This is a genomic window from Exiguobacterium aestuarii (genome assembly GCF_020171655.1).
GTDB lineage: Bacteria > Bacillota > Bacilli > Exiguobacteriales > Exiguobacteriaceae > Exiguobacterium > Exiguobacterium aestuarii_A.
In genome coordinates this window covers 114765-172435 of sequence record NZ_JAIVAC010000003.1, presented here as the reverse complement: position 1 = coordinate 172435, position 57671 = coordinate 114765, and the positions used below count along the sequence as shown (strand labels likewise).

The window sequence follows — 57671 nt, the reverse complement described above, 5'->3', positions numbered from 1 at the left end:
AAGAATTGGCATCGCTCCGTGAACAGTCTGACTCGTTACGTCTCCGTTGGGAGAATGAGAAAGAGTCGACGCACCGCGTGCAGCAAATCCGTGGAGACCTCGAAAAGGTACGCCTCGAGTTACAAGAGGCAGAAAGTCGCTACGACTTGAACCGGGCCTCAGAGTTGAAATATGGACGAATCCCAGAGCTCGAGCGCGAACTAGAAGAAGCGGAACAGTTGGCGAGTTCGGTGACACGCGAACTCGTGCGGGAAGAAGTGACGGAAGAAGAAATCGCTGAGGTCGTCTCAAAATGGACCGGCATCCCGGTGACGAAACTGACAGAAGGAGAGCGGGATAAACTGCTCAACTTAGAAGCGGTTTTACACAAGCGTGTCTTCGGTCAAGATGACGCGATTCGTTTAGTCAGTGACGCGGTCATTCGTGCTCGCGCCGGAATCAAAGATCCGAACCGTCCAATCGGTTCCTTCCTCTTCCTTGGGCCGACTGGTGTCGGGAAAACGGAACTCGGGAAGGCGCTCGCAGAAGCAATGTTTGATTCGGAAGACCATATCGTTCGACTCGATATGAGTGAATATATGGAGAAACATGCCGTATCACGACTTGTCGGTGCACCTCCTGGCTATATCGGGTATGAGGAAGGCGGACAGTTGACGGAAGCGGTTCGCCGTAACCCGTACTCGGTTCTTTTACTCGATGAGGTCGAGAAGGCACATCCGGACGTCTTCAACATCTTGTTGCAACTGCTCGATGATGGTCGATTGACCGATTCGCACGGGCGCATCGTCGATTTTAAAAATACAATCGTCATCATGACGTCGAACATCGGGGCAGACATTTTGCTCGAAGCAGCGAGAGACGGTGTGATTGATGAAGATGAGGAGCGCCAAGTACTCGAGAAGCTTCGCCGCCATTTCCGTCCTGAGTTCTTGAACCGGGTTGATGAAACGATTCTGTTCCATCCGCTCACGAAAGATCAAATCGGTCAAATCGTCGAGAAAGCGGTCGGACGAATGAGCGAACGACTCACGACGCGCTCGATTCATATCGAGATCACAGACGCAGCAAAAACGTTCGTCGCCGATGAAGCGTACGAACCTCAATTCGGTGCCCGTCCAATCAACCGTTACGTGCAACGGACAATCGAGACGAAACTTGCCCGAAGCATCTTAGCCGGGGATGTCGAAGATGGTCAAACGGTCGTCATCGATGTCGAGAACGGGGAATTGACGTTACGTCCATCGACGGTCAATGCATAAGGAAAGAGGAATCCAAAATTGGATTCCTCTTTTATGTATGCCGACGCTTTCGTCTGAAAAGCAGAAAACTGACACCTATAAAAATGAGATAGAGCACCGTTCCGAAAAATAAGTTGAGTACCCACGGGATTGTTCCCATAAATGTGGCGCGGGTCGCTTCCTGAAACCAGAGCAGTAACCAAAAGAATAAGCCAAGACTCGTTGCGAGTAGCGTATAAAACCCCAACAAACCTTGTTTCGTCCACCGCTTGATTCCAAATCCCAATAAAGTCGTAACGACAAAAATCGCACCTAGCCCAATATAAAACAATCCATCGATTGGTAATGACTGCACCTACATGACTCCCTTCTCACCATCAGATTCATATAGTCTCATCTTACACTGTGAGGAAATAAATGGGAATCTTTATTGTGAAACGAGAGGACGTTCTGGCTGATAGATGCAGTACGGTTCTGCCTCCTTATAATCACCAGTAACCGCATAGGCTCTGGCCCGCGAACCACCACATAGATAACGATATTCGCAATATCCGCACTTTCCGTGATGACTATCCGGATCACGCAACGCTTTGAAGATCGGATGATGACGATAAATATCGGCGAGTGGTGTCGTTCTGACATTCCCGCAAAGAATCGGTAAAAATCCAGAAGGTTGGACGTCACCTGTGTGCGAGATAAAGACAAACCCGTTCCCGTCATTCGTTCCGCGAGGTGCCTTTGCCAAATCATCATGGGGATGCCCAATCGGAGGGAGTCCCTCTGATTTTCGCCGTTGATTTTCTTGTCGTGCCACCCGTCGATAAAACTGGGCTTCCGTCGTCGAGATGATAAATGGCGCCGTCTCTTGTAACGAGAACGCCCACTTCAGCACCTCTTCATGTCGCTCGGGAGAAATGGGTTGTAACAGAGATCCTCGCCCGGTCGGCACAAGGAAAAAGAGCGTCCAGACCGATACGCCGAGGGACTCCACGAGTTTTGCCATTTCAGGTAAGCGATCGACGTTATATTCGGTCACCGTCGTGTTGATTTGAAACGACATGCCTTCTTCTCGGAAGTAGGAGATTCCTCGGATGGTACGGTCGAAACTGCCGCGTGTTCCTCTAAAGTAATCGTGTGTCTGCGCATCCGGACCGTCGATGGAAAACGCCCAACGTGACAACCCGGCAGCTTTTGCCCGTTTCACAGCGTCACGGGTGACGCGGGGTGTGGCAGAGGGTGTCATCGAGACACGCATCCCGAGAGATGAGGCGTACGCAGTCAATTCAAACAAATCTTCGCGCATGAGGGGATCTCCACCTGTGAAGACGAGAATTGGATTGTCCATCGCGTGAGTGTCGCGAATGAGTGCCTTCCCTTCTTCCGTGTCGAGTTCATTTTCGTATCGATGAAACTGTGCCTCGGCCCGGCAATGGACACAGGAGAGAGCGCAAGCACGTGTCACTTCCCAAATGACGATAAACGGGTTCTCGTTATAGTCGATGTGTTTCATACCGTCACCACCTGTTTGAGTTTCAGGTTGTTGACTGCTTGTTTTGCGGAATCGACACAATCTGGTAAGCCAACCCCATGGAGAATGGCGCCACACGCCTCGACCCCGTCCCACTTCGCGAGTGCTTCTTCAAAGGCGCGGACATCTTGTTTATGTCCGACCTCATATTGGGGCATCGTTTGAACGTGACGTTCGACTTTCGTGAAAAGTGGTGTCCCGACTTGTTGAATACGGCGGAGTTCGTGCAAGGCAAATGTCGCAATCGTATCATCATCTTCGTGCAACAAAGAGGAAACATAATCAGAACCGATATACATCCGAATCAACGCTTTCCCTTCAGGTGCCATATGTGGCCACTTCTTATGCATCCAACTGCAAGCGGTCAAAGCGTTACCTTCAGACTTGGCGATGACGTAACCTGTCCCGTCTAGCGCATCGACTTCTGATACGTCGAATGCGGCAAGAACGGTCATTGAGGACGTTCGCTTACGAGTCGACAAACTCTCGGCTTCCGGAAAACCGAGTAACGGCCCGAGCATGTTTGGGGAAGTCGCAAGAATGATCCCGTCAAACTGCTCGACCGTTCCATCCGCCAATGTGATTTCATGCGGTCTTACGGACTTGACGATTGTCTTCAGTACGAGACGGTCAATGGAAGGACGGAGTGCCTCGACGAGTGCACCGAGTCCTTGATCGAGCGATAAAAACTTTCCGGTCTCAGACGGTTTCACTCCAGCCTGAGAAGGGGGCGTGAGTGCTTTCATACCGAGAATCAGACTGCGAGTTTTTTGTTCAATCGTGATAAACTGAGGGAAAGTAGACTCGATGCTCATATCGTCGAGCGTTCCGTTATAAATCCCGGACAGAAGGGGCTCGATCATCGTGTCGACGACTTCTGATCCGAGTCTCGTCCGAAAGAAGCGGTCGAGCGAGATGTCCTCTCCTTCATACACACGCGGAATGACAAGGTCGAGTCCTGCACGAAATTTCCCTCTCCACGTAAAGAGATCCGTTTTTACCATCGGCCAAAACTTGGTCGGAATACCCATGACCGATCCGGCTGGCATTTGTCTCAGTTGTTGACGTACGTAAATGTAAGAGGTCCCGGTTTTAGAACGAACGAGTTGGTCCTCAAGGCCGAGGTCGGTAATGAGAGACGTCAAGGTCGGCTTACGCGCCATATAACCGTCCGGCCCGGTCTCTAACGTAAATCCATCTCGATAGATGGTTTTGATTTTTCCGCCGAGACGATCCTGTGCCTCGAACAGTGTGACGTGTGCGCCGGCTTCTTTAGCATAATGTGCTGCGGCCAGCCCGGCGATGCCACCTCCGATAATTGCGATTTGATTCAATCGATTCACCCATTTCTGTAAAGTTCTTGTCGTATTAACGGTACCGAGAATATAGACGCAGACATAGGATAAGTGTCACGGAGTTCTAGACAAATTTGTCACGAATTCGAAAGGGGACGATGAAATGATGGCTTTCATCATTATCGCGACTGTCATTGTGTCAGGTGTGGTTGGTTTTATTGTGACGATGAATCGGCATGGGGAAAAATTGGTCGGGGATGAAGAAAGTCCACCGGTGATTTGGGCGGATGAAGAGTGGTATAAAGAAGATGGACCGCCAGACGGGTAATATGATAAGATGACCCGGTTGAAATTTGATGGAACATGAGGTGATCGAATGAATGTACTCGAACAACAGTTGAACCACTTGATTGATGAGTGTCGTCCGTATACGGCTCAGGGGAAAGTGGCGGACTACATCCCAGAACTGGCGCATGTGAAAAACGATTTACTCGGGGTGGCGATTTGTTTGCCGGACGGTACGTATATTCACGCTGGGGACGTTCATCACAAGTTTACGATTCAAAGTGTATCGAAGGCGCTGACGCTTTGTTATGTGCTGATGGAATTTGGGGAAGACTATGTGTTTTCAAAAGTGGGGATGGAACCGACGGGTGATGCGTTCAACTCGATCGCGAAACTCGAGGAAACGGTCCCCTCAAAACCACTGAATCCGATGATCAATGCAGGGGCGTTAGCGGTGACGAGTATGATTTTAGGGGAGACGGCTGACTTAAAGATTTATCAGTTCCGCCAATTTTTAGCGACCTTGTTGAATCGACCCGTAGAGGAGATTACGTACGATGAAAAAGTCGCTCGCTCTGAATACGAGACGACCGACTTGAATCGCGCACTCCTCTATTTCATGCGCCATCATGGAATTGTAGAAGGAGACGTCGATGAGATTATCGACGTATATACGAAACAATGTGCCATTGAAATCGATTGTTTTGACTTGGCGCGAATCGGGCGTGTCTTCGCAGGGAACGGGGAAGACCCGGAGACAGGTGAAGAATTGATTCCCCGTCGTGTCGTCCGGATCGTCAAAGCCATCATGACGACATGTGGCATGTACGATGCATCAGGCGAGTTCGCCGTCCGTGTCGGACTTCCCGGCAAGAGCGGGGTGTCAGGTGCGATTTTAGCAGTCGGAAACCACGAACTAGATTTGAATAACGTCGGGTTTGGCATCTTCGGTCCGGCGCTTGATTCAAAAGGGAATTCGATTGCGGGGATGAAGTTGCTCGAACTATTGATTGAACGGTATACATCGCGTTAAATTGATAGGTGCTTCACGGATTCATCAAGTTCTTGCTGTAAGACTTCAATTTTTTTGTCGTACGGGGATTGCAGGTCGGTAGGAGGGGTGAAGGCCAGCCAACGCTTCAACAGTTGATCATGGTCATTCATCTCACCGAGTTCGGTTTGCATCTTTTTTAACGTACGGACGGTGTCGATTGACGCGTCCGACTCGTAGTTTAACAAATATTCATGCAAGTATCGTTCACGTTTCACGGCTAAGCGAACCTTATGGAGCGCTTCGATTTGTTCTTTTCCACTCGATTGTTCATGATAGATGCGAATTCGTTGTTTGCGTTCGCTTTTCGCCTTTTCTAACATCGGAGAGGCGTTCGTTTTTTTAAGCGCACGAAACAACGGTCCGCCGATGAAACGACGAATTTGTTGGTCGAGTGAGGGAGTCATCTTTTCACTGACTCGTGTCGAGAGAATGGTCCGTTCGATGGCCCGTTGTTTTTCCATGGTTTGTAGAAATACTTCGTCGAGCTCTGTTTTTACATCAAATTGTTCGATGAGGACATCGAGGTCACGGACATGACCGAGTGCCTCCATCAATTGTTTGAGTTGCCGGAACGTCGCGGGCTTCGTCTCAAAGATCTGCATGAACGTGATCAGCTTTCGTAAATGAACGCGGGCGCGATGAATGTCCTCGGAATTGTTGAACGAGAGGGCCTCGGTCACGTAATGGTTAAACGTGTTCCACGTTTCTAACAGTTCAAATTTAAGTTTTTCTGCATGCCGTTGATTCATGATATTGTTTCCTTTCTGAAAAAGAGATGAGGGTTGTCCATGTACCAAACACATTCATTAAACGAAAAAATCAAACTGTTCTTTACGATTTTCTTTCCAATCCTAGTTACGCAAGTGTCTTTTTATTTGATTAGCTTTTTTGATACCGTCATGTCCGGACGCGCAGGCGCCGTCGACTTGGCTGGCGTCGGTGTCGGTTCGAGTCTTTGGATGCCCGTTTACACCGGGCTTAGCGGAATCTTGTTGGCAGTTGCTCCAATCGTGTCACAAGCGCTCGGCGCGCGGGACCGTCAACAAATTCAACGTACGCTATTTCAAGGCATCTACTTAGCCATCATGCTCAGTGTAATCACGCTGACATTAGGGTCTTTCCTCGTGCCACTCGCAATCGAAGGGATGGGGCTTAGTACGGAAGGGAAGCGAACCGCGACCCAATACTTACTTGCGCTTGGTTTCGGTGTCTTGCCGATGTTCTTGTTCAACGTGCTTCGCACGCTCATGGATGCGCTTGGCAAGACGAGGGTCTCGATGATCCTCATACTATTAGGGTTACCCATTAATGTCGGATTAAATTACATCTTCATCTTTGGAAAACTCGGGATTCCGGCGTACGGTGGCGTCGGAGCAGGAATCGCCTCGAGCATCACCTATTGGTTGCTCTTTTTCATGGCATTCTTTTTCGTCCGAAACGGAAAACCGTTCCGCGAGTACAAGTTCTTACGGACATCAGAGCGAATCGTTTGGCTCAGACAAAAAGAGTTGTTACAACTCGGGACACCAATCGGGCTAGCGATCTTCGCCGAGGTCAGCATCTTTGCGGCAGTCACGCTACTGCTTAGCTCATACGGTGACCAAATCGTCGCGGCACACCAAGCGGCCATTAACTTTGCGTCGTTTGTGTACATGCTCCCGTTGTCGGCATCGAGCGCGTTGACGATTGTCGTCGGGTATGAACTTGGTGCGAAACGACTACAGGACGCCGTTCGATATGCGAAGATTGGGATTTCGCTTTGTCTAGGTGTCTCCATCTTCTCGGGTGCTTTCTTATTTTGGCAAAACGAACGCGTCGCAGCCATTTATACGAATGACCCGACAGTCGTGGACCTTGCGGCACACTTCATGATTTTCGCCGTGTTCTTCCAGTTATCAGATGCTGTCGCCGCACCGATTCAAGGGATTTTACGAGGCTTCAAAGACGTCAACATTACGTTAGTTCTCTCTCTCGTCGCCTATTGGGTCATCGGCTTACCACTCGGTTATGTGTTGGCGGAGCATGCTGGATTTGGACCGGATGGCTATTGGATTGGGTTGATTGCAGGACTGGCTGCTGGAGCGGTCTTATTATTCCTCCGACTAGTGTGGATTGTCCGTCGCTTCGGGACGCTTCAATCGACGTCATGACACAAAGATTGTTCACAATTGTGAACAATCTTTTATTTATCTAAAATTGGTCTATACAACTATACTTTTATTCGATATGATAACATGGAGGAAAACAAAAGAAGGAGTGGTGAAGCGATGGGGACATTGATTAATGCTCATATCGTGTCAGCGGAACAAACGTGGGAGCGTGGGTATATCAGATGGAGTGACCAATCGATTGAAGAAATCGGATCAATGGAACAATTTAAGCAACGAGACGAGAGCGTCATCGATGTCTCGGGTGCGCTCGTCACGCCTGGCCTCATCGATGTTCATATACACGGGGGGTATGAAGTCGATACGATGGACGCGGACGAGTCACGGCTTCGTCAATTAAGTGAAGACATGCTTCAAGAGGGTGTCACGTCATTCTTTGCGACCACGATCACCCAGTCGAAAGAAGCGATTGAACGGGCGTTGACAGCAGTTCGGAACGTCATTGAGTCAGACGATACGACCATCGTTGGGATTCATTTAGAGGGGCCATTCGTCAATGTGGAGATGGCGGGTGCACAACCAGCAGAACATATCATTGATCCGGATGCGGAACAATTCCGAAAGTGGCAAGAGCTTGCCGGTGGTCATATCCGACTCGTCACGTATGCACCGGAACGGCCGGGAGCCCGAGCATTTGAAGCAGCCCTTCGTGAATCGGGTGCAATCGGTTCAGCGGGACACACGAGTGCGACGTTTGAAGAGAATAAGCAGGCTGGCGTCAAACATGGAACACACTTATATAACCAAATGAGAGGCTTGCATCATCGAGAACCGGGAACGGTCGGATATTGTCTCTTAGAGAAAGGTGTCATGACCGAAATCATTCCAGATGGGATTCACAGTCGTCCGGAGATGGTCGATTTTGCTTACCGCTTAAAAGGAGCGGATGAACTCGTCGTCATCACGGATGCGATGCGGGCGAAAGGTCTGCCTGACGGACAGTATGAACTTGGGGGTCAACCCGTCATCGTAGAAGGAGGTGCTGCCCGTCTTGAAGCAGGGAATCTCGCCGGGAGTGTCTTGACGATGGATGCGGCATTCCGAAATATTCAAGCGTATACGGGATGTACGGTGGAAGAAGCGGTCAAAATGACTTCGACGAATGCGGCAAAAGAATTCGGATTGACGACAAAAGGAGACATCAAATCGGGGTTTGATGCGGACCTTGTCGTTTGGGATGACAGTGCACATGTTCAAATGACAATCGTCAAAGGAAACATTGCATATGAACGGGAGGAACAACGATGAACGTATTAGTCGCAAAGACAGCGAATGACGCGGAACGTATCGCCTATTCGCTCATTAAAGAACGGATTTCAGGGAAGCATGACTTCGTACTCGGTCTCGCGACAGGCAGCACGCCGGTCGGGATGTATCAAATGTTTAAACAAGACGCGCTCGATTGTAGCCATGTGACGAGCGTCAATTTAGATGAATACATCGGTCTATCACCAGAGCATCCACAAAGCTACAACCGCTTTATGAAAGATCGTTTGTTTGACAAAGTGCCGTTCAAACAAAGCCATCTTCCTCAAGGTGATGCACCAGACCCTGAAGCGGAGGCGGCTCGCTACGAAGGACTCGTTCGGAAGCTTGGTGTCGACTTACAACTTCTCGGTATCGGGGAAAATGGTCACATCGCATTTAATGAACCGGGCACGGCGCTTGATGCGAAGACACATGTGACCGAACTCACCGAATCCACACGAGAGGCAAACCGTCGCTTTTTTGACCGATTGGAAGATGTTCCGACGCATGCGATCACAATGGGACTCGATACAATCATGAATGCGCGTGAGATTGTCCTTGTGGCGACGGGCGAGCGAAAAGCAGAGGCCGTACAACATATGATTGAAAGTGTACCGACGGTCGACTGGCCGGCGACGATCCTTCAAGCGCATCCAGGTGTGACGGTCGTACTCGATGAAGCGGCGGCATCGCGCTGTGCAGAAGCTCTTCAAGCACGAGGACAAGAAGCGGCAACGCGATTTTTCACCATTCGGGCTTAATCAACCTGCGGAGACATCTCCGTGGGTTTTTCTGTTTTCAACTGTGGGAAAATGTAAAGAAATGAATTTGTCATCAAAACGTTTTCGACAAATTTCACACTTTCCTCTATAATGAGTGAAGCTCATTACTTTGACTCGAAGGAGACCATTATGAATTCTAGAACACATACTCGTAGACAGCGCAAAGGTCCGTCTGCGTTTTATAAAGTCTTTAGTGCCCTTGTGCTGATTGCGATTATTGCTGGGTCTAGCATTTACGGTACCGCATTTTATAAAGCACACAACATGTTGTCCGGCACCCAAGTCACGCTAGAGGACGACCCGACGGTTGAACCTACTCGCTTTGACAAAGAAGATACGGAGTCGTTTTTGATTTTAGGGACAGACCTTTCTCCACAAAAGAAAGCGCGTGGAGAGTTTGGACGCTCGGATGTCATGATTGTCGTCATTCTGAACAAGAAAGAAAAGCAGACGACGATGCTCAGTATCCCGCGTGACTCGTACGTCAATATCGATTACACAGGATACAATATCCCTTATGGAAAGACAGGTCTTGATCAAGATAAGATCACACATGCCTACTATTTCGGTTCCATGGATGAATCGAACCCGAACAACGGGATGCGTATGGCAACAAACACGATTGAGGACTTGGTCGGCGTTGAAATCGACCATGTCGTCTCGCTCAACTTCCAAGGATTTGTGGATTTCATCGATGCAGTCGGTGGTGTTGAGATCGACGTTCCATTCTCATCACAACAAAACAGCTATGACGCCTCACGTGAGACCGTACAAATCGAAGAAGGACTTCAGCAACTTTCTGGTGAAGAGGCACTCGCCTATGTCCGTAACCGATATGACGACCCACGTGGAGACATCGGGCGTGGACAACGCCAGATGGAAGTCATTAATGCCGTGCTCGAACAGTCACTTGGCACGTCACTCATCAATAACTATGATAAGGTCTTGAAAGCCGTGGGCGACAACATGCAGACGACGCTCGGACCGAATGACTATATGCGTTTGATTGAAGATGTCGGTGCACTACACAATACGGTGCAATATCAATTGACAGGTGAAGGCGCCCGTGCAGATGACGGCCACTTCTACTATTTCTTGAATGAACCGCTTCTTGAAGAAGTACGCTATCGTGTGCAGCAAGCGGACGCAGGAAATCCTGTGGAGCCGATGACGGATACGGAATTAGAGTCTTACACGTTAGACCCGAGTGGGGTAACGTACGAAGCGCAATAAAGTTTGACTTACGAAAAATGCAAAACGCTCAGAATTCATTTTCTGAGCGTTTTTTATGTGGCAATGCATTTCAGGTCAGACCGATTTTTTGTGTGGGGTTGCTTGAAAACTGATTTAGTCAATGATTTTCCCACTCAAAAATTTGGTCTCACAGTAAGGACAGCGATATACATCCTCCACATCAGTGTCATGGTCAAATCGTAATGGGAGTCGTCTTTTACACTGTGGACATTTCCATAAAGTGAGGGATATGGCGAGGAAAATTACAAATAAAGATGCTCCTAAAATCGCCAACCATGTCGAGCCTATAAGGATATTGATCATACTAATTGGGATTGAGATAAATAAACAAAGTAATGCGAGTTTTCGATATTTCATGATATCGATTACCTTAGGCAATGTCCTCCCCCCTTGACATCTATATACGTAGAATAAGATTGCTTAGTTCCAATATGAGTCGAAAAGAAGGTAGATAATCGTATTTCTGTTTCGTGCGTTATATGCGATCCATCGCAACGGTTAACGAATAGGAGTCTCCACGAAAGAGCGAGCGACTATATTCAAACATGTCACCGTTCTCGAGATAGGTACGTTGATCGATCAGCAATACCGGTGCGTTTGGAGAGATGGTCAGCAGTTTCGCTTCCTCGGGACCGGCGCTGCGGGCTTCGAGTGTCTGTGTTGCATTTTTCAAACGTAAACCGTGCTGTTCGGCGTATGCATAAATGGAACCGGTCGCGTCTTCTTTCGTCAAGTCAGGCAATAAACGGACAGGAATGTAGGCGGTCTCGAGCGCGAGCGGATGGTCGTCTGCGAGTCGGAGCCGCTTCATTTCGTATACCGGTGTTTGATTCGGGATACTCAGTTGTTGGGCGATTCGATCCGTTGCCGGGATGACCTCGTAGGACAAAAGACGACTGAGTGGTCGCATGCCACGATGTTTGATTTCTTCAGAAAAACTCGTCAGTCCGGACAACGTCATGGCAATCTTTTGGCTCGCGACGAATGTGCCTCGTCCTTTTTGACGGCTCAAATAACCGGCGTTGACGAGGTTCATGATTGCTTGACGAATCGTCATGCGACTGACATGAAATTGTTCGGAGAATTCACGTTCTGAAGGTAGCGTGTCTCCTGGCTTTAACAATCCGTCATCAATTTGTTGCTTTAAGTACGCTTCAATTTGATAATAAATAGGTAACGGAGATTGTTTATCGATTTCTAACATATCATTTCGCTCCTGACTGAGAAGATGTATGTTTCATTATAGACGAAATTAGACTAGTTGTCTGAACAGATTTATAGAGAGAAGGTGGAGGACAAGATGAATCAATATACAGTCAATACAATCGTGACCTCAGTAAGCGAGGATGGAAAAGGTCATTGGCATACACTCGAGCATAGTCCTTTTTATGCGGAAGGTGGGGGGCAACCGGCAGACCGGGGATGGATTGATTCGCATGACGTATTAGATGTGCAACTCAAGGAAGGTGAAGTGTGGCATCTGTTGTCAGCGGCATTACCTACCGGAACACCAGTAGTGGCTCGGATCAATGAACATGTGAGACGAGACCATTCCATCCAGCATACTGCCCAACACTTGTTAACGGCGATTTTGGAAGATCGTCACGGCATTCGTACGCTCAGTTTTGGAATTGGGGAAGAGGATTCGTCCATTGAGATTGAGACGGCAGGGATGGACTGGGCTCAAGTTGAAGCTCTTGAGCAAGAGATGCAGCAACTCATCTTTGAGAATTATCCGATTCATGTGTATGAAATCGCAGAAGAAAAAGTGGACCGGACGCGCTTACGGAAAGCGACCGATCGAACAGGGATGATTCGAATCGTCGAAATCGAAGGGCTTGATTATAACGCGTGCGGTGGGACACACGTGGAAACGACAGGGCAACTTGGTACGATTCACGTGACGACGCTCAAAAAAGTGAGAGGAAACATCCGCTTGACGTATGTGGCTGGTAATCGGGCGTTGAAAGCGACACAACGAGCACGAGAAGCGTTACGGACAATCCACCACACGTTCTCGACGACGAATGAATCGGTGGCGGCACGCGTAATTGAAGAGCACACGATTCGTCTTGAACGTGAAAAAGAAATCAAGACGCTCGAAGAACGGATTGCGAAAGCGAAAGTGAAGGCAGTCTTACAAGAAGACAACTATGTAGCGTTACATGTGGGACGAACGGAAGCCGAAACGTTGACGACCGCAATTGTTGAACGAATCGCAGCGACCGGACGAATAGCGGTCGGAGCCAACTACAGTACGCAAAAATTATTTGTCATGCATGATGGGACTCATGACATCGCGGTCGGAACATTTCTTCGTGCGGCCCTTCAAGAAATGAAGATTGGTCGCGGTGGTGGAAACCATAAGCAGGCACAAGCACGATTCACTTCGGTCATAGAACTTGAACGAGGGATGGAAGAAATCGTGAGACGATTACAAGAGGGGGTCTTACCATGTTGACGATTCAATCGGGAAAAGAAGCCGAGTTGATTGAGCAGGCCAAACAAGTACGGGAAATCGTATTCGTTCAGGAACAAGGAATCGATGCGAGTCTCGAATACGATGATTTAGATGATGTCTGTACGCACGTGGTCGGTCTCCTTGACGCGCAACCGGTGACGACAGCACGTCTTCGCCCGGTAGACTCGACTGTCGGGAAAGTGGAGCGGGTGGCGACGATTCAGACGGCCCGAGGTCATGGATATGGAAAAGAAATCATGGACGAAATCGAACATGTCGCAAAACATCAAGGATTAAGCGAACTGCGCCTAGGTGCACAGTTAACGGCGCTTCCGTTCTACGAAAAAATCGGGTACGAGGCGTTCGGAGATGAATTTTTAGATGCCAATATTCCACACCGTATGATGCGGAAAACGTGGTAACTCTTTTTTGAAATATCCCATTTTTCTAAAAAAAGGTTGGCAAGAAGATTTCGTTTTGTTATAACTAATACTAACAACTGACAGATAGAGGTTGCGAATGACATGAGTAAGCTTGGTTGAAACGGACGCACTCCGGACCGAGCCGAAAGGGGAAATTCGCCGAAGTCGACGTTCACGTGCGTGTGAACGAAGGCTGGGGTAGTCGTGAATAACGCCTACACTGCCATGGTCAACTACCATGGAGCGCTATCTACGGAACGATTCTTTAATCGTTTTTCAACTGCGCGTACAAGCGGCAGACCGTAGGGAGAGTGCTTCCTACCGGTCTGCCGCTTTTTCTGTTGGTGGACATCTTGAAAGTGGGGAACTTGATGACAACCGTACTGAAATTTGGAGGCAGCTCTGTTGCCACAATCGAACAAATACAAGCCATTTCAGACTATTTACAAACACGTGTGGCGACCGGTGAAAAATTGGTCGTCGTCGTATCAGCAATGGGCAAGACGACGGACTCGCTCCTGTCGCTCGCTAAACAAATCACGGAGCGCCCGATGATTCGTGAACTCGATCGGCTACTCGCCGTCGGGGAAGAACAGACGATCAGTCTACTCAGCATCGCCTTGAACTCGCGAGGGGTACCTGCCATTTCACTCACCGGACAACAAGCCGGGATTGATACGATGGGCATCCATACGAAGAGCAAAATCAAAGCGATTCGTAAAGAAGTATTGCATGAGAAGTTGCGTCAGTACGATGTTTTAATCGTCGCTGGTTTCCAAGGTGTGAATGAAGCGGGAGACGTTACGACACTCGGGCGTGGCGGTTCGGATACGACAGCAGTCGCACTTGCGGCCGTCCTCAGTCAACGTTGTGAAATTTATACGGATGTGGCTGGGGTATATACGACGGACCCGCGGATTCATCCGACGGCGAAGCGCCTCGACACCGTCTCTTATGATGAAATGATGGAGATGAGTGCACTCGGCTCTAAAGTCATGGAAATGCGAAGCGTCGAGCTCGCGAAAAAGTATGACGTGAATATTTTTGTTGGAAAGACGCTCTCGAGCGAAGGAGGAACATGGATCATGGATACGACGCAAGCAATGGAACAGAAAGCAGTCACGAGTGTAAGTGTCGTCAAAAACGTACTCAGTGTCTCAATTAAACACATCCCGCACACGACAGCCGGAGTCGCGGACATCTTTGAGCGATTGTCCGAACGTCACGTCAATATCGATATGATTTCACAGACGGCGTTCGATGGCGAAGTGTTCCTTTCGTTCACATGTCCACTCGATGAAGAGGCGTTCTTAGAAGAGGCACTCGCAGAATTAACAGCGACCTTGCCACAAATCAAAATCGATCGCCATACGGAACACGCAAAAATTTCGGTCGTCGGAATCGGTATGCGAGACGCGACCGGTGTCGCATCAGAACTCTTCGCAACATTCCGCGAGATGGGGATTCCGTTCTATCAAGTCACGACATCTGAGATTAGCATTTCCTACACGATTCAAGAACAAGACGTGGAAGCGGCAGTCGCAGCCATTGCGGCTCGCTTCAACTTATAAGGGGGGAGCACGATGTATAACGTAGCTGTCGTCGGCGCAACGGGCGCCGTCGGACAAAAAATGATTGACGTCTTAACCGAATACGAATTTCCAATCAGTGAACTGAGACTATACGCTTCGGCCCGTTCGGCAGGGAAGACAGTCGAAGTGAACGGACAATCGATTGTGATTCGTGAATTGAACGATTCGATTTATGCGGACCCAATCGATATCGCCTTGTTCTCTGCCGGTGGAAGTATCAGCGAACAGTATGCACCACGCTTAAGTGAACAAGGGGTCATCGTCATCGACAACTCAAGCGCATTCCGAATGCAAGAAGGAATTCCGCTTATCGTACCGGAAGTGAATCGAGTCGAACTCAGCCCGGAGAAGACGCTCATTGCGAACCCGAACTGTTCAACGATTCAATCGGTCGTCGCGCTCGCGCCGCTATCGGAAGTATATGGGTTGACGCGAGTCGCCTATACGTCTTATCAAGCCGTATCCGGTTCGGGTCAAAAAGGGATTGATGACCTCGAACGCGGTGCTCGCGGTGAGGATCCGACGAATTATCCGTATCCGATTTATGATAATGTATTGCCGCAAATCGATGTCTTCTTAGAAAATGGCTATACGAAAGAAGAACAAAAAATGATTGAAGAGACGCGTAAAATTTTGAACGCGCCGAACCTTGGCGTAACGGCCACTTGTGTCCGAGTGCCAGTACGAAACAGTCATGCGGTATCCATCACGGTGACGCTCGAACGGGATGCGACAGTCGCAGAAGTCAAAGCCGTACTCGCAGATGCGCCAGGTGTCGTGATTATGGACAACCCAGCCGAACTTTCATATCCGACACCACTCGATGCAAACGGAACCGATGAGGTGTATGTCGGTCGGATTCGCCGGGATGACTCACAGCCGAATACATTCCATTTGTGGTGCGTCGCGGATAATGTTCGAAAAGGCGCAGCGGCAAATGCGGTTCAAATCGCACAATGCATGATCAGTCAAACAGCGACAAAATAAGGAGGAGATGACATGTTCACAGGAGTTGCGACAGCACTAGCGACACCGTTTCAAGAAGATGGACAGTTAAACTTAGAGGCATGGACAGCATTGATTGAAGACCAAATTCAAGAGGGAGTAAGTGGACTCGTCATCGGTGGAACGACCGGCGAAGGAATGACACTGACGAATGAGGAGTTCGAGACTTTGCTCGTTCGAGCAGTAGAGGTCGCAAACGGTCGAGCGGTGATCATCGCGGGAACGGGATCAAACAACACGGCTGTCAGTATCGAAAAAACGAAGCGCGCCGCAGAACTTGGAGCGGAAATGGCGATGGTCGTTACCCCGTACTATAACAAGTCAACACAAGCTGGGCTTCTCGCTCACTTTACAGCGATTGCGGATGCATCACCGATTCCGCTCATGCTATATAACGTCCCGTCACGGACCGGCGTTGCCCTGGCTCCCGAAACGGTCGGGGAGCTTGCGGAACATCCGCGCATCACGGCCTTGAAAGAGGCGAGTGGAGATATCTCGGTCATGGCACAGATGATGGCTCATCTTCCGGAAGGATTCACCGTCTACTGCGGGAATGACGATCAAATTTTGCCATATATGGCTTGGGGCGCTCAAGGGGTCGTTTCAGTGTTATCGAACGTTTATCCGGGTGCGACCGTCGCCTTGGCAGAAGCACTTTTAGCAGGTGATCTTCAGACGGCGCGCACATGGCAATTGCGCCTCCTCCCCGTGATCGACGAACTTTTCGCAGAAGTGAATCCGATTCCTGTGAAGGCCGCTCTTCAAGCGAGAGGATTTGAATTTGGTGCGCCACGTCTTCCGCTCGTCCCGATGAGCGCGACGGCCGAAGCGAAATTGCTATCGGCGATGGAGCAGTTTAACGAGGTGAGACAATGAATGTACTCATCCACGGATTCGGTGCGATGGGACGAATCGTCGAAGAAGTCGCCAACACGCAAGGCGTGAACGTCTCGGCTATTGTTTCACCTGGGAGTGACGAGCATCTGGCATCATTAGACGAGGTGGATGCACAAGTCGATGTCGTCATTGATTTTTCAAATCCGGCACTACTCCCTGACTTGCTTGCATTCGGACGGTCACGTAACATTCCGCTCGTCATCGCGACGACAGGATTCACACCTGAGGAACTTGCGGATATCGAAGAAGCATCATCAGACATCCCGATTTTTCAGTCGTATAACACATCGTATGGGATTGCTCTGTTGAAGCAGTTACTCGATCAACTCGTTCCGCTCACGCTCGGCTATGATATCGAGGTCATCGAGGCGCACCACCGGAAGAAAGTGGACGCACCGAGCGGCACGGCGGAGCTGTTGGCCCGCGCCATCGAAGCGAAGCGAGAGGTGACACCGATTTACGAACGAACATCACGTCGGGAAGCGCGTGGCGCCGAAGAGTTAGGGATGCACTCGATTCGTGGGGGCACAATCTTCGGGGAACATACCGTGCTTTTCGCTGGAGATGATGAAATGATTGAATTGAAACATACCGCGTTATCCAAACGCGTGTTTGCAAACGGGGCACTCGCTGCAGCGGCAACGATTATCGATCGCCCCGCAGGACTTTATAATCTATCGAACTTATACGAGGAGGCTACTCATGTTACTCACAAACGCTTATGAAATCGCACAATATATTAAAGATGCTAAAAAGGAAACACCGGTAAAACTTTACGTCAACGGCCAATTGGCAGGTCTTGAAATCGAAGAAGCGAAAGCATTCGGTACAGACGAATCGAAACTGTTCTTGACGACGGCGGAGCGCGCAGCAGCTTTCTTAGAAGCGAATGCGTCAGTCATCACCGATTCACACCTTGAATATGATCGTCGCAACAGTGCCGTTCCGATGCTCGATACGACACAACTCAACGCACGAATTGAACCAGGTTCGTTTATCCGTGACCACGTTCAAATCGGAAACAACGCTGTCGTCATGATGGGGGCTGTCGTCAACATCGGGGCAGTCATCGGAGAAGGTTCGATGGTCGACATGAACGCCGTCATCGGAGCACGCGGAACGCTCGGAAAAAATGTTCACCTCGGAGCAGGTGCCGTGGTCGCCGGTGTCCTTGAGCCACCTTCAAAAGATCCAGTCATCATTGAAGATGGTGTCATGATCGGAGCGAACGCTGTCATCTTGGAAGGGGTTCGCGTCGGCGAAAATGCAGTAGTCGCAGCTGGAAGTGTCGTCACGCAAGATGTGCCTCCAGGTGTGGTCGTCGCGGGTACACCTGCACGCGTCATCAAGCAGAAAGATGAAAAAACTTCTGAAAAAACGCAACTTGTTGATGACTTACGCTCTCTCTAACGTATAATAGACAGAAAATATAAACAATGAGGAATGGGAGAGTTGCATTATGGAACAGTATGGACAATGGATGTGGAAAGACGGGGCTTGGATTGAGCCGACTGACGCAAACACGAGTATCATGACACACGCGATTCACTACGGAAGCGGGTTCTTTGAAGGGATTCGCGCGTATCACACGGAAGAAGGCCCAGCCATCTTCCGCTTACGTGAACACTTGGAGCGACTCGTTCGCTCGTGTGCATACTACCACGTCACACTACCTTACACGGTAGACGAACTCGAACAAGCGACGATGGAATTGATTGAACGAAACGGATTTGAAGCATGTTATATCCGCCCGTTCGTCTTCCTCGGGACACCTTGGCAAGCACTTATGCCGACAGCAGAGACGAAGGTACATGTTGCCATCTCGTGTTGGCCGCTCGGCGAATATTTCAGCAAAACAGTCGGGATTCGGGCGAAAGTAGCCTCGTATCGCCGCGTATCTTCTACGATGATGCCGATGCAAGCGAAAGCCGCATCGAACTATATGAACTCTCAGTTACTAAAAGGGGAAGCGCTTCGTGACGGATTTGATGAAGCGATCGCCCTCGATATGAACGGAAACGTCAGTGAGGCGAGCGTCGCGAACATCTTCCTCGTCAAAGGGAAGACAATCACGACACCGTCGCTCGATTGCTCCGTACTCGATGGCATTACGCGTCAGACGATTATGCAACTTGCGCGTGAAGCAGGTTACGAAGTCGTGGAACGTCACATCGGGCGCGATGAGCTATACGTAGCCGATGAGATCTTCTTGACGGGAACGGCAGCCGAGGTGACGAGCGTCATCGAGGTCGATCACATCTCAATCGGTGGCGGCGTCCAGTCGGTCGCGACAGAAATGTTGACACGCTATCGTGAGGCCGTATCAGGACAACTTCCGGAACACCGTGATTGGGTTACGTTTGTAAAATCAGCAGTCAAAGAGTAAAGGAGTTTTGAACGATGGGAGTCACAATTGACTTGAATGCGATTCGCGAGAACAAACGTCGGATTGAAGCGCTCGGGCGCCCCGTGTTTGCGGTCGTGAAAAACAACGCCTATAACCTAGGGATGGAGCCAGTTGTGACGACTTTGTATGATGAAGGGGTCCGTCACTTCATGGTGACAACAATCGAAGAAGCAATCGAAGTTCGAACGCATGCAGCATCGGCTCGTGTCCTCGTCATGAATCCGGTCTATACGTGGCAACACGTGCATGCCCATGACTTTGATGTCGCCATCGGGTCATATGAATGGCTCGTCTCACAGCGAGAGCATCTCGATGGAGTTCGCCTACACTTGAAACTAGATGTCGGGATGAACCGATTCGGTGCCAAAACGTTTGAAGAAGCGCTACAAATCGTCGCCTTCTGTCAAAATGAAGGACTGGACCTCGTCGGATTATGTACGCACTTCCCGCTCGCGGATGCAGATAACGCGGAAGTCGAGCATAGCGTGCAAGTCGAACGTTTTGCCGACTGGTCGACACGACTGATGGAACGTCATACGTTTGAATTGATCCATGCGGCAAATAGTGCAGCCACGCTTCAAGATGACGCGCGCTTGCATCATTGCACACATGTGCGTGTCGGAATTTTCTTATATGGCTATTCATCGGTCGAACCGGTTGAATGGTTGGTTCCCGCTTTCTATTGGGAGACGGAAGTGGTCGCGGTCCATGACATCGAAGCGGGGGCTCATGTGGGATATGGGACGGGATACGCAGCCGAAACGAAGGAGCGAATCGCCGTTCTTCCGGTCGGATACGGAGATGGGTTAATGCGAGCGAGACGTCACTTGCCTGTTCATATTGAAGGGAAAGCCTATCCGTTCGTCAGCAATATCTTTATGAGTCATAGCTTCATCAAAGTGGACGACGACGTACAAATCGGCGATCGGGTCACATTATATGGGGTAGAAACGAAAATCGATGACGTGACACGTGTTGGTTACGCCAACAATTCAGAACAGCTCTGTGCTCGTTCATGGCGTGTCCCCCATCGCTTTGAAGGAGGAATTGTATGTACACCACCAATCAATCAGAATGTTTGATCGAAGGTGTGTCCGTCCGTGAACTTCAAGCGACGTACGGGACACCTTTATACATCATGAGTGAGCCAGAACTAGAGCGTCGCCTCGGGATTGTCCAGGATGCGTTCCTAGACAAGTATCCGAACACGTATGCGTTATACGCGTCAAAAGCGTTATCGATTGCGGCCGTGTATGAAAAAGTAATGGCGTCAGGTTTAAGTGTCGACGTCGTCTCAAGGGGTGAGATGTACGTGGCACTGCATGCCGGTGTACCGGCAGAGCGCATTCACGTCCACGGGTCGAACAAAACGATTTTGGATATCACGTTCGCACTCGAACAGGGGATTACACACTTTACCATCGACAACATGCGTGAAATCAGCCTCTTGTCAGGACTTGCGGCTGAATATAATCGTGAAGTCGATGTTCTTCTCCGCATCGTGCCTCAAGTCGTTGGAGGTGCCCATGCGGCGATTCAAACGGGTGGGGTTGATACAAAATTTGGTTTCCCGACGCATGACGACACGTATTTAGATGCTGTTCGTGCGACGTTGGAAGCGGAACATTTACAGTTGAAGGGCATTCACTGTCACGTCGGTTCTCAAATTCAAGATCCGACCCTCTTCATCAACACGGTGAAGACGATGGTGCGCTTCATGGATACGATTCGTCAGGAGACCGGCTATACGACGGATGTGTTAAACATTGGTGGTGGCTTCGGTGTCGCTTACTTGGATGAAGACGAGCGTCTCGACTTCGCACAAACGATGGAGCGTGTGATGGAGACGTTGGTCGAGGAAGTCGAGGCACGTGAATTGCCACTTCCAAAAATCGGGATTGAACCGGGTCGTTGGCTCGTCGCCAATGCAGGCGCCACGCTTTATGAGGTGGGAACCGTCAAAGAAGTGAGTGGTGTACGCACGTTTGTGTCCGTCGATGGGGGGATGACAGATAACATTCGTCCGGCGCTATATGACGCAGAATATGAAGTCGTGGCAGCGACTCGGATGAATGAAGAGAAGACGCTCGAGGCAAAAATTGTCGGAGCGTGTTGCGAGTCGGGAGATATCATCTCGAACCGCTCTTTGATCCCTCCTGTCACACCGGGTGATTTGCTACTCGTCAAAGCAACGGGAGCGTATAACTTCTCGATGGCGAGCAACTATAACCAAATGCTTCGTCCTGCCGTTGTGTTCGTCAAAGATGGACATCATCGCCTCGTCGTACGTCGCCAAACGTTTGAAGACCTGGTGGCATGCGAGGTCATTGGTCAATCGATTTAAGGCTACAGAGCAATCTGTAGTCTTTTTTGATTTTGAAATGAGAACGTTTTTCAATTATGATAGAGAAGAGAAAAAAAGGGGAAGTGACGGTCATGACAAAGACAGTAGCACAACAGTTAATTGAAGAAAGACGCACCGTTCGGATGTTCAAAGAAGAACCGATCGATACGAAGGTGCTTTACGAGGTGTTGCAATCGGCACACCACGCACCGTTTCATAATAAAGTCGAGCCCTGGAACGTGTATGTGTTCAACGGGGATGGCAAACAAGTGTTACTCGATGCGCTCGAGCCAGCCTTCTCGGAGGCGTCAGAAGGACAGCGTGAAAAAGTGACAGGACGCATCTTGAATGCAGCGACGTGTATGTATGTGACGGCAAAGCGATTTGAGACGGAAAAAGGAAATCGTGACGCGTTGCTCGCGACGGCGACATTTATTCAAAATGTTCAACTCTTGTTCAGTGAACGTGAGATTGGAATGGTCTGGCGTACGGGCGGACTTTTTGACGATGTGCGTTTGAAAGAAATGATTGGAGCGGAAGGGGAGACGTTTATCGGTCTTCTGCAAATCGGGAAATATGACACAGCAGATATCCCTGCACCGAAAGCACGACAGCCGATTGATGCACACTTGACCATTTTCGAATAAAAAACGAGCGAAGGGAGAACCCTTCGCTCGTCGTCTATATGAATCCGTTATCGTTTTAATTTAGTTGCGAGCCAATCTTGAATCACAGGTGTGGGAATCATCCAGCCGTTCCTCCATTTTTAGAATCTTCTTCTCTACTATTATCCAAATGCATACGTTCCCAAACCTCACGATGTGCACCATGGAGCGTGTCATCGAAAGAATCATCGATATGAAGGCCATAACTTGGGTTAATCGATGAGGCATACAAATCTAACATGAGTCGATCATGGTTCGGATACATAGAGTGGGCTCCTTTCAATACGTCAGCTTGGCTACACCATTAGTATACAAAGGAACTGTGTAGAAAATTCGAGAGAAACGTTAACATTTTATGAATCTTGTAAACGCTTTCACGAACTGTGTGTTTCGCTTACGGGTACGCACGACTGTTTGTACTGCTCAGCACGTTTCGCATACTTCTTAACCGTTCTCTCCATGATGAAGCGGTCTTCGTCGTTTAGAGGACGGACGACTTTTGCTGGTACGCCCATCACCATCACCCCTTCAGGGATTTGCATATTCGGTGTCACAAGCGCACCCGCAGCCACGAATGACCCTTTCCCGATTTTTGCACCATCGAGCACGGTAGCGTGCATCCCGATCAAGCAATCCTCTTCAATCTCGCACCCGTGAATCATCGCCATATGACCAATCGAGACACGGTCATGGATAATGGTCGGTGAACCCTCATATTGATGAATCATCGAACCATCCTGAATATTGACATAAGAACCGATTCGAATCGGACCCTCGTCTCCACGGATGACGGTGTTGAACCATACTCCTGAGTGTGCCCCGATTGTCACATCGCCAATGACATGTGATCCTGGTGCAAGATAAGTCGTCGAATCGACATGTGGTGTCAGTTCTCCTAGTTTGTATTGCATCGTTGTAACCCCTTTCAGATCGATATGCTATCATTGTCGCACAACTTGAAAAAGAAATTGCAACGAAAAGAATATTCTTGGTAAGATAGTTAAAATACGTTGAATAAGGAGATCAAAAGATGAAGAAACAACATTTGATTGACATCGCCGCAAAGAAAAAGAAAGCGGCCGTCGTCTTTAAAAACGTCGCTGTGATTGACGTGTACAGTCGTGAGACGATTCGTACGGACGTCGCCATCGATGCCGGGTATATCGTGGCAATTGGGGAAGGATACGAGGGAGAGGTCGAATATCATGACCCGACTTGGACGCTTGCACCGTCCTTTATCGATTCGCACGTCCATATCGAGTCGTCGATGGTCCCACCTCATGAGTTTGCGAAAGCGGTCTTGCCACTCGGGGTCACAACGGTCATTGCGGACCCGCATGAGATTGCGAACGTGAACGGGGCACTTGGAATTGAGTATATGTTAGCGGATGCGAAAGGACTACCACTCGATGTCCGCATGATGTTACCGAGCTGTGTGCCGGCGACGCCATTTGAACATGCGGGAGCAAAGTTATACGCAGAAGACTTGGCACCGTTTTTAGGAGACCCTGGTGTGCATGGATTAGGTGAAGTCATGGACTATCCTTCTGTCGAAGCAGGAAGCGAGGATATGCTTCAAAAGATTGCACAGACGGAACAAGCGGGCAAAGTCGTGGATGGCCATGCTTCGGGTCTCAATCCTGATCAATTGAATGTATATCGCTCAGCAGGAATCATGACGGACCATGAATGTACGACGGCAGAAGAGGCGATTGAACGGGTACGACGTGGATTTTACGTTCAAATTCGAGAAGGTTCCGTTGCACGAAATGTGGAGAAGGTCAGTTTGGCCGTGACAGAAAGCAATGCCCATCGTTTCCTTTTCTGTACAGACGATAAGCATTTGGATGACTTGGTCGCAGAAGGTGGGATTGACTACAACATTCGCACAGCGATCAAGCAAGGCGTCAAGCCAGAAACGGCCTATGCGATGGCGAGTTTACACGCTGCAGAAGCCTATGGATTAAAAGATATCGGGGCCATCGCACCTGGGAAGAAAGCAAACTTCATTATCTTGTCAGACGTCGAATCGGTAAAAATCGAGCAGGTGTACGTCAACGGTACGCTCGTCGCCGAAGCGGGGAATGCGACATTTGATGCTGATGGGATTGAAGTACCGAAGCCGATGAAAGGTGAGCTCGAATTACCTGAATTGACAGCCGACTCGTTTCGAATTGCTCCGAGCGACGAGGAAGTGGATGTCATTCAAGTGCTTCCGAACAGCTTGTTGACGAAACGACAACGTCTCTCGTTCCAACCGGATGCATCAGGGGCAGATTTATCGCAGGATATCGCCACGCTCGCCGTCATCGAACGTCATCATGGGACAGGTCACATGGCGCTAGCTCCTGTCACAGGATTCGGGTTAAAACGAGGTGCACTTGCAGCTACTGTAGCCCATGACAGCCACAACTTGGTCATCGCTGGAGTCAGCCCAGAGGATATGTTACTCGCAGCGAAAACGCTTGAAAAAGTAGGTGGAGGGGTCGTTGCCGTATCGGAAGGTGAGGTGCTCGCCGTGTTACCGCTTGAAATCGGTGGTCTCATGACGAAACGTCCTTACCGTGAAGTGGCAGATATTCTCGAACAGTTAAATGATGCGCTCGACGTTGTCGGTGCACACCGTCACTTTAACCCATACTTGACGATGTCATTCCTTGCCTTACCGGTCATTCCGGATTTGAAATTGACCGACATGGGATTGTTCGACGTGACCACTTTCTCATTCATCAACGATTGACTCGGTCTAACGTATGATTTTTGTTAAGAACGGTCGATAACGATTGAATGACTGACAGGAAGTTGGTATAGTTACGACAAGTTTCATCGGGTCAAATTTGAAAGGGGGGATATTACAGATGGAACAAGTTGCTTACAATCGGTCGTATGATGAACATGAGGAATTGATCAATTCTGTATATCGTGCTTTCAAGGACCGATGCGAAGAACTGCCAGAAGAAACGCAGACGAAACGCCGTTTACGGCGACTCATCTTTTCTACGATTAAAGAACAGACGAAGTCTCACGCTGACCGATTCGTGTTATACCACTTCTTCAACGATTTCTTTAAAGCAGTAGAGACGAATGACCAAGAAGCGCTTGCTGTATTGAAGCGAATCATTCGTGATGAAAAAAACTATTGATATGTGACGTCAACTTGTGATAATTTAGACGTAACTTTAAATGAATATTCGTGCTATCGATGAGGTAGAGGTGCGATGCTGATGAGTAAGTAGTCGGAGGATGACAACGATGAGGACTACAAAAAGGCAGGATCGCCGAAGTGCAACACCATGTCCGTGGGGTTGTGCTGGGCTGACGGGAAACACCCGTCGGACTGCCATACATATTTACGTATGGAGCGCTCCAAGTCGGCTAAGAAAGACGGAACATCCAGCGAGGGTGTCGGCTTTGTTGCCGATGCCCTCGCTTTGCGTTTTTTTAAGCATAGGGGGGCCTCATCCTAATAAAAAAGGAGGAATTCAGCATGGTAGATTATTCAACTTCGGTACTTTCACTCGTACCGGCATTACTCGCAATTATTATGGCAATCACAACAAGAAAGGTCATCCCATCACTCGGTGTCGGGATTATCGCAGGGGTACTTCTCCTGCACAGCTTTAATCCGCTCGATTCGATTCAATACTTGTGGTCGAACATTATCGCCCTATTCTGGTCGGATGGAGCCATTAACGAATGGAACGTCTTGTTGATTGCGTTCTTGCTCCTTCTCGGAATTTTGTCGTCAATCATTCAAACGTCGGGTGGCGCACGCGCATTCGGTGAATGGGCTGCTGCGAACGTCAAGACGGCACGCGGTGCGCGTCTCGTATCGTTTGGTCTTGGTATTTTGATCTTTATCGATGACTACTTTAACAGTTTGGCGGTCGGGAACATCAGTCGTCCACTCACAGACCGTAAAAACATCTCACGCGCGAAACTTGCGTACACGATTGACTCAACAGCAGCACCTGTCTGTGTCATTAGCCCGCTTTCAAGTTGGGGTGCGTACATCATCGCCATCATCGCTGGAATTTTGACAAAATATTCGATTGATAGCTACTCATCATTCTCTGCGTTCATTCAAATCATTCCGATGAACTTCTATGCCGTCTTCGCACTCTTGTTGACAGCGTATGTGGCTTTCACTGGACTTGCCATCGGACCGATGCGTACGCACGAACTTCGTGCCCTACAAGGTGAATTGTATGATTCAGCAAAAGGGAAGCCAATGGGAATGAGCGAAGATTTGCATGAACATGAAGGTGGAAAAGTTCGCGACTTGATCGTTCCGATCATCACACTTATCATTGCGACTGTTTCGGCGATGCTCTACACAGGTGGACAAGCACTTGCAGCAGACGGCCAGGACTTCTCATTGATTGGGGCGTTCGAATCGACAGATGTGACGCGTTCACTCGTCGCAGGTGTGGTCATCAGCTTGATTGTCGCACTCCTTCTTCTTGTCGGTCGTAAAATCCCGGCGCGTGACTATGGAAAAGCGGCATGGGAAGGCGTCCGTGCGATGTGGCCAGCCGTCCTCATCCTCTTGTTTGCTTGGACAATCATTGCAGTCATCAGTGATATGAAGACAGGTGAATACTTGGCGAGCTTCGTCACGGATACGATTGCCGCTTCGTACTTGCCACTTCTTCTCTTCTTGATTGCTGGAATCATGGCATTCTCGACAGGGACGAGCTGGGGAACGTTTGGTTTGATGCTTCCGATCGGGGCAGACTTGATCATGGCAGTCGAACCAGAGCTTCTTCTCGCATCACTCGCTGCTGTGTTGGCCGGTGCAGTGTTCGGTGACCACTGTTCGCCAATCTCGGATACAACGATTCTCAGTTCGACAGGAGCTGGCTCACACCATATCGATCACGTGTTGACGCAATTACCATATGCAATCCTTGCAGCAATCGTCTCAGCGATCGGATACTTGGTTCTCGGAATCACAGCATCGATTTGGATTGGGTTCTTCGCGGCATTGATCTCGTTTGTGGTACTAGTGGGAATCGCGCAAGTGATTTCAAAACGTGGGAAAGTACCTGCTGACATTCGCGCTCAGCGTGAGGCTTAATAGATGAAAATGACTTCCATCGATTTGATGGAAGTCATTTTTTTGTGATTGTCACTCCATAAATGAGGCGGTCGAACAGTTTACCGAGAATGAACCAGAAGAAGACTGTCATGATATACAGCGCTGACTGAGGCAATGAGGTCGGATGGATGATGTGTGAGGAAAACCAGGGTGTCTCAAGCAACCAGAATGGAGGCGAAGATAAAAACAATAAGATGTTCTTGTCATCCAATCCAGAAATATTGAGGATGCAGATTGCGGTAGCCAATAGGGTGAGCCATAGCGTCCAACTCTTCATAAGTAAAAATCCCTTTCACGACAGAAAAACATCCTTGATCCAGATAGAATCAAGGATGTTATCTCATTATTTGACGTCAAGCCACTTGAAGCTCGCATCGGCACCGAACGGGTGACGGTACATGTTTTCGATGTTTGAACGCTCTAAGTATGCTTCACCTTTTTGGTAAATCGGAGCGATTGCGAAATCTTCTTCAAGAAGGATACGTTCAGCTTCTTGCATCGTTTCCCAACGCTTCATCTGATCGGCTTCTTTCTTCGCTGATTGGATCAATTGATCATACTCGTCGTTTGAGTACTCCATACGGTTGAATGGTCCGTCTGTGACCCACATATCGAGGTATGTCATTGGATCCTGATAGTCAGGGCCCCATCCAGCAGCAGAAACGTCATACTCACCTTTTCCTTCGAGGTCAAGGAAGTTTTTGAACGGTTGTTGTTTGATGTTAAGCGTTAAACCAGGCAAGTTCTTTTCGAGTTCACCTTTGATGAACTCGTTGACTTTCTTGAACGCTTCTTCGTCACGTGAAAGGAACTCGAGCTCGATTGTTTCGACTCCTAGCTCTTCAAGACCTTTATCCCAAGCGGCTTTCGCTTCATCAACATTGTAGCTGAGGAGGTCTGGATGCTTCTCACGGAAATCAGCGCCGTCTTCTGTGAATGTGAAGTCTTTTGCCACGATGAAGTTCGCTGGCTGTGAACCGTCCGTCAAGATGACATCCGTTACACTTTGTTTATCAAATCCTTTGGCAAGTGCCTCACGAATGTTGACGTTTTGAAGCGCCTCGTTCTTTTGGTTGAAACGAAGGAAGTTGATCCGTGCATCGGCACGCGTCTTAAATTCATCGCTGTCTTCAAATTGTGGAACGAATTCAGATGAGAGAAGCGTGTAGTCCGCTTCACCAGACTCGAACAAGTTGACACCTGTCGATACGTCTTTTACGACTTTGACGTTGATCGTATCCATCTTCACGTTTTCAGCATCCCAATACTCTGGGTTTTTCTTATAGACCCATCCTGCATTGTCTTGCCATTCGCTCAACACATAAGGACCGTTATAGAGCGTTTTGTCGACAGAAGTCGCGAATTCTTCGCCCTGTTCTTCGACGTACTCTTGTTTTTGCGGCATGTATGTTGGGAAACCAGTCAATCCTAAGAAATATGGTGCTGGTGCTTCCAACTGAACTTCAAGTGTCTTCTCGTCGATTGCTTTCGCACCGAGATCGTCAAGAGACGCTTCGCCTGCAAGAATTTTGTTCGCATTTTTTAAGTCTTGAAGGATATACGCATACTCTGCGCCTGTTTCCGGATTGAGTGCGCGTTTCCAAGAGTACACAAAGTCTTCAGCTGTGATCGGTGAGCCGTCTGACCAGTTCGCGTCACGTAGTTTGAACGTGTATGTAAGACCATCCTCGGATACTTCGACATCTTCGGCAATTCCTGGTGTCGGTTGGTTGTTCTCGTCTAGACGATATAAGCCTTCGAACACGTTGTTCGTCACGATAATCGATGTCGAGTCCGTCGTAAGCGTCGGATCGAGCTGTGGCAAATCTGTCGCCGATACCATTGTGATTTCTTTTTTAGCATCGTTTGAAGATGAATCCTCCGAACTTGATGAGTCATCTCCTGTACTACAAGCTGCCGTCGCTAATAATGCGACCCCCGATAAAGCTAGCCATTTTTTGTTACGCATTATACAACCTCCCGAAAATTCTGATAATTTAGAATATGTTGTAATTAAACTACATCTGGGATGAATATGCAATGGAATTTTTCAAATTATTCGAAAATATAAACTTATTTAGAATGTCTATCCCTCAATCCTTTTAGGAAGTAGAATAGAAAAATCAACGAATGATTATACAGTATTTTTGTATAGTTATTCGATAAGATTATAGATTGGTGGAGGCGTTATTTTGAAACAACATTCAGGCGGAATCGGCTTTTTCGGTCTCGCGGCCATGGTCGTCGGGACAATGATTGGTGGAGGTGCCTTTAATCTCCCAGGTGCTATGGCACAAGGGGCAGGCGTAGGACCTGTTTTAATCGGATGGGGAATTACGGGGATCGGGATGATCATGCTCGCCTTTGTCTTTCAGTTTTTAGCGGACACGCGTCCAGAGTTAGAAGGTGGCATTTACGCCTATGCACGGGAAGGGTTCGGTAAATTTGTCGGATTTAACAGTGGATGGGGTTACTGGATGTCAGCATGGATTGGGACAGTAGCAAACATCACCTTGATTTTTAGCACGTTGGCATACTTTTTCCCTGTATTCTCGGCAGAACATCGATTGTTCCGTTTGTTCGTCAGTGCAATTTTGGTGTGGGGATTATTTTGGCTTATTTCCCGTGGAATGCGGGAGGCGGCACTGTTGAACATCGTCACGACGATCGCGAAGCTCGTTCCGATTTTTTTGTTCATCGTGCTCATTCTCTTCGCGTTTCAGATTGATACGTTCCGGGTCGACTTTTGGGGCGAGTCGGGATTTGTTTGGGCAAATGTTTTCCCTCAAGTGAAGTCTACGATGCTCGTGACATTATGGGCGTTCGTCGGTATTGAAGGGGCAGTCGTCTTATCCTCGCGCGCGCGTCAGAAAAAAGATGTAGGTCGAGCGACAGTGATTGGATTGATCGGCACATTGTTGATTTATATGATGATTTCGATTTTCTCGTTCGGTGTCATGACGCAAGAACAACTCGCAGCGTTACCAGAACCATCGATGGCCTATGTGTTAGAAGCGGTCGTCGGACCGTTCGGTGCGACATTGATTAATATCGGGTTGCTCATCTCATTGACAGGTGCATTGCTTGGATGGACGATTTTAGCGACAGAAATTTCATATGTCGCTAGTCGAGATGGTGTCTTCCCGAAAGTGTTCAATCGACTGAACGCAAACGACACGCCAGTGAACGCATTATTGATCACACAGGTGTTTACGCAAATCGTCACAACTGTTGCATTATTCTCGGAGCAGACGTACCTTGTCTTGTCGAGTATCGCCGGGATCGCAGCGCTCGTTCCATATCTTTTCTCGGCACTTTATGGATGGATGGAAGCGAAGCGGACGGCATCGTTACGGATGATGGTCATCTCTGCCATCGCCTCGATATACGCCACATGGCTACTGTATGCATCAGGAATCGAATACGTCCTGATTGCGATGATTCTTTACGCACCTGGTATTTTTGTCTTCCTGTTGGCAGAGCGGGAACAGGGACGCCCGTTCTTAACACGCACGCAGTCGATTATCGCTGTCATTATTTTGTTATGTGCCACGTATGGCGTATATGGTCTTTGGACATCATCGATTGCATTATAAGAAAACTCACCAAACGCTTCATGCGTTCGGTGAGTTTTTTGATGACCGGAGTAATTGTTCGATTGCCTCTGGAGAAGCAGGCCTTGCATACAGGTAACCTTGGAATGAATCACACGCGGTAGACTTTAAATGCTGAAGCATCTCTTCGTCTTCGACTCCTTCGGCCACAACGTGAAGGTTTAAACTTTTCCCGAGATGGACGATCACGTCGAGTAAGTGAGATTTGGATGTCATCCAATCGTCGAGGAACACTTTATCAATTTTGAGTTCATCGACTGGGAATGACTTCAAATACTGCAAGGATGAGAATCCGGTTCCGAAATCGTCAATCGACAGTCGGTAGTTCAGTCGCTTGATCTGCTCCATGCGTTCAATGATTTCATCGGTTTGTTGCATGACCAAGCTCTCCGTAATTTCTAAAATGACATCTGATGTGTCGAGTTGGAGTTGTTGCTTGATATTTCGAAGCGTATTTAAGAAACTGTCGCTTCGGAACTGGTTTGGTGAAATGTTGATTGCCATCGAGAGAGGCTGGTCAAATTCAGCTTTCCATGTCTTCAATTGTTTCGTCGCCTCTAAAATGACCCAATTGTTGATTGGAACGATGAGCGCCATCTCTTCTGCGAGCGGAATGAACTCAGAAGGCGGGATTTGTCCCAATTCTTCGTGATGCCAGCGAAGGAGCGCTTCAAAACCAATAAGACGGTCTGTCGCCAGCTCATATTTGGGCTGATACTCGAGATAGAAATGTTTTTCTTCTAGCGCGCGATATAAGGCTTTCTCGATATGAATTTGTCTTGAGAATGCGGCATCCATATCTTTTGTCACGAATTGAATCGTACCGACCCCGATCTGTTTCCCTTTGAAGAGGGCACTTTCAGCACGTGTATACAGTTCTTCGAGTGAACTCGCAGAAGACGGATAAAACACACAGCCGACCGAAATTGAGACCATGATCGAGTGATGGTAGATTCTGAATGGTCGTTGCAACTCGTGTTGCAGATGGCGGAGTGATTGAAACACTTCTTCTTTCGACTCTTCAAAGAACATGACACCGAATAGTCCGCCTGTCGGATGGAACAATAAAGCGGATTCTGGGATGAGGTGGAGTGCGCGCTCCTTGATTTGGACGAGGAGCTCATTCCCGACGCGAGATCCGAACGATTCGTTGATGATTTTGAAGCGATCGATATCGAATAAAGCGATGTGTAGAAGTCCTTCTCGCTCATCGATTTGTTGAAGAATCGAGTCATACTGACGTAAAAATCCTTTTTTATTGTAAAGCCCCGTCAACTCGTTTTGATAAGCAAGGAATCGGACCTCTTTTTCGAGACGTTTCTTTTCTGAAACATCGAATCCAAACGCCGTATACTGAATCACATCACTTTTTTCACTAACAATCGGCACGACGGTCAAATTAAGCCAGCACGGTTCCTGGTTATGCTCTTTGCAAGAAATCGGCATTTCTCCGTTCCAGATGCGATTTGTCGCCAAGGACTTTAAGACATCACGTGAAATCCCGTTTTGGTCACTTGCGTCATGAATGAGCTCGAACCAGTTTCGTCCGATTAGTTGCTGCTCCGTTGCATCGAGTAAACGACACAATGATGGATTAATATCGACAATCTCCCCTTTTGCGTTCGTCGCCAAGTAATGGGTCGATTGCTTGATCATTTCTTGAAAATGATGAAGCAAATTGAACTGCTCTGTACTGATGAGCGGTCCAAACCCTTTCGGAAGGAAGGCGAGGAAATAGCCATTAATCCCTTCGAGTGAAAAAGATTGCAAGTATGCGGTCGCGTAGATGACGGACCCATCTTTATGTTGAAACGGCGTCATCGCCGTCGTTGAAAATGGATATTGAAGGAGAAGCGGTGTCCATGTCTCTAAAGCATGTTCCAACTGTCGAACGACAGGAAGCGGTTGATGGAGGACTTCTTCACGTTCCCAGCCGAATAACACTTCGGCATGTGTATTCCATAACAGAACCATACCATCCTGAGAAATATAACAACATGGTACAGATAAAGCATCGATGAATTGGTCAATCGATAAATCATGCAATGAAGCCACATCATTTCCTCCAATCTGTCATGCTAAATGCATATTCTACTGTCAGTGTACCTGATTTTGCCAATTCAAGGAATGCTTAAGTTCGCCATTGTCAAAAGAAAGAGGGACATCATATACTGAAAGGGTAAGATAGTTTTGAATAAGGGGGAAGCAATATGTCAAAAACACATGATGTGATTGAGCTGACAGAAAAATTCGGGGCGCACAACTATCATCCACTACCGATCGTTATTTCGGAGGCGAAAGGGATTTGGGTAACCGATCCTGAGGGGAATCGCTACATGGATATGTTAAGTGCATACTCTGCAGTCAACCAGGGACACTGCCATCCGAAAATCATTCAAGCGCTCAAAGATCAGGCGGATAAGATTACGTTGACGTCACGTGCCTTTTACAACGATCAACTCGGACGTTTTTACGACAAAGTGGTAACGCTTACAAAGAAACAAATGGTGTTGCCGATGAACACGGGCGCAGAAGCCGTAGAGACAGCAGTAAAAACTGCTCGTCGTTGGGCATATGAAGTGAAAGGGATTCCAGGTCAAGCTGAAATCATCGTATGTACAGGAAACTTCCATGGACGGACGATGGCTGCTGTGTCGATGTCGACTGAAGCAGAGTACCAACGTGGGTTTGGACCATTATTGCCAGGATTCAAAGTCGTACCATATGGCGATATCGATGCATTTGAAGCGGCAATCACAGAGAATACAGCAGCGTTTATCGTGGAACCGATTCAAGGTGAGGCAGGAATCATCATTCCACCAGAAGGTTACTTGAAACGTGCATCTGAACTCTGTCAACAACACAACGTCCTGTTCGTCGCTGATGAAATTCAGTCTGGGCTCGGCCGTTCAGGAAAATGGTTTGCCATCGAGTGGGAAGATGTCACACCGGATATGTACATTCTCGGAAAAGCGCTTGGAGGCGGTGTCTTCCCGATCTCATGCGTTGCCGCGGATCAAGAGATTCTCTCTGTATTTAATCCAGGATCACATGGCTCGACATTTGGTGGAAACCCGCTCGCTTCCGCGGTCTCAGTCGCAGCGCTCGAAGTGTTGGAAGAAGAGAAACTTGTCGAACGCTCACTAGAGCTAGGGACGTATTTCATGGAACGTTTGAAATCAATCGACAATCCGATGATTCGCGACGTCCGTGGACGCGGATTATTCATCGGCATCGAATTGACGGAAGCAGCTCGTCCATATTGTGAAGCACTCAAAGAACGTGGACTCCTCTGCAAAGAAACGCATGAGACAGTCATTCGATTGGCGCCACCTCTCGTCATCACGAAAGAAGAGCTCGACCAAGCGTTTGAAGCAATCGAAGCAGTTCTTGCTCCGGCAGCTATTTCGTAAACAGGGACAGCTTGGTATAATAGCCTCAGTTGAATGGACACCTGTATGTTGCAGGTGTCTTTTTCGTGGGGGAGGGCATGAGATGCTGTACGTATATGTTGGGTTAGCAGGTGCAGTTGGAGCGTTGGCACGGTACGGACTTGGATTACTAATCGCTTCTTTCGGAACGAGCCCGTTTCCAGTCGCGACACTCCTCATCAATTTAATTGGAAGCTTTCTGTTAGGATGGCTGACGCATCGATTCCTTCAAGCGGGAAAACCTTCTCCTCAAATCGTCACGATTATCGGAACCGGAATGATTGGGTCATTTACCACGTTTTCCACGTTTAGTGTAGAAACGATTCAATTAGTTGAACATGATCATGTACTTCTCGCTGTTGCATATGTATTCCTCAGCATCACACTCGGTTTATGCAGTTCTTGGGTCGGCTATCACGTTGGAACAAAAACGTCGACAAGAGGTGAAGTGAAATGATGCTTATTTGGATTGCAGCTGGCGCTTTCATCGGTGCGATTCTCCGCTTCGCAATCGGTCAGGCCATGAAAAAATGGTCCGATTCAACATTTCCGTGGGCGACGTTGTTCGTCAATATAACAGGGTCGTTTGGTCTCGGGTATTTGTACGCGCACACCGATCAGCAATCACTCATCCTCTTTTTAGGTATCGGATTTTTTGGTTCGTTTACGACCTTCTCGACCTTAAAACTTGAATTGATGCGGTTTGCGACAAAAGACTGGATTCAATTTGGTCTCTATTTACTTGCGACCTATCTGTTTGGACTTATTGCGGCTTACATCGGTTGGTCGATGTAATACACAACACCCCTTCATCGAAGGGGTGTTGTGTTTATTCTGCGAGTTGCAGCTTTTCTGTACATGAAGCACAAGTCGTTTCGTATGACTCGCACTGTTCGTCCATATGGTTTCCGCATTCCTGACATGTCTTATCAGGTAATTTTTGATAAAACTCGACAGATGATTCGAGTCGGCTCGCCCATTCATTCATATGAAAATGCCTCCTTCGGTAAATTGTCTGACAGTCTTGGTTGTTGTCATGATTGTATTATAACAGAAGTGTATAAGTCAACTATAATATATAACAGATATGTCGCCGATTTTTTGCTACACTATATACACATAAAAGACGAGGTGAAAAATATGAAAGTGCCCCAATGTGAGACGATTGGGATCCAATCAGAAGACGTACCAACGCTACAAACTGCCTTGGCACAATTGGATGCCCCGCGTGTCAGTCGGTTGTTTAAAGCGTTCGCTGACCCGACTCGTTTGAAAGTACTGTATGTCCTGACGCTCGAACATGAACTTTGCGTTTGTGATGTTGCCGCCGTCATCGGTCATTCAAATGCGACCGCATCCCATCATTTACGGACGTTACTCGAACAAGGACTAGTGAAATATCGCAAAGAGGGGAAAGTCGTGTATTATTCATTAGACGACGAACATGTCAGACAGCTTGTTGAAATTGCGCTAGCCCATAGCGAAGAACAGAAAGATGCTTGAATCCAATGACCAATCCTTTTAGGGTTCGGTCATTTTTTCCTATTGTCATGAATTTCATTTCGCGTTACGATATATTCAAATGAACGTTTGAATGTTAGGGGGAACGAGATGAGGAATCGAGACGTATTACCTGTGTCTGGAATCACTTGCACGAACTGTGCGGCGAAAATCGAGCGGGATGTTACAAAGCGCGAAGAAGTGGCATCTTGCCAAATTGATTTCGCAACGAGTCGAATGGTGATTGAATGGATTGATGTCTCTGAACGCAAAGCGATGCTCGAGTCAATCGAGCAGACGATGAAACGAATCGAACCGGGTGCGAAGTTTATCAAAACAGAGGAAGATCAAACCGAACAACGAGATACGGTCCTTTGGCGATTCCTTGCGGCTGCCCTCATATTTTCAATTGCCCTTTGGATGGATTCCATTCCAGGCTACATCGTAGCGTATGGGCTAGCTGGATATGATGTCGTTTATGGTGCCGTCCGAAATGTATGGCACAGGGAATGGTTTGACGAAAAGTTCTTAATGACCATCGCGACCATCGGGGCATTCGCGATTGCCGAATATCCGGAAGCCGTAGCGGTCATGTTGTTTTATCAACTTGGAGAATACGTGCAAGGGCGTGCGGTACGCGCTTCGCGGAAGTCGATACAATCTTTGTTAAACATGAGACCAACACTCGCTCGCGTACTAGTTGGTGAGGAAGAAGTCGAGCGATTGCCAGAAGATGTAGCGGTCGGTTCACACCTGATTGTCCGTGCCGGAGAACTCGTTCCGATGGATGGGAGTGTATTCAGTGGTGCGAGTTCACTCGATACAGCTTCATTGACAGGTGAGGCGGTTCCTCGTCAAGTGAGAGCGGGTGAAGAGGTGTTGGCGGGGATGATTAATTTGGAGGGACGACTCGTCATCCGAACGACGAAGCTCGCCGCTGAATCGAGCCTTCAAAAGATGATTGCCCTCGTAGAAGAGGCGAACGGGAAAAAGGCGAAGACAGAACAGATGATTACCCGATTGGCGAAAGTCTATACACCTTTCGTTGTCGTCATGGCGACACTCGTCGCATTTGTCCCACCGCTATTTGTCGGAGACTTGTCAGAGTGGGTTTACCGTGCGCTCATTTTCCTCGTCATCAGTTGTCCATGTGCGTTCGTCATTTCGATTCCATTAGGTTATTTTGGTGGAATCGGAGCGGGCTCTAAACAAGGCGTTCTTGTAAAAGGTGGAGAATATCTAGACGCGTTAACAGAAGTGGACACGATTGTTTTTGATAAGACAGGAACGTTGACGACAGGGCGATTTGAAGTAACAAATGTTGTGACGACAGAAGGGGTACATGCTGAAGAATTGTTGCACCTTGCCGCTCGCGTCGAACGGGCATCGAATCATCCGCTCGCGCGAGCCATCGTCAATCGAGTCGGAGACGTTCAGCCGTTCGAATCGATTCAAGAAGAGCCTGGATATGGTCTCCATGCCCATGATGGCGATGATTACATTAACGTGGGTAGTGCTCGATATATGAGGTATTTAGGTCAAACGATTGAGGATACATCGATTGGGACAAGTGTTCACGTGATGAAAAACAATCGTTGGCTAGGGCGAATCGAATTAATGGATACGGTGAAGCCGGATGCGTATCCTGCAATCCAAGCGTTGAAGGAAGCCGGATACCGGACGGTGATGTTATCGGGAGACCGCCGCGAAGTCGCTACAACAATCGGCGAACGACTAGGACTAGATGAGGTGCGAGGCGAATTGCTTCCGCACGAAAAAGTAGAAGCGATTGAACAGATGACCGCCTCCCAAAAAGTTGCATTTGTCGGAGATGGAATGAACGATGCGGCAGCGTTGGCACGGGCCGATGTCGGACTTGTTATGGGGGGAGTCGGAAGTGATACAGCGGTCACGGCAGCAGATGTTGTCTTGATGCATGACGACCCGAACGATGTGGTCCGAGCCATCAAGCTCGGGAAGCAGACAAAACGTGTCGTCTGGCAAAATATCTTCTTTGCGTTCGGAACGAAAGCGCTTGTTTTGGTTTTAGGATTATTCGGAATTGCGACCATGTGGGAGGCTGTCTTCGCAGACGTCGGTGTGGCACTGCTTGCCATCGCGAATGCGACGAGATTATTACGAATGACTTCATGATGACAAGAGGAGTGTTTCAGCATCAGTCTGAAACACTCCTTTTTCTATTCGACCGTTTCCTGTTGGGGTTTGATACGTGCTAACAAGAAGGTGAGGATGACGATGATGGCAATCAATAAAAACGTGATGGTAAACAGTACTTGAGTTAAGAAGGAGACTTGATTTTCTGCTGCAATCAGCTCTTTCTGGATATCTTTATACTGCATCTGTTTAAGCGACCGTAGATCTTCTAGGATAGTCTGTCGCAGTTGCGTCATCGTCTCGGCTACTGCTGTTGCTTTAACAAGGTCACCTTCTTCATAAATGACGAGTACACGGTCGGCTTCTTTTTCCCATATGGCATCTCGCTCGAGTAAATCGAGGACGGAACTCGGAGTGTCCGGGTCATCGATGACGGACTGTTTCAATGCCCTAGCTTGCCGAGACATGCTATAGTACATCTCTAAAAAATGTCGATCTTCGTAGGCGAGTAAACCACGGATCGCGTTTGCGCGTTCAATATTATAATACATAATATCTTCAATCACCTCGTAAGAGCCGAGTTGTTCATCTTGTATGATTTCTAGCCGCTCATTCGTCTCTCTCAATTGGAAAATAAAAATGCCGATGATTGAGATGGATAGCACGGATAGGCTGATCCATAGTAAAATCCACTTTCGTTGTGACATCGTGACCCTCCTTTCTACTCCATCGTACATGATTTTGGAAAAATCGACAGAAAATATTTTTTTGAAAAAGGAAAAAACGGGTAAATGTATAATCAATTAGTGTAAGAACTTTATACAACAGAAGACCATTAGAAGCTTAAGGAGAGTCAATATGTCAGAGAATTCATCATTACACAAGTTGTACCAGGTGTTACAAGATCAGCGTACGAACCTTACTTACGAGATTCCGAGTCTATGGAATCGAATGCGTTTTCCTTCTGAACCGATTCGTGACGGGGTCGAGCGTGTGAATCCGTATGATTTTTTAGTAGAAACAATAGAGAAAGCGATTCTTCCATATGCGGTAGAAAATCGAGCATATCATACGTCCATCGCGAGTGCAGATGGCCATTTACAGACGGGTGGCGATTGGATTAAGCGTGCCTCTGTCTATTCGATGCAAGTTCGTACATCAACTTCCTGGGATCATGATGGATCGGGTTATGTGGAGATGCAGAACTCACTAGGGATGAAAGACACAGGCACATTTGTGAAAACGCTTGCGCTCATTCCACATCTCCTTTATATGGGGATTGATACTTTATTCCTGTTACCGATTTCTCAGCATAGCCATAAAAACAAGAAAGGTGAATTTGGCTCTCCTTATGCCGTTCAAGATTTCTTTGCCATTGATGAAGAGTTAAAGGAAACGTTGACAGGCGATGCGATGACTGTCGAAGAAGAGTTTTCTGCATTTGTGGAAGCTTGTCACATGGTAGGGATTCGTGTCGTCATCGATGTCATCCCTCGGACATGTGCGCGAGACAACCGACTCATTCTTGAAAATCCGGAGTGGTTCTACTGGATTCCGCTGGCCGAAGTCGATTATTATCATCCACCATCTGTGCCGGGGATTGGAGAGAATGTAAAACCAGAATTTGCTTTCTTACCAATGGTGTACAACTCAGAAGATGTCTGGCAACACTTGAGACGGTTCTCGATGGCTCCGAACTTACTTGATGCTGAAAAATGGGAACGGGTACGTGCTTTCTTGATCGAACATCCAGAAGAAAACGTCCTCGCAACGATTGAACGAGAGTTCGGATTGACGACAGCGCCTGCCTTTTCAGACTGTATCAACGATCCACAACCACCTTGGTCGGATGTGACTTACTTCCGTCTCTTCTTAGACCATCCGCTTGCGGCGGCACCTTATGTGAACGATGCGAATATCGCTCCTTATATTCTGTTTGATTCAATCAAGTCCAATCAATTCCGAGGAAATGTCATCAACGAACCACTCTGGGAGATGCTCGCTGATATCATTCCACACTATCAACGCGAATATGGCATTGATGGCGCACGAATCGATATGGGACATGCACTTCCTGTCGATTTGGCACAGCGCATTCTAGCAAAACCACGTTCACTCGATTCGAACTTTAGCTTTATTGCGGAAGAATTGATTGAAGCAGGAGCTTGGGCGGCGAAAGATGCCGGTTATAACATGATCATCGGATATGGTTTTTACAAAGAACCTCGATTCGACACGCATGAAACCCATCAATTCTTATACGACTCACGCTTTTTACCACTTCCAGTATTCGCAGCAGGGGAAACAGCGGATACACGTCGACTGGCGACGCGAGAAGGGGGACGACAAGCAAGTCGGTTGTTGACAGTCTTGAACGGTTTTATGCCGAATGGCGTCCCGATGATAAACTCTGGACTTGAATTATATGAAACGCAGCCGATGAATACCGGACTCGATTGCCGTCCTGAAGAAGCGTATCAACTCTTCCCGACCGACCCGTATTTCGGAAAACTCGCATTCTTTGATGCGTATCAGTTCCATTGGGATCATCCGGAGCGAGATGAGATGATTGAAGTGATGCATCAAGTGGCAGAGATTCGTCGCCGTTGGCTTGATGTACTCGTTGATCCGAACCATTTTGAACCACTTATTTTAGACGAGCCGTTTGCACCGTTTATCGGGTTCGCGTGGTTACGTCCGGAGACGAACGATACGTTGCTCGTTGTAGCGAACACATATATGTGGGAGTCGTTACGAGGCGTGGTTTCCCTTGATGGTGTACGTCGCCGAAATTGGAACGCGAGTCGTTTTGCGGAGATGGTCTATTCACCAACTTCGTGGCCATATGCGGAACATGCGTTTGATGAACAATGGAATCTCCACGTCGATTTAAAACCTGGTGAAGTCAAAGTATATGAGATGAAATGAAAAAACGCCTTGAACCGATACATCATTCGGTTCAGGGCGTTGCGTGTTTCATGTAATAAATGACGAACTCATCAAGTGGCATCGGCTTTGCATAGCGATAGCCTTGCATGGAGTCACATCCAATTTTACGAAGGAACGTCTCTTGATATTCAGTTTCTACACCTTCGGCGACGAGTGCCATACCAAGTTGTCGTGCCATGGCGACGATGGTCGTCGTGACCATCTGATATTCGCGGTTCTCTTCAAGTTGCATCGTGAATTCACGAGGGATTTTCAATTCATCGATTGGGTAACGAACGAGATAGGCCAGCGAACTATAACCTGTCCCAAAATCGTCAATCGAAAGTTTGATACCGAGCGACTTTAATTCTAGGATTCGATTCAAGACGCGATCCGAATGATGAGCGGCGACCGTTTCGGTTAATTCAAAATTGAGTCGGGACGGATCAATTGGGAATCGCTCGAACAACGTATTCAAATAATCAATTAAATGCTCATCAAACAATTGCCGAACGGACAAGTTGACCGAAAGCTTCGGCAAATGAATATCTCCTTGTTCGAATACGTGAATCAGTTGGAACGTCTCATGAATCATCCAGCGACCTAAATCGTGGATATGACCGGTTTCTTCAGCAATCGGAATGAATTGACTCGGGGGAATGAACGTCCCGTTATGTTGCCAACGCATGAGCGCCTCCGCTCCAATCACTGCCTTCGTAGACGCATCGACTTGAGGTTGGAGGAAAAGTGAAATCTCTCCTTTTTCAAGTGCGGTATCAAGTCCTTCCATCAATACTTTCCGTTCTTCCTTGTCTTCCCGCAATTCTGGTTCGAACATGACGGTTTCGTCACGACCTTTGTCTTTTGCGCGATACATGGCGAGATCGGCGTTCGAGAGCAAGTGTTTCAATTTCTTACCATGCTCTGGGAAGCGGACGATTCCAATCGAGGCATGCACTTCAACCAGTGTTCCAGCCATATAATAAGGTGGGCGATAGACGAGACGCCGTAAGCGTTCTGTCAACATTTCATCATCACCGTGCTCAGCGACGACAATAAATTCATCACCACCGAGACGTCCGGCATATTCGTTTGGAAGGAGTGCGGTCCGCAGTCGTTTTCCGATATGCTGCAGAAGCTCGTCTCCCATATGATGGCCAAACTGGTCGTTAATTTCTTTGAAACCGTCTAAGTCAGAGAACATGAGCGTGAACGTGCGACCTTCTTCGATCAAACGTTCAATTTGCTCTTGTAGCGCATAACGGTTGTGAAGCCCTGTCAGACTATCGAATTTGGCTTGGTATAAAATTTGTTCTTGCTGCTCGATCATTTGCGTGATGTCTTTCGCGATAGCGTAAATACCTTCGACTTCCCCGTCGATGATCATCGGAACATTGACGAGTTGCCAAACACGTGTCTCGCCTTCTTCGGTCATAATCCGTACATCAATCGTTCTCGGTCGACCGTTTGATAACTCTTGAAGAATAATCGTATACGGTGCACGATCTTTCGATTCGATGATGTCGAGGATATTTGACCCGAGTAACTTGTCCGTCGTCAATCCAAGAATCGAACTTCCTGCCTCATTGACCGACAACACTTCGCCGTGCAAATCGAATAAGAAAATTGGTTCTGAATGATAGGCGAAGAGCGAGCGGTATTGCTGTTCACGAATCTCGAGTTCATGCGCCTTTGTCGACACGGCCACTTCTAAATCTGTATTGACGGAATGAAGACGATGGCTGATGAGCGCGTTCTGTTTTGAGACGACGAACTGGCGAATGAGCAAGAGAAGCACAGCATTCGCAATCATCGAATCGGTTATAGACGTACCGAGAAGGCGGTCTGAAGCGAGTAAAAATAGCATGACGACGATACTGTACAGAATGTAATCCAAAATGGAATCGTAAGCAAGGGCGTCTTCCGATATATCCTCGACCCAATAACTGATGGAAATCATAAGGATACTACTGACTTGAACGAGATGAACTAGTTCATGTGTGATGCCTGAAAACACAAAGAGCGTGTTCGCGATTGAGGCGACCGTGAAGCTTAAAATTCCGACGAGTACAAGAATCCGGAATTGCTGTCCAGCCGAGACGACGCGATTTAAATACAAGAAGGATAGCATCATGTACAGGCTGATCAGGAGCATCTGCTCTTCAAAGCCACTCAACTGAGATACGAGTGACACGTCTTGTGTGGAATAAAACCAGATATGTAGTGCACCAATCACAAAGAAACTAAATAAGGCGAACAAGTCAAACGTACGTAATTTCAACGTGCGAATCTCAATGGATTGAGTAATGACAATCAGAGCCATGATTAAGTAAAAGAAATTTTGTAAAAACAAGAGGTATTGAGTATTCGCACCTGTCGAATCATAGTGCATTAGTAAATAAAGTGCGAAGCACACATTTCCCGCAGTAATCAAAACATGAATAAATCTTCTCATCCCTCTATGTTTAAAAATTGCTACTCCACTAAATAAGATGGCTGCTCCTGAAATGAAGAGATAATAGATGAGCAACGTGCTGTTTCGCAGATCATGAGGGGTCAAAAATAACAATAAAAGTCCGGTCAAAAACGTTCCGATGAGAATCGCCGGAACGTATTGGCGCAACGAGTGAACTGACAACTCATGCACCTCCTTCTTTATATATAGGGGTCTCTTATTTATTATCGGAACAGGTGACCGAAGATTACACAAAAAATCGACAACAATACGAGATTGTTGTCGAACAGGTAAATATTAGAGTGTATACGAGTGTTCTTTGAAGTTCCCTACGATGGAATCGATTTCTGATACGGTGACAAATGCCTCAGAGTCAATCTCGGAAACAATCTGACGAAGTCGAGGGATTTCATTGTTCTGGACGACGACGTACAGCATTTTTTTCGAATCGTTCGAATATCCGCCTGTCGCATCCATGATGGTGACGCCACGTTTTAAGTTCTGCTTAATGACCAAGTTGATTTCATCCGCCTTCTGACAAATGATGAAACATTGCTTTTGAGCGGAGAAGAACTTGTGAATCGTGAGTAACGTGCGTGACCGGACAAAGCTTAACACAAGGGCATACATGACCGCTTTAATGTCAAAGACGATGAAGACCATTACATAAACGATGATATCTTGTGTCAAAAAGATTTTAGGTAACGACAAGTTTCGGTTGTTCATATAAATGACTTTCCCTAAAATATCGAGACCGCCGGTAGAAGCGCCTGCGAATAAGAGGAGAGCAAGTCCTAGACCCGAGACGATTCCGCTGAATACGGAAGCGACGAGCGGATCGTCAAGTGGAGTCGGCGGAATAAGGACAGGTAAACTATCGATTAAGATAGAAGAGAGCACGACAACAATTCCCGTCATCAAAATAAAGCGACGTCCCAAGTATTTTAACCCTAAGATGAAGAGTGGGATATTGAGCACGAGCTGAGTCATCCCAATTGGCGTTCCGAATAGTTCGTTCGTAATCAACGTGATTCCGACGATTCCTCCCGAACCGATTTCATTAGGTTTGAGCAGTAAACTGACAAAGACAGACTGAAGGATTGTCCCGGCAATGATGAACAGTACCGTTTCAAGGGCAACCCGTTTTCGAGATTTAGCATACATAGATAATGGCTAGGCCTTACGCCTCCTTTTGGTAAGTCTTCTGCTAGCGTACTGCTACTCGTTCATCATTTCAAGTCACAATTCGTTATGGAATCGGTCGATATCACTCGCTAATTGTTCATGTACATAATCGATCACCTGAGCATCATCGAATAGTCCGAGCGGTACATCATCCGGAATCGCATCGAACGGTGAGACGAAGTATAGAATTGCCGCGACGAGCTCTTCTTGTTTGTCAGGTTGCATTTCAAATTGATCATTGTATAGCGCGCGCAACATATTCAGCATTTGTTTCATTTGGAAGTAGAGCGTCAGTTCTTCTTCGCGCTCGATATTACTGATTTCATTGGATGCCACGTCTACGGTCACTTTTGCGAGGGCGCGTTCACCTTGGACGAGTAAGTCACCGAGTTGTTCGCGGTCGTGGATGTCTTCTTTCGCTTGTTTCAAAAAGTGTGTGTAGGTTGATTTCCAATCTGCCATAGTAGATTCCTCCTTCATTCTTCATCTACTAATATGCCCGTTTTTGCGCATTGGTTGCAACTTTTCCTGAAATTTAAGAAAATAAAGATAACTGAAAAGGAGGAACGATACATATGTCTATGATTTCTATGCCGACAGAGGCAGATTTCGCACGCTATGCAGAGCTAGCTGTGAAAAAAGGTGTAAACATTCAACCAGGACAACAGCTAGAGGTACGTGCCGATATCAGTCAGGCACCACTTGTCCGTCACGTGGTGAAAGCTGCGTATGCGGCAGGCGCGAAACAAGTATTTGTCAATTGGAGCGATGAGGAGACATCGAAGATTCGTTATTTCGATGCACCAGCAGACTCGTTCAAAGAGTTTCCAGATTGGTTAAAGGCTCGTTTTGAACAATTGGCTGAAGAGAAGACGGCATTCTTGTCAATCGTCAGTGATGACCCAGATGCCTTGAATGGTGTCGAATCGTCACGCATCTCGGATGCGAACCGTGCAGCCGGACAAGCACTTGCGAAATGGCGTCAATATGTGATGAGTGACAACGTGAGTTGGTCAATCGTTGCAGGTGCGTCAGAAGCGTGGGCTGAAAAAGTATTCCCAGGGCGTGAAGATGCGGTCGCGGCTTTATGGCAAGCGATTTTCGCAGCAACACGTATGGATCAAGAAGATGTGGTCGCGGCATGGGATACACATGATCAATCACTCCGTAGCCGTGCGAAGTTGCTGACAGAGAAGAAGTACGCGAAGTTGCACTACCAAGCACCAGGCACTGAACTTACAATCGGGCTTCCGAAAAAGCACGTCTTCCTTGGCGGTGGCGGTCCAAACGTCGATGGCATCGACTTTATCGCGAACATGCCGACAGAAGAAGTGTTCACGCTCGCGGATAAAGATTCTGTGGAAGGTCACGTGTCGAGCACGAAGCCACTCAGCTACAGCGGAAACTTGATTGACGAGTTCACGCTTTGGTTTGAAGGTGGGAAAGTCGTCAAGGCAGAAGCGAAAAAAGGACAAGCGGCTCTTGATGAGTTGTTGAACATGGATGAGGGAGCACGCCGCATCGGTGAAGTGGCGCTCGTTCCAGATGATTCGCCAATCTCAAACTCAGGTCTTCTCTTCTACAACACGTTGTTTGACGAGAATGCATCATGCCACTTGGCATTAGGTCGTGCCTACTCGACATGTCTCGAAGGTGGTCCTTCGATGTCGCAAGAAGAACTCGCGGCGAACGGCGCGAATGACTCGATGACACACGTTGACTTCATGATTGGGTCAGCTGAAATGAATATCGATGGTGAACGGGAAGACGGCACGCGCGAAGCAATCATGCGTGACGGCAACTGGGTCATCTAAACGAAAGAGCGAATTCCGTAAAAGGAATTCGCTCTTTTCATGTGACGTCATACAAATAACGAAGGGCGTGAGGCAAACGGCGGCGCCAAGCTGATTCGTGATGAATCGCATCCGGTTCTACTTCATATCGGAAAGCGATACCCTTTTTAGCGATGGCTTCAATCAGTTTTGCATTCGTGAACAAGTAATCCTTCGCTGTGATTGGTCCGCTCTCTTCATTCGTTCCGATGTCCATATACAGTTTTCCAGAGATATCGGTTTGCTGAATAGCCTGGATCAATGGATCCAGATTCGCCCATGCTGCGGTGGAGAGGGATCCGACTCTTTTGATGGAAGGGTAGGTTGCCATCATATATAAAGAGATGACACCTCCCATCGAGCTCCCCATGACGCCGACATCTTCTGGATCTGTCGCATACTCCTTGTCGATTCGTGGTTTTAAGTCGTTCATAAGCCATTCTGCATACAAACGACCTTGACCACCAAGGGTTGGGCGCGTTTTCGCAAGTTCCGGTCCGATACGGCGATATAACATCTCATCTTCTTCATATGAATATTCGTCATAACGATCTAACCAGTTCGGAGCACTTACAATGGCGACGACCATAAGTGGAAGCTGGAGTGTATCGATGCAGCGGTCAATTTCCCATCCTTCTCCATATGTAGCCGTGCTTCCTGAGAATACATTTTGCCCATCATGCATATAAAGGACAGGAAGTGGGGTGTCGGCATTGACCCAGTCTGGTCGAAACACGCGGACGATCCGTTTTTGACCACGGACCTTCTCCGTTGGAATCGATACGTTCAATTGATCAATCATTCTTCATCACCTCTTTCACCTTGTATTGTGGAGAATCATGAGCGAAAAGACAAACACAAATCTTGACTACCTACCGTTCGTTAGGTAAAGTGAGGAGGAAGGAGAGTGAGACGCGTGAATACAAAAGAGAAAATTATGCAATCCGCGCGGACACGGTTTGCCCGTGAAGGATATGAAGGATTATCACTTGCGGCGGTTGCCGAAGACGTTGGCATCCGAAAGGCTTCTTTGTATGCTCACATCGATGGGAAAGAACAATTGTTTAAGCAAGTCGTGACCGATATGGCGAATCGTTACGAAGAAGCATGGCAACAGACATGTGAGGATACTAAAGATCGACCACCTTTAGAACGGATTGAGTCGATCGTTCGGATGCTCACGTCATTCTTTAGCGATCACGAGACGTGGATGTTGACGAAACGGATGCTCCTCGTACCACCCCCAGAATTTCGAGACTATATTGAAGAAGTCATCGGAAAGGTAGAGACGGAGTTAAAGCGGTTTGAAAAAGAACAGTTTCGTCTCGCGATGGAACGTGGAGACTTACCATCGCAACCACTCGATGAGCTCTATGCTGCGTACTATTGCTTTCTAGATGGTGCCTTATTGTCTCTATTTACATTTGAAGATGAGCGGGAGATGCGACAACAAGCCGCTTTCCGAATCTTCAAGAAAGGTGTGGGTTGGAATGGATAAGGAAAAAGTCGCCTGGATTTCTCTTTTGTTCGCAGGATTGCTTGAAATCATTTGGGCAACGACGATGAAATTGTCTGAAGGGTTTACCGTTCTTGGTCCGACGTTATGGACGATTGTACTCTTGGTTGTCAGTTTTGGCTTACTCGCCAAAGCATTCCGGGTTTTACCTGCAGGTACAGGGTATGCCGTCTTCACGGGAATCGGAGCGGTTGGAACGGTGATTGTCGGTGCTCTTCTTTTTGACGAGGCGCTCAGCGGCTGGAAACTTTTACTTGTGACGACGTTGATCATCGGAATCATCGGGTTGAAACAAGTGACAGGAGGAGAAGAAGCATGAGTTGGGTATATTTGATCGGTGCAGGGATTGCTGAGATGACAGCCGTTTTCTTTATGGGGAAATCGAAAGGGTATCAAATTTTAAAATGGTCAATCTTATCGATTTTGTCGTTCGCGCTCAGTTTTTATTGGCTATCGAAGTCGCTTGAAGACATTCCGTTAAGCTTGGCTTACTCCATCTGGGTCGGGATCGGAGCGGCAGGTGGCGTCATTCTAGGCATGCTCTATTTAAATGAGTCTAAAAGCCGCTGGCGCATCTTTTATCTAATGATGATTATCGGCAGTGTGGTCGGTTTAAAAGTTGTATCGTAAAGGATTGAAACAAGCTGAAAACGGGAATTGAATAATTCAGATTATGAGATGGAAGAAAGGGGCGGAAAACGATGCATCTTGTCGAGTTGCAGTCCGAACGTTTGCGGTTTGAACCGTACACGATCTCTGATTTCTATTTTGTTAAGTCGCTTCTCCAAGATCCTCGGGTGATGCGCTTCATCAGTCCGGATGGGAGACCGTATACAGACGAACAAACAATCGAATGGTTCGAACGTCAATTGGCCCGCTATGAAACGGGACGCCAGACAGGGCTATTGAAGCTGATGACGTTTGAAAGTGATGAACCGATTGGTCATGCAGGTACGTTGCTTCATGAGTTAGACGGTAAACTCGAGCTAGAAGTCGGCTATTGGTTGTCACCGAAGCATTGGCATATGGGTTACGGACGTGAAGCGGCCGCACGTTTGATGCAGTATGCCTTCACTGAAGGGGAAAAGGAGATCATTTCGCTTATTCATCCAGATAATGTGCCGTCTCAGCGCGTGGCCAAGGCGAACGGTCTTCATTGGGATCGGGACACGTTGTATAAAAACATGCTCGTCTCCGTTTATGCAGGTGATTTGGAACGCCTCTGCCGGCATATTGATCGCCAACAAATGACGCGTTAAAAAAAGTACAAAAAACTTTTAAAAAGTTGTTGCCAACTTAATAGTTTCTTGATATATTAATAGTGTCCTTAAGAAAGGACACGACCTGATTCTGTAGCTCAGCTGGGAGAGCGCTACCTTGACAGGGTAGAGGTCGCTGGTTCGAGCCCAGTCAGAATCACTTGGGTGCCAAACCCTCGAGAAACCCACCGGAACATGGGTTTCCGCGAAGCCACTTCTTGCGAGAAGTGGCTCTTTTTTTGTATATTGACATGGCGCGAAAGCAATTGGTATATTCCTTTCAATACATAATGAAACGGGGAATGCAAAATGGTGCTAACAGGAACCCTCGTCAATGCCGGACTAATCGTCATCGGAGCATTGTTAGGTCTCTTATTTCACCGCATTCCAGAGCGTATGAAAGAGACGGTGACGGCAGCAATCGGGCTTGCGGTCATCTTGCTCGGCATTCAAATGGGGATGAAAAGTGAAAACTTTTTGATTGTCATCGGAAGTCTTGTCGTCGGGTCTGCGCTCGGGGAATGGTGGAAGCTAGATGAAGTATTAAATGAAATCGGCTATCGGCTGGAACGGCGTCTTGGAAGTCAATCGAGTGTAGCGGAAGGGTTCGTTACGGCAACGCTCATCTTCGTCATCGGCGCGATGGCAATCATTGGGGCGCTCGATAGTGGATTACGTGGCGACCATGACGTCCTGTATACGAAAGGGTTGATTGATGGATTTACAGCCCTCGTGTTGAGTTCGACGCTCGGCATCGGGGTCATGTTTTCGGCCGTTCCGGTGTTATTGTATCAAGGTGGGATTGCACTACTCGCCATTCAAATCATGAAGTTCATTCCGGAGTCGCTCATGGACAGCTTTATTTTAGAGATGACTGCGACTGGTGGTGTGATGATCGTGGCGATTGGCTTGAATTTGGTCGGAATCACAAAAATTCGTGTGGCGAACTTATTGCCAGGGATTTTAGTAGTGGCACTCATTGTGTCGGTTATACATATGATGACATAAAAAATGGGCGGAAGCGTGGCTTCCGTCCATTTTTATGGTTTCTCAATTGTTTCATGATCTTCTTTGGCACTTTCGCGTAAGGCTGAAGACATCACATCGGCAAGGTTGCGGTCTCGTAACACGCCGACACCACGGTCGGTCGGTCCACCTGGAGCAGCGACGTCAGCAATGAGTTCATTCGTCTCACGTGTTTCATGTGACAGTAACTCTGCAGAGCCTTTCATCGCCTGAGCCACAATTTGACGAGCCGTCGCTTCGTCGTATCCGACATCGGTCAAGACCGGAGTCATCGCCCCGACGATTTCATAGAAGAAAGCTGGGCTACAACCTGCGGCTGCCATAAATGCAGACATCGTCTTCGCATCCGTGATGGCCGTTCGACCGACACGTTCAAAGAGGGCAGTTGCTTTCGCGCGATCGGTCTCATCTGTTTCAGGACCGAACCATAAGCCTGTCATCCCGCTCCGATATGCGACCGGCGTGTTTGGCATCGCGCATACGGCAGGAAGTCCTGAAGCTTCTTCTAATTGGCTCGGTTCGATATGTGCCGCAACCGATACAAGTAGTGGGGTCTTCCACTCTTTTGATTCCACATACGGAATGACGCCGTCCGGTTGCATCGCTAGTACGACGATGTCATAGTCGTTCACGTTTTCTTCTTCGACGATGTGTACGCCGAGTTCATCTTGTAGGAAGTTCAAGCGTTCCCGATCACTTCGGTTCGTCATGGTAATTTGTGTCGGTTCGATTCCTGAGTCAATCCACCCTCGAACGAGCGCTTCACTCATTGATCCTGCACCGACCATTAGTAATTGTTTCATCATTCGTCACCTCTTCTATTCGATTCGGTCAATAGTTATGTTGACTATCATAACAAACCTGCTGTCGAATATCGCCCATCTTGCTCATTTGTTAAGAGATGGAAAACGATTTGACATATGGAGCGGTGAACATGACAAACGTTTCAAATCGCGCTATGATGGCACTAATTCAACAGAGTGAGGCGAAATCGCGTGAAACGTGTACTAGTAAAAGGGATTCAAGGTTATCAACGTTTTATCTCACCATTAAAGCCGCCGACATGCCGGTTTTATCCGAGTTGTTCACACTACGGAATCGAAGCGATTGAGAAACATGGAGCCGTCAAAGGCAGTTATTTAACCGCTCGCCGGCTCATCCGTTGTCAACCGTTTCATCCGGGCGGGCTCGATTACGTCCCGGATACATTTGATTGGAAAGCGCCTTTACAACGAGAGAAGCCTGAATCACAGCGAGACGATTAAGTTCGTCTCGCTGTTTGTATACAGAAGTACGTTTCGAACAGTTGTTTTAGCACAATACTTTTGCATTGTTCTAAGTATTCTGAAAAAATAGGGATGTACACTATTTTTCGGGGAAAGGGGATATTTTGTATGGGGCAATCATTTAGTGAATGGGTGAGTACGGCATCCAATTTTGTATGGGGACCACCGCTTTTAATTTTGCTTGTGGGGACAGGCATTTACTTGACGGTGCGTCTAGGTGGTATTCAAATTACCAAATTACCGTATGCATTGAAATTGGCGTTTTCAAAAAATCAGGATCAATCCTCAAAAGGGGATATCAGTCACTTCCAGGCGCTCATGACCGCGCTTGCGGCGACCGTCGGTACGGGGAATATCGTCGGGGTGTCGACAGCGGTTGTATTAGGAGGACCGGGGGCCATCGTATGGATGTGGGTGTCCGGATTCTTTGGGATGGCAACGAAATATGCGGAAGCTGTTCTGGCTGTTAAGTATCGGGTCACCGATGAACGCGGTCAGATGGCTGGTGGACCGATGTATTATCTAGAACGAGGATTGAATCAACGTTGGTTAGCGGTAGCATTTGCGGCATTTGCCTCGATTGCGGCGTTCGGGATTGGAAACGGGGTCCAGACGAACTCTGTCGCGCTCGCGCTCAAAACGACATTCGATGTACCACTCTACATATCAGGAATTCTCATCATGATTTTTACAGGCGCGGTCATCCTTGGAGGCGTACGTTCGATCGGGAAAGTGGTCAGCTACTTCGTCCCGGTCATGATTGCCTTCTACTTAGGTAGCGGTCTCTTGATCATGATTATGAACTACTCGCTTATTCCAGATGCGTTCGCACTCATCTTTAGCAGTACGTTCAGTGCGGAAGCAATCGGTGGGGGAGCCATCGGAGCGGCCATTCGATATGGTGTCGCGCGTGGTGTCTTCTCGAACGAGGCAGGTCTCGGTTCCGCTCCGATTGCTGCAGCGGCAGCGAAAACAGATATGCCGGGTCGTCAAGCGCTCGTCTCGATGACACAAGTCTTCTTGGACACGCTTGTCGTCTGTTCGGTGACAGGGTTGACACTCGTCATGGGTGGTCAAATCGGGACAGGACTAGAAGGAGTCGAATTGACTTCAGCCACATTCGAACTGTTCCTCGGTCCGGCAGGTGGCTACATTGTCACGATCGGCCTCGTCCTATTCGCTTACTCGACCGTTCTCGGTTGGTCGTATTACGGCGAACGGTCCATCCATTACTTGTTTGGGCAAAAGTCGATTCTTCCGTATCGGATTGCCTTCGTGCTCGTCGCCGGACTCGGTGCCATGACGACAAACTTGAATTTGGTATGGGCGCTATCCGATGTCTTCAACGGTTTGATGGCCATTCCGAACTTGATTGGTCTCTTGTTCTTGTCGGGCGTTGTCATCGCCGAAACGAAACGATTCAACCAACAGCTTGAAATTGAGAATCGAAAAGTATCCTAAACGCATCGACGCCATCCTCATGAATCAGAGGGTGGCGTCTTTTGTTTCGCTTCTAATTCATCGAGTCGTGCTTTTTGTAAGTGGTCAAATACTTTTGTGATGAAGCCAACCATAATGCCGACCCCTGTTAACACATAACCGATTGTAAAAATTTTGCCGATATCTGTCTGAGGGGCGAAGTCACCATATCCGATGGTCGTCAATGTGATGACGCTGAAGTAAAGTGCGTCCAACCAACGCATCGCCTCGAACCGTGTGTAAAAAAGCGTACCGGACAGAACGGTAAGAAAGGCGAGGCTAAATAACACTTGAAACTCGGGGTCGCGGAGACCGCGCCAAATTCCGCGGACAATCCGGCGTAATGTCAGTAAGAACGGTAGCATGTCACTCGCTCCTTTCGATATTAGGTTTGTTCGCTAACAACGGGGGAACATCCTTTATAGTTCGAAAAAAGAGAAAGGGTGAGTAGGATGGGGAAAGTCATTCCAAAGCAAGAAGGGCTCGACCATAGTGTCGATTTTCTACGGGAAGGATATTTGTTTGTGGCGAATCGACGTAAAAGTTTTCAGTCGAATATTTTTGAAACGCGTTTGCTCGGAGAACGCGTGATTTGTCTCGGAGGAGAGGACGCTGCTGCCTTGTTCTATGATGCGGACAAATTTACACGTCAGGATGCCGCGCCGAAACGTCTTCTCAAAACCCTATTCGGGGAAGATGGGGTGCAAACATTGAATGGAACGGCACATACGCACCGAAAACGTATGTTCATGTCATTGATGACGAAGGAAAACATCGATCGTCTGCTTCGATTGACGGACCGTGAATGGAAAAAAATCCGACATGCTGGAGAAGAAATCGTTTTATATGACGAGGCACAACAGGTATTGATGAAAGCCGTCTGTGAGTGGGCGGGAGTTCCACTTGCGCGAGATGAAGTAGCGAAGCGGACCGATGAAATGAGATTGTTATTTGAATCGGGTACTTCGTTAGGTCCAACTTATTTGCAAGGGCGGAAGGCAAGAAGTTCGGCCGAGGCGTGGATTCAACAGATGGTCAAAGAAGTACGGTCAAATCGATTATTACCGAATAAACAGACGGCACTTTATGAGTTCGCGTGGCATCGAGATGAATCTGGTGAGTTGTTGCCTGAAGAAGTAGTGGCTGTCGAAGTGTTAAACATTTTGCGACCGACTGTTGCCATCTCGGTCTACGTTCTTTTTACGGTTCTAGCGCTTCATCAATTCCCTAAAGAAAGAGAACAAGTAAAGCAAGGACAGTTTTCGAAAACGGCCTTTGTCCAAGAAGTGAGACGTTTCTATCCGTTCTTTCCTGTTGCGGCAGCTCGAGTCAAAACAAATTTTGAATGGGACGGATATACGTTTACCGAAGGAACACTGACGCTCCTTGATCTTTATGGAACGAATCACGACTCTGCGATTTGGGCTGAACCCGATCAATTTAATCCTGCTCGCTTTATGGACTGGAAGGAGAGTCCGTTCAATTTTATCCCGCAAGGAGGAGGAGATGTAGATTTTGGACATCGTTGTGCAGGGGAGCATGTGACGATTGCGATTCTAGAACAAGTCATTGAATTGTTTACGGAGGAGTTCTCGTATACCGTTCCTCCTCAAGATTTGAGTTATAGCTTCGTTGATATGCCGAGTCTACCGAAAAGTAAACTGCGTTTGACTGATGTAAAATGAATCGAATAAGTAAACGCCTACTCTTGATGGAGTAGGCGTTTAGTATGAAGTGCGGTTTATTTCGTTTGTAAATTGAGACGCTTTGAAATCGGACGAATTGGGACGGAAGGGTCAATCATTCGATTATCCCGTTTCGGTTCATCCGTGCATTCAATCTGCCAATCGGCGTCATGAAGCTCTTTTAGTCCGACGGCAATGTCATAAAGCGAATAGTTCGCATTCCCGTTTAGCTGATAGATGCCGGGTCCGCGTTTCGTCAAGATTTCGAATAAAGCTTCCGCTGTATCCGGTAAAAATGAGCAAGATGGATACCAATGCTCACTCGCTTGTATGACCCCTCGTTGTTTCATCTCGTTCGTAAAATAGTCCATCATATTGTTCGATCCGGCTTCATCCCCAATCTGCCATCCAAGACGAACAATCTGAGCACCCGGGTTGACACGAACGATGGCTCGTTCGCAGTCACGTTTATACTTTCCGTAGTCATCTTCAGCATCTGGCGCCGTGTCCGGTGAAATCGGTCCAGTCACATCATCTGAAAAAATCGACACTGTACTCGTGAACAAGAACGGAATCTTCATCTCCCCACATAAACGAGCGAGCGTTTCGGCCCATTCAACCGGTCCCATACCGATATGTAAAAAATAGTCCGGGCGGATGCTTTCAATGAATTGTCGCATCTCCTGCTCGTCTGTCGTGGACACTTGCTCACGATTCCATGCAATCCCCTCAATGCCATGACGCTGTAACGCTTCGGCAACAACCGGTGCTACCGTGCCGTTCATTCCAGTAATGATTGCTTTCATTTCATTTCGCCCCTTTCTCTCTATATCATGCCACAAAACGGGCGTGGACAAACAATCGATGTGTTTGCCTATGCTAGACTAGGTGATGGAGGGATCAATGATGAATATTCGACAAGCAACGAAGCAAGATTGTACACAAATCGCACCGCTCATGTATCAGGCGATTCATGACATCGCGTATACGTTGACGGGGTCAACGAATACCGATGAAGTATTAGAGCGATTGGCGATGTGGGTGGAAAAACCGAAGAATCGTTTAAGCCACGAAAATATATGGGTCGCCGATGTAGAAGGGGAAGTGGCGGGAATGATCATTTCGTATCGAGGGGACGAGGCGGAAGCATTAGATCGCCCGATTCGGGAATGGTTAAAGGCGCATGGGAGCAAAGTGGAATTAGATGTTGAGACGGAGGGGTTCGTTCAATACATCGATTCACTCGCTGTACTAGAGGCGTATGGTGGTCGTGGTATCGGAACGAAGTTGATTGAACAGATCTGTACTGTCGCGGCAGAACGTGGTGTCCCGGCCGTCACCTTGAACGTGGATCAAGACAATCAAGCGGCTCATCGTTTGTATACGCGACTCGGATTCCACAAAGAAAAGGAAATTATGATTTCGGGATCTCGTTTTGACTATATGAAAAAAGAGACACGCTCGACTCCTTTCTCGGTCTAAAAGCGGATGCGCAAACGCTCGTTCTCGACTATACTAAGTGCTTGAGGAAAGATATATGTAAAGGAGATACATTATGGAGTGGAAGAATATTTGGCGGGGAATGGCCATGGGAACGAGTGATTTGATTCCTGGTGTAAGTGGAGGTACCATCGCAGTTATTTTGGGCATCTATGATCAATTGATTGAAGCAATCAGCGGTGTATTCAGCCGATATTGGAAAAAGTATATTGGTTTCTTAATCCCGCTAGCGATTGGGATGGGAACAGCCATCATCGCCTTAAGTCGAATTATCGAGTATTTGTTGCTCGAATATTATGCGCCGACACAATTCTTCTTTATCGGATTGATTTTAGGGATCATTCCGTTACTTTTTGTAGAGTTTAAGTCACGTGCATCGATTCGTCCCATTCATGTGATTGCCATGATTGTAGCAACGGTACTCGTAGCGAGCATGGCGTTTCTCAATCCGGTTGATTCGTCTATCATTACGGACGTTACCTTTGGGACAGCGCTCCTCTTGTTCTTGTCTGGGTGGTTAGGAAGTATGGCAATGTTACTTCCTGGAATCAGCGGGTCATTCGTGTTGTTGCTGATTGGGGTCTACCCGACAGTCATCAGCGCCATCTCGAACTTCAATTTGCTCATTATCGGAATTGTTGGGGCAGGCGTTGCGGTCGGCTTTATTGTTAGTAGTAAAGTGATTCGCTATTTGTTGGCGAATTTCCCAGGAATGACGTTTTCAGTCATCATCGGATTGGTAGTGGGTTCGCTCGCCGTCGTATTTCCAGGAGTGCCGGCTACGGGGCTCATGTGGGGACTCAGTGTCATTGCGTTCATCGCAGGGATTGTTGTCGTCCGATTGCTCAGTCGTTACTCCGTATAAAACAGCAAGGAGTCCGGGATCACCGGACTCCTTTTTAATAGATAAACGGAAATAATCGTTTGCGTGACTTTGCCCATGATACATACGATTGACCGAAGTGACGGGTCAGCATCCCTTCCTCAATCCGAATCCGATATAGTAACGCAAGAGCCGTAAGACCGGTACCGATCAAAGCGACTGCCCAATGAAGAAAATACAATGAGAACCCTAACGTAATGAATAGTAAACCTGTGTATAAGGGATGGCGTA

The 57671-nt window shown here is 47.9% G+C and carries 59 protein-coding genes, 1 tRNA gene and 2 riboswitches (2 of these 62 cut by a window edge); of the genes, 40 read left to right on the top strand and 20 right to left on the bottom strand.

Annotation, left to right across the window (positions count from 1 at the left end):
* Nucleotides 1–1259, top strand: partial view of an ATP-dependent chaperone ClpB gene (clpB, locus tag LCM29_RS13485; protein WP_214876648.1) — the end only. Its footprint begins 1333 nt before the window's first position; 1259 of the gene's 2592 nt are visible here — the last part of the coding sequence; its start codon lies beyond the left edge, outside the window; the stop codon is at nt 1257–1259.
* 31 nt (nt 1260–1290) lie between these two features.
* Here the strand turns inward: clpB and LCM29_RS13480 are convergent, their stop codons facing one another.
* The 3 genes from LCM29_RS13480 to hemG all read right to left on the bottom strand — a co-directional run bounded on the left by LCM29_RS13480 (nt 1291) and on the right by hemG (nt 4109).
* A complete protein-coding gene (locus LCM29_RS13480) occupies nt 1291–1593 on the bottom strand; it encodes a hypothetical protein (RefSeq protein ID WP_224863405.1) in 303 nt (100 codons plus the stop codon).
* A 72-nt stretch (nt 1594–1665) separates the two neighbouring features.
* Complete coding sequence (locus LCM29_RS13475) at nt 1666–2748, bottom strand: TIGR04053 family radical SAM/SPASM domain-containing protein (RefSeq protein WP_224863402.1); 1083 nt, start codon at nt 2746–2748, stop codon at nt 1666–1668.
* A complete protein-coding gene (hemG, locus tag LCM29_RS13470) occupies nt 2745–4109 on the bottom strand; it encodes a protoporphyrinogen oxidase (protein ID WP_224863400.1) in 1365 nt (454 codons plus the stop codon). Before hemG ends, LCM29_RS13475 begins: the two co-directional genes overlap by 4 nt.
* Nucleotides 4110–4224: 115 nt before the next feature.
* Between hemG and LCM29_RS13465 the strand changes: the two genes are divergently transcribed.
* The gene (locus LCM29_RS13465) at nt 4225–4389 is read left to right on the top strand and encodes a hypothetical protein (protein ID WP_224863398.1); all 165 of its coding nucleotides are present in this window, start codon (nt 4225–4227) and stop codon (nt 4387–4389) included.
* Between the two features lie 48 nt (nt 4390–4437).
* Nucleotides 4438–5379 carry a glutaminase A gene (gene glsA, locus LCM29_RS13460; protein WP_074032972.1) on the top strand — a complete coding sequence of 314 codons (942 nt, stop codon included), beginning with the start codon at nt 4438–4440 and terminating at the stop codon, nt 5377–5379.
* Here the strand turns inward: glsA and LCM29_RS13455 are convergent.
* Nucleotides 5376–6149: a CHAD domain-containing protein gene (locus LCM29_RS13455; RefSeq protein WP_224863396.1), complete on the bottom strand. Its 774-nt coding sequence runs from the start codon at nt 6147–6149 to the stop codon at nt 5376–5378. The two genes, glsA and LCM29_RS13455, sit on opposite strands and share 4 nt — an antisense overlap.
* 39 nt (nt 6150–6188) lie before the next feature.
* Here LCM29_RS13455 and LCM29_RS13450 point away from each other — a divergent pair, with 39 nt between their 5' ends.
* The 4 genes from LCM29_RS13450 (at nt 6189) to LCM29_RS13435 (ending at nt 10831) form a co-directional block, all read left to right on the top strand.
* Entirely contained in the window at nt 6189–7550 is a 1362-nt protein-coding gene (locus LCM29_RS13450; protein WP_214747446.1) for an MATE family efflux transporter, read from the top strand.
* 117 nt (nt 7551–7667) lie between these two features.
* Nucleotides 7668–8816: an N-acetylglucosamine-6-phosphate deacetylase gene (nagA, locus tag LCM29_RS13445; RefSeq protein ID WP_214747443.1), complete on the top strand. Its 1149-nt coding sequence runs from the start codon at nt 7668–7670 to the stop codon at nt 8814–8816.
* Nucleotides 8813–9577 (top strand): glucosamine-6-phosphate deaminase, encoded by a 765-nt coding sequence (gene nagB / locus LCM29_RS13440; RefSeq protein ID WP_224863394.1) that lies wholly within the window; start codon nt 8813–8815, stop codon nt 9575–9577. The genes nagA and nagB overlap by 4 nt, the downstream gene beginning before the upstream one ends.
* Nucleotides 9578–9727: 150 nt before the next feature.
* Nucleotides 9728–10831: an LCP family protein gene (locus LCM29_RS13435; RefSeq protein WP_214747437.1), complete on the top strand. Its 1104-nt coding sequence runs from the start codon at nt 9728–9730 to the stop codon at nt 10829–10831.
* Between the two features lie 496 nt (nt 10832–11327).
* Here the strand turns inward: LCM29_RS13435 and LCM29_RS13430 are convergent, their stop codons facing one another.
* On the bottom strand, nt 11328–12056 hold the full coding sequence (locus LCM29_RS13430) for a GntR family transcriptional regulator (protein ID WP_074032977.1): 729 nt from the start codon (nt 12054–12056) through the stop codon (nt 11328–11330).
* A gap of 96 nt (nt 12057–12152) precedes the next feature.
* Here LCM29_RS13430 and LCM29_RS13425 point away from each other — a divergent pair, with 96 nt between their 5' ends.
* From LCM29_RS13425 to LCM29_RS13375, 11 genes are all read left to right on the top strand, one after another.
* On the top strand, nt 12153–13313 hold the full coding sequence (locus LCM29_RS13425) for an alanyl-tRNA editing protein (protein WP_224863391.1): 1161 nt from the start codon (nt 12153–12155) through the stop codon (nt 13311–13313).
* Complete coding sequence (locus LCM29_RS13420) at nt 13307–13735, top strand: GNAT family N-acetyltransferase (RefSeq protein ID WP_224863389.1); 429 nt, start codon at nt 13307–13309, stop codon at nt 13733–13735. Before LCM29_RS13425 ends, LCM29_RS13420 begins: the two co-directional genes overlap by 7 nt.
* A 77-nt stretch (nt 13736–13812) precedes the next feature.
* Nucleotides 13813–13992: riboswitch (Lysine riboswitch) on the top strand.
* A gap of 114 nt (nt 13993–14106) precedes the next feature.
* Nucleotides 14107–15306 carry an aspartate kinase gene (locus LCM29_RS13415; RefSeq protein WP_412093992.1) on the top strand — a complete coding sequence of 400 codons (1200 nt, stop codon included), beginning with the start codon at nt 14107–14109 and terminating at the stop codon, nt 15304–15306.
* A 12-nt stretch (nt 15307–15318) separates the two neighbouring features.
* A complete protein-coding gene (locus LCM29_RS13410) occupies nt 15319–16314 on the top strand; it encodes an aspartate-semialdehyde dehydrogenase (RefSeq protein ID WP_224863385.1) in 996 nt (331 codons plus the stop codon).
* A gap of 12 nt (nt 16315–16326) precedes the next feature.
* Nucleotides 16327–17208 (top strand): 4-hydroxy-tetrahydrodipicolinate synthase, encoded by an 882-nt coding sequence (dapA, locus tag LCM29_RS13405; protein ID WP_224863383.1) that lies wholly within the window; start codon nt 16327–16329, stop codon nt 17206–17208.
* The gene (gene dapB / locus LCM29_RS13400) at nt 17205–17954 is read left to right on the top strand and encodes a 4-hydroxy-tetrahydrodipicolinate reductase (protein WP_224863381.1); all 750 of its coding nucleotides are present in this window, start codon (nt 17205–17207) and stop codon (nt 17952–17954) included. Before dapA ends, dapB begins: the two co-directional genes overlap by 4 nt.
* A complete protein-coding gene (gene dapD, locus LCM29_RS13395) occupies nt 17932–18639 on the top strand; it encodes a 2,3,4,5-tetrahydropyridine-2,6-dicarboxylate N-acetyltransferase (protein ID WP_224863379.1) in 708 nt (235 codons plus the stop codon). The genes dapB and dapD overlap by 23 nt, the downstream gene beginning before the upstream one ends.
* 49 nt (nt 18640–18688) lie before the next feature.
* The gene (locus tag LCM29_RS13390) at nt 18689–19615 is read left to right on the top strand and encodes a branched-chain amino acid transaminase (protein ID WP_214747408.1); all 927 of its coding nucleotides are present in this window, start codon (nt 18689–18691) and stop codon (nt 19613–19615) included.
* Nucleotides 19616–19629: 14 nt separating this feature from the next.
* Nucleotides 19630–20718, top strand: a complete 1089-nt coding sequence (gene alr, locus LCM29_RS13385; protein WP_224863377.1) for an alanine racemase — start codon at nt 19630–19632, stop codon at nt 20716–20718.
* Nucleotides 20688–21980 carry a diaminopimelate decarboxylase gene (gene lysA, locus LCM29_RS13380; RefSeq protein WP_224863375.1) on the top strand — a complete coding sequence of 431 codons (1293 nt, stop codon included), beginning with the start codon at nt 20688–20690 and terminating at the stop codon, nt 21978–21980. The genes alr and lysA overlap by 31 nt, the downstream gene beginning before the upstream one ends.
* Before the next feature lie 92 nt (nt 21981–22072).
* Nucleotides 22073–22627, top strand: a complete 555-nt coding sequence (locus LCM29_RS13375; protein ID WP_224863373.1) for a nitroreductase — start codon at nt 22073–22075, stop codon at nt 22625–22627.
* Nucleotides 22628–22724: 97 nt separating this feature from the next.
* Here the strand turns inward: LCM29_RS13375 and LCM29_RS13370 are convergent, their stop codons facing one another.
* Entirely contained in the window at nt 22725–22910 is a 186-nt protein-coding gene (locus LCM29_RS13370; RefSeq protein WP_074032988.1) for a hypothetical protein, read from the bottom strand.
* A gap of 109 nt (nt 22911–23019) precedes the next feature.
* The gene (locus LCM29_RS13365; RefSeq protein WP_224863371.1) at nt 23020–23556 is read right to left on the bottom strand and encodes a gamma carbonic anhydrase family protein; all 537 of its coding nucleotides are present in this window, start codon (nt 23554–23556) and stop codon (nt 23020–23022) included.
* Between the two features lie 119 nt (nt 23557–23675).
* Between LCM29_RS13365 and ade the strand changes: the two genes are divergently transcribed.
* The 3 genes from ade to LCM29_RS13350 all read left to right on the top strand — a co-directional run bounded on the left by ade (nt 23676) and on the right by LCM29_RS13350 (nt 27725).
* Nucleotides 23676–25385: an adenine deaminase gene (gene ade, locus LCM29_RS13360; RefSeq protein ID WP_224863369.1), complete on the top strand. Its 1710-nt coding sequence runs from the start codon at nt 23676–23678 to the stop codon at nt 25383–25385.
* A gap of 118 nt (nt 25386–25503) precedes the next feature.
* Entirely contained in the window at nt 25504–25788 is a 285-nt protein-coding gene (locus LCM29_RS13355) for a hypothetical protein (RefSeq protein ID WP_015880753.1), read from the top strand.
* A 57-nt stretch (nt 25789–25845) separates the two neighbouring features.
* A riboswitch (Lysine riboswitch) is annotated at nt 25846–26020 on the top strand.
* Nucleotides 26021–26132: 112 nt separating this feature from the next.
* The gene (locus LCM29_RS13350) at nt 26133–27725 is read left to right on the top strand and encodes a Na+/H+ antiporter NhaC family protein (RefSeq protein WP_224863367.1); all 1593 of its coding nucleotides are present in this window, start codon (nt 26133–26135) and stop codon (nt 27723–27725) included.
* A 34-nt stretch (nt 27726–27759) separates the two neighbouring features.
* Here the strand turns inward: LCM29_RS13350 and LCM29_RS13345 are convergent, their stop codons facing one another.
* Nucleotides 27760–28023, bottom strand: coding sequence for a hypothetical protein (locus tag LCM29_RS13345; RefSeq protein ID WP_224863365.1), 264 nt, complete (start codon nt 28021–28023; stop codon nt 27760–27762).
* 66 nt (nt 28024–28089) lie between these two features.
* Nucleotides 28090–29715 (bottom strand): peptide ABC transporter substrate-binding protein, encoded by a 1626-nt coding sequence (locus tag LCM29_RS13340; protein ID WP_224863363.1) that lies wholly within the window; start codon nt 29713–29715, stop codon nt 28090–28092.
* 223 nt (nt 29716–29938) lie between these two features.
* Between LCM29_RS13340 and LCM29_RS13335 the strand changes: the two genes are divergently transcribed.
* The gene (locus LCM29_RS13335) at nt 29939–31342 is read left to right on the top strand and encodes a basic amino acid/polyamine antiporter (protein ID WP_224863361.1); all 1404 of its coding nucleotides are present in this window, start codon (nt 29939–29941) and stop codon (nt 31340–31342) included.
* 18 nt (nt 31343–31360) lie between these two features.
* Here the strand turns inward: LCM29_RS13335 and LCM29_RS13330 are convergent, their stop codons facing one another.
* Complete coding sequence (locus LCM29_RS13330; protein ID WP_224863359.1) at nt 31361–33415, bottom strand: EAL domain-containing protein; 2055 nt, start codon at nt 33413–33415, stop codon at nt 31361–31363.
* A gap of 155 nt (nt 33416–33570) precedes the next feature.
* Here LCM29_RS13330 and LCM29_RS13325 point away from each other — a divergent pair, with 155 nt between their 5' ends.
* From LCM29_RS13325 to LCM29_RS13315, 3 genes are all read left to right on the top strand, one after another.
* Nucleotides 33571–34773: an ornithine--oxo-acid transaminase gene (locus LCM29_RS13325; RefSeq protein ID WP_074032995.1), complete on the top strand. Its 1203-nt coding sequence runs from the start codon at nt 33571–33573 to the stop codon at nt 34771–34773.
* Between the two features lie 82 nt (nt 34774–34855).
* Nucleotides 34856–35248, top strand: coding sequence for a fluoride efflux transporter CrcB (gene crcB / locus LCM29_RS13320; protein WP_224863357.1), 393 nt, complete (start codon nt 34856–34858; stop codon nt 35246–35248).
* Nucleotides 35248–35586, top strand: a complete 339-nt coding sequence (locus LCM29_RS13315; RefSeq protein WP_224863356.1) for a fluoride efflux transporter FluC — start codon at nt 35248–35250, stop codon at nt 35584–35586. The genes crcB and LCM29_RS13315 overlap by 1 nt, the downstream gene beginning before the upstream one ends.
* A gap of 34 nt (nt 35587–35620) precedes the next feature.
* Here LCM29_RS13315 and yhfH read toward each other — a convergent pair whose 3' ends face one another.
* A complete protein-coding gene (yhfH, locus tag LCM29_RS13310) occupies nt 35621–35779 on the bottom strand; it encodes a protein YhfH (RefSeq protein WP_074032998.1) in 159 nt (52 codons plus the stop codon).
* 152 nt (nt 35780–35931) lie between these two features.
* Here yhfH and LCM29_RS13305 point away from each other — a divergent pair, with 152 nt between their 5' ends.
* Both LCM29_RS13305 and LCM29_RS13300 read left to right on the top strand, forming a co-directional pair.
* Complete coding sequence (locus LCM29_RS13305; RefSeq protein WP_224863355.1) at nt 35932–36294, top strand: ArsR/SmtB family transcription factor; 363 nt, start codon at nt 35932–35934, stop codon at nt 36292–36294.
* A gap of 108 nt (nt 36295–36402) precedes the next feature.
* Nucleotides 36403–38445 (top strand): heavy metal translocating P-type ATPase, encoded by a 2043-nt coding sequence (locus LCM29_RS13300; RefSeq protein WP_224863354.1) that lies wholly within the window; start codon nt 36403–36405, stop codon nt 38443–38445.
* A 44-nt stretch (nt 38446–38489) separates the two neighbouring features.
* Here LCM29_RS13300 and LCM29_RS13295 read toward each other — a convergent pair whose 3' ends face one another.
* A complete protein-coding gene (locus tag LCM29_RS13295; RefSeq protein WP_224863353.1) occupies nt 38490–39113 on the bottom strand; it encodes a hypothetical protein in 624 nt (207 codons plus the stop codon).
* A gap of 151 nt (nt 39114–39264) precedes the next feature.
* Between LCM29_RS13295 and LCM29_RS13290 the strand changes: the two genes are divergently transcribed.
* Nucleotides 39265–41334, top strand: coding sequence for an alpha-amylase (locus LCM29_RS13290; protein WP_224863352.1), 2070 nt, complete (start codon nt 39265–39267; stop codon nt 41332–41334).
* A gap of 31 nt (nt 41335–41365) precedes the next feature.
* On the opposite strand, the gene LCM29_RS13285 is transcribed toward LCM29_RS13290, so the two are convergent.
* The 3 genes from LCM29_RS13285 to LCM29_RS13275 form a co-directional block, all read right to left on the bottom strand.
* A complete protein-coding gene (locus LCM29_RS13285) occupies nt 41366–43981 on the bottom strand; it encodes a putative bifunctional diguanylate cyclase/phosphodiesterase (protein ID WP_224863350.1) in 2616 nt (871 codons plus the stop codon).
* Between the two features lie 105 nt (nt 43982–44086).
* Entirely contained in the window at nt 44087–44953 is an 867-nt protein-coding gene (locus LCM29_RS13280) for a YitT family protein (RefSeq protein ID WP_214696834.1), read from the bottom strand.
* 75 nt (nt 44954–45028) lie between these two features.
* Nucleotides 45029–45436, bottom strand: coding sequence for a YkvA family protein (locus LCM29_RS13275; protein ID WP_074033005.1), 408 nt, complete (start codon nt 45434–45436; stop codon nt 45029–45031).
* 113 nt (nt 45437–45549) lie between these two features.
* Between LCM29_RS13275 and LCM29_RS13270 the strand changes: the two genes are divergently transcribed.
* Complete coding sequence (locus LCM29_RS13270) at nt 45550–46788, top strand: aminopeptidase (RefSeq protein WP_214785739.1); 1239 nt, start codon at nt 45550–45552, stop codon at nt 46786–46788.
* A 37-nt stretch (nt 46789–46825) separates the two neighbouring features.
* Here LCM29_RS13270 and LCM29_RS13265 read toward each other — a convergent pair whose 3' ends face one another.
* Nucleotides 46826–47608, bottom strand: coding sequence for an alpha/beta hydrolase (locus tag LCM29_RS13265; protein ID WP_224863348.1), 783 nt, complete (start codon nt 47606–47608; stop codon nt 46826–46828).
* 105 nt (nt 47609–47713) lie between these two features.
* On the opposite strand from LCM29_RS13265, the gene LCM29_RS13260 reads away from it, so the two are divergent.
* From LCM29_RS13260 to LCM29_RS13235, 6 genes are all read left to right on the top strand, one after another.
* A complete protein-coding gene (locus LCM29_RS13260) occupies nt 47714–48304 on the top strand; it encodes a TetR/AcrR family transcriptional regulator (RefSeq protein ID WP_224863346.1) in 591 nt (196 codons plus the stop codon).
* Nucleotides 48297–48641, top strand: coding sequence for a DMT family transporter (locus LCM29_RS13255; RefSeq protein WP_214747352.1), 345 nt, complete (start codon nt 48297–48299; stop codon nt 48639–48641). The genes LCM29_RS13260 and LCM29_RS13255 overlap by 8 nt, the downstream gene beginning before the upstream one ends.
* Entirely contained in the window at nt 48638–48952 is a 315-nt protein-coding gene (locus LCM29_RS13250) for a DMT family transporter (protein ID WP_074033008.1), read from the top strand. Before LCM29_RS13255 ends, LCM29_RS13250 begins: the two co-directional genes overlap by 4 nt.
* A gap of 71 nt (nt 48953–49023) precedes the next feature.
* Nucleotides 49024–49581 carry a GNAT family N-acetyltransferase gene (locus LCM29_RS13245; RefSeq protein WP_224863344.1) on the top strand — a complete coding sequence of 186 codons (558 nt, stop codon included), beginning with the start codon at nt 49024–49026 and terminating at the stop codon, nt 49579–49581.
* An 87-nt stretch (nt 49582–49668) separates the two neighbouring features.
* Nucleotides 49669–49741: transfer RNA gene (locus tag LCM29_RS13240), tRNA-Val, on the top strand.
* Nucleotides 49742–49890: 149 nt separating this feature from the next.
* Nucleotides 49891–50589: a DUF554 domain-containing protein gene (locus tag LCM29_RS13235; protein WP_224863342.1), complete on the top strand. Its 699-nt coding sequence runs from the start codon at nt 49891–49893 to the stop codon at nt 50587–50589.
* 32 nt (nt 50590–50621) lie between these two features.
* Here LCM29_RS13235 and LCM29_RS13230 read toward each other — a convergent pair whose 3' ends face one another.
* The gene (locus LCM29_RS13230; protein ID WP_224863340.1) at nt 50622–51410 is read right to left on the bottom strand and encodes a pyrroline-5-carboxylate reductase family protein; all 789 of its coding nucleotides are present in this window, start codon (nt 51408–51410) and stop codon (nt 50622–50624) included.
* Between the two features lie 192 nt (nt 51411–51602).
* Between LCM29_RS13230 and yidD the strand changes: the two genes are divergently transcribed.
* On the top strand, nt 51603–51872 hold the full coding sequence (gene yidD / locus LCM29_RS13225; RefSeq protein ID WP_015880777.1) for a membrane protein insertion efficiency factor YidD: 270 nt from the start codon (nt 51603–51605) through the stop codon (nt 51870–51872).
* Nucleotides 51873–52001: 129 nt separating this feature from the next.
* The gene (locus LCM29_RS13220) at nt 52002–53354 is read left to right on the top strand and encodes an alanine/glycine:cation symporter family protein (RefSeq protein ID WP_214747338.1); all 1353 of its coding nucleotides are present in this window, start codon (nt 52002–52004) and stop codon (nt 53352–53354) included.
* Between the two features lie 17 nt (nt 53355–53371).
* Here the strand turns inward: LCM29_RS13220 and LCM29_RS13215 are convergent, their stop codons facing one another.
* Nucleotides 53372–53737, bottom strand: coding sequence for a potassium channel family protein (locus LCM29_RS13215; RefSeq protein ID WP_015880779.1), 366 nt, complete (start codon nt 53735–53737; stop codon nt 53372–53374).
* 87 nt (nt 53738–53824) lie between these two features.
* Here LCM29_RS13215 and LCM29_RS13210 point away from each other — a divergent pair, with 87 nt between their 5' ends.
* A complete protein-coding gene (locus tag LCM29_RS13210; RefSeq protein WP_224863338.1) occupies nt 53825–55057 on the top strand; it encodes a cytochrome P450 in 1233 nt (410 codons plus the stop codon).
* Between the two features lie 56 nt (nt 55058–55113).
* On the opposite strand, the gene LCM29_RS13205 is transcribed toward LCM29_RS13210, so the two are convergent.
* The gene (locus LCM29_RS13205) at nt 55114–55863 is read right to left on the bottom strand and encodes a sugar nucleotide-binding protein (protein ID WP_214696862.1); all 750 of its coding nucleotides are present in this window, start codon (nt 55861–55863) and stop codon (nt 55114–55116) included.
* Between the two features lie 100 nt (nt 55864–55963).
* Here LCM29_RS13205 and LCM29_RS13200 point away from each other — a divergent pair, with 100 nt between their 5' ends.
* Nucleotides 55964–56539, top strand: coding sequence for a GNAT family N-acetyltransferase (locus tag LCM29_RS13200; RefSeq protein ID WP_224863336.1), 576 nt, complete (start codon nt 55964–55966; stop codon nt 56537–56539).
* 73 nt (nt 56540–56612) lie between these two features.
* Entirely contained in the window at nt 56613–57422 is an 810-nt protein-coding gene (locus LCM29_RS13195; RefSeq protein WP_214696866.1) for a DUF368 domain-containing protein, read from the top strand.
* 34 nt (nt 57423–57456) lie between these two features.
* Here the strand turns inward: LCM29_RS13195 and LCM29_RS13190 are convergent, their stop codons facing one another.
* Nucleotides 57457–57671: the 3' portion of a methyltransferase family protein gene (locus LCM29_RS13190; RefSeq protein WP_224863334.1), read on the bottom strand. 340 nt of this gene lie beyond the right edge of the window; the window shows 215 of its 555 coding nt (coding positions 341–555); the start codon falls outside the window, past its right edge; its stop codon occupies nt 57457–57459.

Coding starts and splice junctions, on each gene's coding strand:
- LCM29_RS13300 (WP_224863354.1), top strand. CDS start 36,403: ATGAGGAATCGAGACGTATTACCTGTGTCTGGAATCACTTGCACGAAC.
- lysA (WP_224863375.1), top strand. CDS start 20,688: ATGTACACCACCAATCAATCAGAATGTTTGATCGAAGGTGTGTCCGTC.
- LCM29_RS13345 (WP_224863365.1), bottom strand. CDS start 28,023: ATGAAGAGTTGGACGCTATGGCTCACCCTATTGGCTACCGCAATCTGC.
- yhfH (WP_074032998.1), bottom strand. CDS start 35,779: ATGAATGAATGGGCGAGCCGACTCGAATCATCTGTCGAGTTTTATCAA.
- LCM29_RS13450 (WP_214747446.1), top strand. CDS start 6,189: ATGTACCAAACACATTCATTAAACGAAAAAATCAAACTGTTCTTTACG.
- LCM29_RS13430 (WP_074032977.1), bottom strand. CDS start 12,056: ATGTTAGAAATCGATAAACAATCTCCGTTACCTATTTATTATCAAATT.
- LCM29_RS13275 (WP_074033005.1), bottom strand. CDS start 45,436: ATGGCAGATTGGAAATCAACCTACACACACTTTTTGAAACAAGCGAAA.
- crcB (WP_224863357.1), top strand. CDS start 34,856: ATGCTGTACGTATATGTTGGGTTAGCAGGTGCAGTTGGAGCGTTGGCA.
- LCM29_RS13455 (WP_224863396.1), bottom strand. CDS start 6,149: ATGAATCAACGGCATGCAGAAAAACTTAAATTTGAACTGTTAGAAACG.
- dapB (WP_224863381.1), top strand. CDS start 17,205: ATGAATGTACTCATCCACGGATTCGGTGCGATGGGACGAATCGTCGAA.
- LCM29_RS13205 (WP_214696862.1), bottom strand. CDS start 55,863: ATGAAAGCAATCATTACTGGAATGAACGGCACGGTAGCACCGGTTGTT.
- LCM29_RS13305 (WP_224863355.1), top strand. CDS start 35,932: ATGAAAGTGCCCCAATGTGAGACGATTGGGATCCAATCAGAAGACGTA.
- LCM29_RS13210 (WP_224863338.1), top strand. CDS start 53,825: ATGGGGAAAGTCATTCCAAAGCAAGAAGGGCTCGACCATAGTGTCGAT.
- LCM29_RS13465 (WP_224863398.1), top strand. CDS start 4,225: ATGATGGCTTTCATCATTATCGCGACTGTCATTGTGTCAGGTGTGGTT.
- LCM29_RS13265 (WP_224863348.1), bottom strand. CDS start 47,608: ATGATTGATCAATTGAACGTATCGATTCCAACGGAGAAGGTCCGTGGT.
- LCM29_RS13355 (WP_015880753.1), top strand. CDS start 25,504: ATGGAACAAGTTGCTTACAATCGGTCGTATGATGAACATGAGGAATTG.
- LCM29_RS13220 (WP_214747338.1), top strand. CDS start 52,002: ATGGGGCAATCATTTAGTGAATGGGTGAGTACGGCATCCAATTTTGTA.
- LCM29_RS13365 (WP_224863371.1), bottom strand. CDS start 23,556: ATGCAATACAAACTAGGAGAACTGACACCACATGTCGATTCGACGACT.
- LCM29_RS13375 (WP_224863373.1), top strand. CDS start 22,073: ATGACAAAGACAGTAGCACAACAGTTAATTGAAGAAAGACGCACCGTT.
- LCM29_RS13280 (WP_214696834.1), bottom strand. CDS start 44,953: ATGTATGCTAAATCTCGAAAACGGGTTGCCCTTGAAACGGTACTGTTC.
- dapD (WP_224863379.1), top strand. CDS start 17,932: ATGTTACTCACAAACGCTTATGAAATCGCACAATATATTAAAGATGCT.
- nagB (WP_224863394.1), top strand. CDS start 8,813: ATGAACGTATTAGTCGCAAAGACAGCGAATGACGCGGAACGTATCGCC.
- LCM29_RS13230 (WP_224863340.1), bottom strand. CDS start 51,410: ATGAAACAATTACTAATGGTCGGTGCAGGATCAATGAGTGAAGCGCTC.
- LCM29_RS13270 (WP_214785739.1), top strand. CDS start 45,550: ATGTCTATGATTTCTATGCCGACAGAGGCAGATTTCGCACGCTATGCA.
- LCM29_RS13420 (WP_224863389.1), top strand. CDS start 13,307: ATGTTGACGATTCAATCGGGAAAAGAAGCCGAGTTGATTGAGCAGGCC.
- LCM29_RS13295 (WP_224863353.1), bottom strand. CDS start 39,113: ATGTCACAACGAAAGTGGATTTTACTATGGATCAGCCTATCCGTGCTA.
- LCM29_RS13245 (WP_224863344.1), top strand. CDS start 49,024: ATGCATCTTGTCGAGTTGCAGTCCGAACGTTTGCGGTTTGAACCGTAC.
- LCM29_RS13390 (WP_214747408.1), top strand. CDS start 18,689: ATGGAACAGTATGGACAATGGATGTGGAAAGACGGGGCTTGGATTGAG.
- ade (WP_224863369.1), top strand. CDS start 23,676: ATGAAGAAACAACATTTGATTGACATCGCCGCAAAGAAAAAGAAAGCG.
- LCM29_RS13315 (WP_224863356.1), top strand. CDS start 35,248: ATGCTTATTTGGATTGCAGCTGGCGCTTTCATCGGTGCGATTCTCCGC.
- LCM29_RS13435 (WP_214747437.1), top strand. CDS start 9,728: ATGAATTCTAGAACACATACTCGTAGACAGCGCAAAGGTCCGTCTGCG.
- glsA (WP_074032972.1), top strand. CDS start 4,438: ATGAATGTACTCGAACAACAGTTGAACCACTTGATTGATGAGTGTCGT.
- LCM29_RS13290 (WP_224863352.1), top strand. CDS start 39,265: ATGTCAGAGAATTCATCATTACACAAGTTGTACCAGGTGTTACAAGAT.
- LCM29_RS13425 (WP_224863391.1), top strand. CDS start 12,153: ATGAATCAATATACAGTCAATACAATCGTGACCTCAGTAAGCGAGGAT.
- LCM29_RS13370 (WP_074032988.1), bottom strand. CDS start 22,910: ATGTATCCGAACCATGATCGACTCATGTTAGATTTGTATGCCTCATCG.
- LCM29_RS13235 (WP_224863342.1), top strand. CDS start 49,891: ATGGTGCTAACAGGAACCCTCGTCAATGCCGGACTAATCGTCATCGGA.
- alr (WP_224863377.1), top strand. CDS start 19,630: ATGGGAGTCACAATTGACTTGAATGCGATTCGCGAGAACAAACGTCGG.
- nagA (WP_214747443.1), top strand. CDS start 7,668: ATGGGGACATTGATTAATGCTCATATCGTGTCAGCGGAACAAACGTGG.
- LCM29_RS13340 (WP_224863363.1), bottom strand. CDS start 29,715: ATGCGTAACAAAAAATGGCTAGCTTTATCGGGGGTCGCATTATTAGCG.
- LCM29_RS13195 (WP_214696866.1), top strand. CDS start 56,613: ATGGAGTGGAAGAATATTTGGCGGGGAATGGCCATGGGAACGAGTGAT.
- LCM29_RS13350 (WP_224863367.1), top strand. CDS start 26,133: ATGGTAGATTATTCAACTTCGGTACTTTCACTCGTACCGGCATTACTC.
- LCM29_RS13475 (WP_224863402.1), bottom strand. CDS start 2,748: ATGAAACACATCGACTATAACGAGAACCCGTTTATCGTCATTTGGGAA.
- dapA (WP_224863383.1), top strand. CDS start 16,327: ATGTTCACAGGAGTTGCGACAGCACTAGCGACACCGTTTCAAGAAGAT.
- LCM29_RS13215 (WP_015880779.1), bottom strand. CDS start 53,737: ATGCTACCGTTCTTACTGACATTACGCCGGATTGTCCGCGGAATTTGG.
- LCM29_RS13410 (WP_224863385.1), top strand. CDS start 15,319: ATGTATAACGTAGCTGTCGTCGGCGCAACGGGCGCCGTCGGACAAAAA.
- LCM29_RS13325 (WP_074032995.1), top strand. CDS start 33,571: ATGTCAAAAACACATGATGTGATTGAGCTGACAGAAAAATTCGGGGCG.
- LCM29_RS13415 (WP_412093992.1), top strand. CDS start 14,107: ATGACAACCGTACTGAAATTTGGAGGCAGCTCTGTTGCCACAATCGAA.
- LCM29_RS13200 (WP_224863336.1), top strand. CDS start 55,964: ATGAATATTCGACAAGCAACGAAGCAAGATTGTACACAAATCGCACCG.
- LCM29_RS13255 (WP_214747352.1), top strand. CDS start 48,297: ATGGATAAGGAAAAAGTCGCCTGGATTTCTCTTTTGTTCGCAGGATTG.
- LCM29_RS13250 (WP_074033008.1), top strand. CDS start 48,638: ATGAGTTGGGTATATTTGATCGGTGCAGGGATTGCTGAGATGACAGCC.